The sequence below is a fragment of the Citrobacter sp. Colony219 genome, assembly GCF_019382635.1.
Classification (GTDB): domain Bacteria; phylum Pseudomonadota; class Gammaproteobacteria; order Enterobacterales; family Enterobacteriaceae; genus Citrobacter; species Citrobacter youngae.
The window spans coordinates 1,381,330-1,433,427 of the sequence record NZ_CP080033.1 but is presented as its reverse complement, the minus strand read 5'-3'; the positions used below and the strand labels follow the sequence as shown (position 1 = coordinate 1,433,427).

Sequence of the window (52,098 nt, the reverse complement as noted above, 5' to 3'; positions counted from 1 at the left end):
TCTTATCCGCAAGCTATCCCTTTATTGACGGCGAGCATTCAGCGCTGTGGCGCACATCCTGCGTCTTTATTGTTGGCAGGTAGTATGAAAAAAGTCATTTTCTCTTTAGCCCTCGGGACGTTTGGGCTGGGCATGGCCGAGTTTGGCATTATGGGCGTATTAACCGAACTGGCGCGTGACGTGGGCATTTCCATCCCCGATGCTGGCCATATGATTTCGTTTTACGCCTTTGGCGTTGTCATCGGCGCACCCATTATTGCCGTGTTTTCCAATCGTTTTTCGCTTAAGCATATTCTGCTGTTTCTGGTCACACTCTGTGTCGTCGGTAACGCCATCTTCACCCTCTCTTCCAGCTATTTTATGCTGGCGGTAGGCCGGCTGGTCTCCGGGTTTCCACACGGGGCATTTTTTGGCGTCGGCGCGATTATCCTGTCAAAGCTGGCGCGCCCTGGTAAAGTTACCGCCGCGGTAGCGGGCATGATTTCCGGCATGACCGTCGCCAATCTGATTGGCATTCCTGTTGGCACCTGGCTGAGTCAGACATTTAGCTGGCGCTACACGTTTCTGCTGATTGCCGTGTTTAACATCGCCGTTATTTTGTCGGTTATGTTTTGGGTACCCAACCTCCGTGATGAAGCAAAAGGCAGGCTACGCGAGCAATTTCACTTTCTGAAAAGTCCCGCACCGTGGCTCATTTTCTCCGCCACCATGTTTGGGAACGCCGGTGTTTTTGCCTGGTTCAGCTACGTAAAACCCTACATGATGTACATCTCTGGTTTCTCCGAAACGCTGATGACTTTCATCATGATGCTGGTTGGGCTGGGAATGGTGTTAGGCAACCTGCTGAGCGGTCGACTGTCTGGTCGCTACACGCCGCTACGCATTGCGGTAGTAACTGATTTTGTGATTGTACTTGCCCTGCTGCTGCTGTTTGCATTCGGCGGCATCAAAACCGCCTCGCTGACGTTCGCCTTTATTTGCTGTGCGGGTCTATTCGCGCTATCAGCACCGCTACAAATTTTACTGCTACAAAACGCGAAGGGCGGTGAACTGCTGGGGGCGGCCGGTGGGCAAATGGCCTTTAATCTGGGTAGCGCAATTGGCGCTTACTTCGGCGGCTTAATGTTGACGCTGGGCTTTGCCTACAACTACGTCACGATCCCTGCGGCTCTACTGTCTTTTACCGCGATGTCATCACTGCTGATCTATGGTCGCCTGAAGCGCGGCGTGCAACAACAGGTTGCACCCGCAACATAAACGTTTATGCCTGCGGCCACAGCCAGGCCGCGCCGCGCACGCCACTGGAGTCACCGTGTAACGCCTTGCGCAGAGGCGTTTCACACTCACCGCCAAAAACAAACTGCTTCATCAACGTCGGAACGTGTTGATACAGCCTGTCGACATTGCTCATTCCCCCGCCCAGCACAATGACATCCGGGTCGAGAATATTCACCACATGCGCTAATGATTTCGCCAGGCGTAATTCATATCGGCTCAGCGCCTGTTCCGCCAGCGCATCCTGTTCGTTTACCAGACGGATAATTTCACTGCCTTTTAGCGGATTTCCGCTCAGGCGATGATAATCAGTGGCAAAACCGGTCCCTGAGATGAAGGTTTCAATGCAGCCTTGCTTGCCGCAATAACAGGGTACTTCCTGCCGATAGCGCAGCTCATCTTCGTCCATCCACGGCAGCGGATTATGCCCCCACTCGCCCGCCGTGCCATTCCCACCGGTATGCACCCGGCCATTTAGCGCCACGCCGGAACCACAGCCGGTACCAATTATCACCGCAAACACGGTTTGCGCCCCCGCCGCCGCGCCATCCACCGCTTCAGACACCGCCAGGCAGTTAGCATCGTTTGCCAGGCGGACTTCGCGGTTCAGTCGGGTACTCAGGTCTTTGTCAAAGGGTTGTCCATTGAGCCAGGTCGAGTTGGCATTTTTCACCACCCCGGTATAGGGCGATATTGAACCTGGAATGCCCATCCCCACGGTTCCCATCTGCCCGGTGGCTTTTTCCGCCATCTCCACCAGCGCGGCGATGGTTTCTATCGTTTGCCGATAATCATCACGCGGCGTAGGCAGGCGATGGCGAAAAAGCTGTTCGCCTGCATCGCCAAGCGCGATAACTTCCGTTTTTGTACCGCCCAAATCGATACCTATACGCACTGTTTGCTCCTCTTCCCGATTAACAATGCAAGCATAGCGACAATTCGCTATCATGCCCGCTGGATTTAACGACAAGGCCGTGGAAATTATCATGCTGTGGTTCAAAAATTTAATGGTTTACCGTCTTAGCCGCGATGTTTCTTTGCGTGCCGAAGAGATGGAAAAACAGCTGGCATCAATGACGTTCACCCCTTGCGGTAGCCAGGATATGGCAAAAATGGGCTGGGTTCCGCCGATGGGATCGCACAGCGATGCATTAACGCATACCGCCAATGGCCAAATTATTATCTGCGCCCGCAAAGAAGAAAAAATTCTGCCGTCGCCGGTTATCAAACAGGCGCTGGAAGCAAAAATAATCAAACTGGAAGCTGAGCAGGGTCGCAAGCTCAAAAAGACCGAAAAAGACTCGCTGAAAGATGAAGTGTTGCACTCATTGCTGCCGCGCGCCTTTAGCCGCTTCAGCCAGACAATGATGTGGATCGACACCGTCAACGATCTGATCATTGTCGACTGTGCAAGCGCGAAGAAAGCGGAAGATACGCTGGCACTGCTGCGTAAAAGCCTCGGTTCACTGCCGGTTGTCCCGTTGACGATGGAAAACCCTATTGAGCTAACGCTGACCGAATGGGTTCGCTCCGGCACAACGGCACAGGGATTCCAGTTGCTGGACGAAGCCGAACTGAAAGCGATGCTGGAAGACGGCGGCGTGATCCGCGCGAAGAAACAGGATCTGGTTTGCGATGAAATTGCCGTACACATCGAAGCAGGCAAACTGGTCACCAAACTGGCCCTCGACTGGCAGCAGCGCATTCAGTTCGTTATGTGTGACGACGGCTCCATTAAACGTCTGAAGTTTAGCGACGAGCTGCGCGATCAGAACGAAGATATCGACCGCGAAGATTATGCTCAACGTTTTGATGCCGATTTTATCCTGATGACAGGTGAACTGGCGGCGCTGATTAAAAGCCTGGTGGAAGGACTAGGCGGCGAAGCGCAGCGCTAAGCCGTGTTTACCGAATGGCGGCTCAGTGTCGCCATTCGCTATTTTTACGCTTACAGATAGCGGCAAAGATAGGATGTTGGCTCTGCCACCTGCAGATGAAACTCACTGTTGCCCGGTACGTTAAACACGTCCCCTGCGGCATACACTTTCCACTCTGTTTCCCCCGGCAGCAGCACGTTCAGTGCGCCGCTGACGACCGTCATCTCTTCAGGCGCCGCAGTACCAAAGGTATATTCACCTTCAGCCATAACGCCAACGCTGGCGCGGCCAGTACTGCTGCTGGTAAAACCGATCGATTTTACTTTGCCGGAAAAGTATTCATTACTTTGAAGCATACAACTGGCCCTATCTCGTGATTAAGTTGATAACCAATATAGGGGCCTGGCGTTGTACCTGTCACGCAGAATTAAGCGAGCAACTCGGATGCCAGTCGGGCAATCAGTACGTTAGACAGAAGAACCGGGACATCCAGAGACTTTTGCAGTAAATCACGATGGCGTTGGTTAAAACCCAAACAATCCAGCATGATCACATCCGCGCCCTGCTCAAGCAGATCTTTTCCGGCATCAATCAGCTGTTGTTCAGAACCGTGAATCGGGTTTGCCACGGCATAGACGGGGGACGTCTGTAGCACCTGCCATTTTTGTTCCTGGGCCTGGAGCAACTCGGCGACCGGCACAATCACCCCAACCTGGTGCCCTTCCACAATTGAGGCCACCAGGGGAGGAATAATTCGTAAAGGCTCCAGCAGGATACTATTGCGGGCCGTCAGGCGGGTAATTAAGGCCGTGCTCATCAGCAAAATAACGTCAAAACCCTGGTTATCCAGCACTTCAACAATACTTTGCAAATCGCGCTCGACTTTCTGGCGCGAGACATGAGCCAGTTGATGGTCGCTCAGCAGCGTCAATAACGACTCGTCGCCGGGCGAGACCGCATACTCGGCCATCACATCTTCTCGCCGCATCTGTCCCAGCAGGCTGTGGTGAGTAATGTGTTGTTCATCGATATATTCCGTCAGGAGCGGTAACACCTCACACATCGGCACAACACCAATCGTGAGGATAGCCAACGACGTACTCATTTGTTGCTCCACCGTCTTCTTACTTTGCCGTGAATTCCCGGACAAATGCCGGGTACTGACCTGCGCTAGCGCTACAAATGCTCAAAAGCGTAGCAGCAGATCGGCGATGCATAGTGTAAAGATTCCTAATCATTCCAGTACTAGATTGTTATCGCTTAATTTTCACTTTCCGCGGTATAGCAGGAGGTTCGAAAATTGTGATACAGGCACGCTCCGGCAGAGGACAGATAATATGTCTGCACGCCCGGGATGGAGTGGAAAGGTCGGTCTATATCGGGAAGCCCTTAACAATAAGCTCCGCCCTGTAGCCGTGACCGGGCTTGCGACAGTATCACAAGAATATCAGCCACAACCTGCGAAGGTTCATTCGTCGCATCAACAATATAATGCGCCGCTTCACGATACAGCGCATCGCGCTGCTCAAGCACTTCCTGCACTTCTTCGGTTAATGGCTTGCCAGTTAACGTCGGGCGCAATCCTTCCTCAGGCGCCTCTTCCAGGCGGTTTACCAGTACCGATACTGGTGCGTTTAAATAGATGACCATGCCGTGACTACGCATGTAGTGACGATTATATTCAGTAAGAATAATACCGCCGCCGGTCGCTACGACTGTTGAGGGGGCCGTAACGGCCTGCAGGGCGGTCGTTTCCTGGGCGCGAAAACCTTCCCATCCTTCTCTTTCAACAATTTCAGCCACCGTCATCTGCAGATGTGATTGCAACCAGCGATCGGTATCAACGAACTGAAAGTCGATGGCTTTCGCCAGCGCCATACCGGTTGTCGTCTTACCACACCCCCGGGGGCCAACAAGATAAAGCGGTTGTGTCATCACAGAAGTTCCCCAGAGAACCGCAGGTAAGCGGGATCTGATGCTGTTAAAGTTATAATCATACCATCAAACTAGTACGTCGCCAAAGTGTAAAGAATATATTCCAATAAGGCGATAAAATTGATTAAACCCTACTATAACAAGAATTCACAACGAAGAAAGTGTAAAAAATAAATTACAATTATTATTTTCTACGTTGAACTTCCAGCCACCACTTGTCCAGTTCAGCCGCAAAATGTTGCCTGTCACGCGGCGAAAGGCTGTCAGGTCCCCCGGTCTGGATCCCGCTGGCACGCAGCGTATCCATAAAATCACGCATCGTCAGACGTTCACGGATCGTTGCCTCGGTATAGCGCTCACCGCGCGGGTTGAGCGCCGCAGCGCCTTTTTCAATGACTTCAGAGGCCAGCGGGATATCCGCCGTGACAACCAGGTCTCCAGCGCTGCACTGGCGCACAATTTCGTTATCGGCGACATCAAACCCGGCCGGAACACGTAAGGTGCGGATAAAACGCGAAGGCGGAACGCGCAAACTCTGATTGGCGACCAAAATGAGCGGCATCTGCATCCGCTCGGAGGCCCGATATAAAATGTCTTTAATCACATTCGGACACGCATCCGCATCCACCCAAATCGTCATAACACCTCCAGACACATGTGCAATTGCACATTGTCTCGTGCTTTTACTTTCAGGCAAAGCGCTGTTTCTTCTTCTGAACGCCTTCATTCCGCGCTAAGCTTAGCTTTCCCAGATTTACCCTAAATAATTCAAGTTACTTGAAGGATTATGGGTATAAAACAATGAATATCACGCATAGGGAGTGACAAGATGGACAAGAAAATTGGTTTTATCGGCTGCGGAAATATGGGTAAAGCGATTCTTGGCGGCCTGATCGCCAGCGGCCAGGTACTCCCCGGACAAATCTGGGTCTATACCCCCTCTCCCGATAAAGTCGCAGCACTGCACGATCAGTACGGCATAAATGCGGCGCAATCTGCGCAAGAAGTCGCGCAGATTGCAGATATTGTCTTTGGTGCCGTGAAGCCAGGCATCATGATTAAGGTGCTGAGTGAAATCACCTCTAGCCTGAACAAAGATTCCCTGGTGGTATCCATTGCGGCGGGCGTCACCCTCGATCAACTCGCCCGCGCACTGGGTCATGACCGTAAAATTATCCGCGCAATGCCTAACACGCCGTCACTGGTCAATGCAGGAATGACGTCCGTCACCCCAAATGCGCTGGTAACTCCGGAAGATACTGCTGACGTGTTGAATATTTTCCGCTGCTTTGGCGAAGCCGAAGTCATCGCAGAATCGATGATTCACCCGGTCGTTGGCGTCAGTGGTTCAGCCCCGGCCTATGTGTTTATGTTTATCGAAGCCATGGCGGATGCCGCCGTTCAGGGCGGCATGCCACGCGCGCAAGCATATAAATTCGCGGCACAGGCGGTCATGGGCTCGGCGAAGATGGTACTGGAAACGGGTAAACATCCTGGAGAACTAAAAGATATGGTGTGCTCGCCTGGCGGAACCACCATTGAGGCAGTGCGCGTCCTCGAAGAACGCGGCTTCCGTTCATCAGTCATCGAAGCGATGGTTAAGTGCATGGAACAATCAGAGAAACTCAGCAAATCCTGAGTGCAAGTCGGACGTCAGGCCGCCGCTTCAGTACGGTTACGTCCGGCATTCTTTGCTTTGTAAAGCGCCATATCCGCTGACTTCAACCACTCCCGGTAGTGCTCTGTTTCAGAAGTCAGCGGAGCAACACCGACGCTAATCCGCAGGGCTACTTGCGGAGCACAGGACAAGCGTAACTGGCTAAGTCGTTCATGGACGCGCGACATCGCTGCGATGGCGCTGGCTGCAGGTGTTCCGCACATAATTACCGCAAACTCATCACCACCAAAACGCCCAATCACATCACTGCCGCGCAGCGTCATTTGCAACTGACGCGTCAGCGCAACAATCGCCTGATCCCCAACATCATGACCCCAGGTATCATTGATGCTCTTAAAATGGTCGATATCGATAATAAGCAGCGTGGCATCACGTTGCTGACGACGGCAATTATCAAATTCATTGCGCAGCAGTAGCTCCCAATGGCGCCGATTATAAACGCCGGTCATTCCATCCCGCGTACTCATTACCTGCAGACGGCGTTTATGCTCCGCCAATTTGATCACCGTCTGGTAGCTAACCCAGGCAAACAGCAGCGGGTAAATCACCAGTACCGGCAGCGACAACAGCACGCTCAGTTGCGTACTGCTAAACACGACCGGAATATCCGTTAACTGTAGCGTCACCAGACATGAAACCACCATCAACACGACGCCAGCGATGAATAATCGCACCCCACCTGCGCCCATCAGGTTAATGCAGATAATCATCAGTAGCGCCGTGGATGGCAGCAGGTTTGCCCCCATGATCCCCACCCACATGCCAGCGAGGATCGCATCGGTTTTAATATTCGTAAATTCACTGTACAGCGGATCTTCCGCTTTGCTCGCCAACTGCCACGCCAGGTGCGGCCAGACAAACGCCCATCCCACCAGTAACAGCCACCAACCTCCGGTTATGGGTTGCGAGACTAATACCGACGCAATGGGGAAAAACATTCCCCCCAGCCCGACTGCGCGAGGCAGTCTTATCCGTCGGGCAAATCGCAGACCGGAACGTTGGTGGTCGTTTTGATGAAGCGATATAAATGCTTCATTCGGTACGGCCTTCTTTTGATAAAAGTTTTCATCATTCATCGTATTTGGGAATATTCTGAAACAAATTTCCCAAATTATAGAAAGGGGTCTGGCGGCGGAAGTATGATATTTCGGGTGAGCGATTTTATCCGCTCACCCGTATGTATTACGCAGCTTTTTTCAGGCAAGCGCTCATAAATTTTTTACGATCGTCGCCTTTCAGCGACTGCTCTGTTGCCTGAACGTTGCATTCACGCATTTTCTGCTGCTGCGGCGTCAGACTCTTTTCATCAGGCGCAGACTTACTGTTTTTCAGGCAATCACTCATATATGTCTTCCGGGCATCCCCTTTTAAGGTCTGCGCCGTCGCCTGCTGGTTGCAGGTGGTCATACGCTGTTGTTGCGGGGTTAACGTCTTCTCGGCAGCGCCGACGGTAGTTAAGAAAACCAGGCCAAATAATAGGGTAACGAGCAATGTTATTTTCATAGCACCATCCTGTTGTGAGTATTCACTCTACACGTCACCTTTCAAGCAACCTCGATGTTGGCTGCCTGAAGGATGACGTGTAGTAAGTCTGGTTGCTGACGCAGAAATAGCCACCTCATTATTAAAATTAAGTGACCAAATAGCAGGTTACTTCAGACCTAACGCCGCTTTCATGGTGTAAAACAGGTCAGTCTGATCGGTCAGGCCTACCACATTCGCCGCATGCGGGCCATAGGCAGCAATGCGCAGTTGGCTGCCGGTATGCTCCTGAGATTCCTCTTCCGAGTTGCCATAGCTGATAACCATCACCGCACCATCTTTGGTATTCAGCGCCTGAGTCAGGCCAGGGGCTTTGGTGTCTGGCGCAACAATCTGGCTGGCATGCGCGTGGTCAGCGGTCACGACAACCAGCGTGTTGCCGTCTTTCTTCGCGAAGGCCAGCGCGCGCTGTACAGCTTCATCCAGATCGACCGTTTCACCAATCTGACCGCACGGGTTTGCGGCGTGATCCTGCTTATCGATGGACGCGCCTTCTACCTGCAGGAAAAAGCCTTTTTCATTCTTACTTAACAGCTCAATCGCTTTATCCGTCATCTGGGCAAGCGTTGGCACCGTGTCGTTACGTTTTGGATTTGGCGTACAGGTCACGACTGGCTTATCAAGGTTACCGTGGTAAGACGCTTTTGGCCCTTCCCAGCGTACCGGCATGTTGCCGTCAGAGAACAAACCTAACAGCGGTTTATCCTGATTCGCTTCGGTAATGGCTGCCAGCGTCGCGGTATCACTGACCATCTGATAACCACGGGCCTGAGCCTGTTCGCGCAGCGTTTTCCCCTGCCACTCGCCCGCAGCAGCGGTCTCAGCAAAGGTTTTTGCCCCGCCGCCCAGCGTAACGTCAGCGCGGACATTCAATAATTGTTCGGTGATTGACCCTTTACCGCCTTTTTCCAGCGCATTCGTCGGGCATTTCTCAGCGGTGACGCTCGGTCCGTAACATTTACGCGACGTCACATGCGCAACCAGCGCGGCGGGGGTGGCATCCTGCAATTCAGCAGTGGATACGTTGCCTGTCGCCAGACCGGCAGCTTTAGCCATTTCCAGAATAGTGGCGTGATCTTTTTCGTGAATATCAACGCCCAGCGCACCGTTATATGTTTTAACACCGGTCGTCCATGCCGTCGCAGAGGCTGCGGAATCGGTCACATAGTCAGGTTTACCCGTTTTTTTATCCAACGCGTAGTGCGTGTATTGTCCGGTCAGGGGTAACGCATCAATACCTTTAAAAAAACCACCGGCGCCTTCTGCATAATTTCGCGCAGCGGTAATTTCCGAGTCCCCCATACCATCACCGATCAATAAAATAATATTTTTGGCCGGTTTATCGTTCAAAGAATCTCGTAGTGCTGCCGTTTGATCAGTCGTTAATCGACGCGCTCCACCCGGTGTGGTGATATCTCCCTGTGCGGCACGATTATCCATAGCCGCTACGGTAGATGTTTCTGCATGAATAACCGGGGTAAACAGCAAGGGTAACAGGGCAATAGCGAGTGCGCTTTGTTTCACTTTATTTTCTCCATGTACAAATACGGTAAAATTAAAACAAAGCGACTATAAGTATTTGATGTGACACTTTTATGATAATTTGTGGATAAGTATCTGCAGATATCTCAACACGTTTTAGGTACGTTCTCGCCAGCACTGTGCATGGTCGTCAGAAATGCAGGCATTTGACTTACCCCTGCCAGCGCGTCTTCTATTTGACGAATCAGTGTTTGCTGCTCATTTGTTGCCATGTTGCGCAGCATTTCCATGATGACCCGCTCTAACGTTGCGACTTGCGCGGCCAGGTCTTGCGACTCTTCTTCTTTTTGGGCGAGCTTAAGTAACAACTCAGTGATGAGATTTTTCATTTTCGTATTCCCTTAACCAAATAAAGGCCACGTTATCACTAAGACTCACAACTTCCTAGAGGATGAAAGTTGTATTTATTGCAGAAATAAAACGTTTTGCGAAAACAATCACAACACAAAATAAGGGGGAATAACGCTTTCTGCAGAATAATTCAATATAAAAGGGTAAGGAGATTAATAGTCACCCAGATATATAATCTTCAATTATGGATTAACAACGCTGGCAACCCGCGTTGTTAATCCGCCATTCAGCGAGCGAGACGCCGGCGTCGCAACGCGATAGCCAGTTGCCAGATATTAATAAGCACAATGCTCGCGGTAGCGATAAAGACCCAGCGGAAACCCGCCATGGCCGATACGGTTGCCCCCATCAAGGGTCCAGCGACGTTGCCAAGATACATAAACGACTGGTTATACCCAAAGATGCGCCCGGTAATCTGCTCGCTGGAGTATTTCACTAATAGCGTTTGCACCGCAGGCAGCATTGCACCGTCGGCAAAGCCAAGCAGAAAACGTAGAACTCCCAACTGCAACGGCGTGGTAACCCACGACATAGCGAAAAACAGCACCACGGCGAAGATGAGCGTTGCCATTAGAATCCGTTCAGTACCAATTCTGTCGCCCAACTTTCCAAGACGTGGCGCTGAAATCAAAGCGGATATGCCGGGAACCGAGGCAATCAGGCCGCTGAGAAAGGCAATATTTGAGCTATCTGGCACCATCGATTTGATAAACAGCGCCAGAATGGGGCCAATTGAGCCGTTACACAGTTGAATCACCATGGTGGTAAAAAACAGGCTAATGACCAGCGCGGGATACGGTAACGAAGCAAAAACAGCTTTCCCGCTTAAACGCTCGCTTTTTTTAATCACTGGTCGGACACCCTCTTTAATTAAGAACAGTGTGACCAAAAAACTCACCACCAACAGCGCGGCGGTAATACAAAATACCGCACGTAAACCAACATGGTCGGCAATAAAACCGCCCATCAGCGGCCCGCCAATCACTCCACTAATTTGCGCCGTTGAGAGCGTGCTCAACGCCCAACCACTGCGTTCGCGCGGGACTTGCGACGCCACCAATGCCATCGCATTAGGAATGTATCCCGACGTTAACCCCATCACCCCGCGCAGCAGAAAAAGCTGCCAGACGTTAGTGGCAAATGCCTGCAGCAAAATGGCAATTGCCATACCCAGTGAGGCCCGTAACAGCATCAGCTTACGCCCTTTACGGTCAGCTAAACTGCCCCACATCGGTGAAACAATGGCAGAAATAAGAAACGTGACGCTAAACGTTAACCCGGACCACATTGAGAGCGCTTCGTGCGAGGTTACTCCCAGTTGGGAGATATAGAGCGGTAGAAAAGGCAGGATTTGGCTGATCGCCAGTCCGGTGAAAAAGCAACCGAACCACACGGAAATAAGGTTAACTCTCCAGGATTCCATAAGGACTCATAACGGTAAGTAGCTGAAAACTGCGAGCAGCTTAACAAATTACGCCTTCAAACGAGGGTCCAGAGGTGCGATGTTTCACAGTTTAGTATTTTATCTCCCCGCTCATCATATTTGTGATATTCATCACATCAAATCCACATTATATACAGGGAATTATGCTTCTAACATGCCCTGTGGGTTTGTGCGTATTCATTCCCGGGGAATCCACCAAAACAATCTGCCAGAAGCCGAGGAATCCTGCGTTTTGTCGTGGTAATGTATGTGCTTTGCATTCAAGGAATGGGTTTTTAAGATGGCAAAGTTGCGGGTAGGAATCGTATTTGGTGGTAAATCAGCGGAACATGAAGTGTCATTGCAATCGGCAAAAAATATTGTCGATGCCATCGACAAGACTCGCTTTGACGTTGTGCTGTTAGGTATTGATAAACAAGGGCAGTGGCACGTGAGCGATGCCAGTAACTATCTGCTCAATTCAAACGATCCGGCACATATTGCACTGCGTCCCTCCGCGACCAGTCTGGCGCAGGTGCCGGGTAAACAAGAACATCAGTTAATCGATGCGCAAAATGGTCAGCCGCTGCCAACGGTCGATGTTATTTTCCCAATTGTGCACGGCACGCTGGGTGAAGATGGTTCACTGCAAGGCATGCTGCGCGTGGCGAATCTGCCGTTCGTCGGTTCAGATGTGCTGGGCTCTGCAGCCTGCATGGATAAAGACGTCACCAAACGTCTGCTGCGCGATGCCGGATTAAACATCGCGCCATTTATTACGCTAACTCGCGCCAATCGCAACAGCATCAGCTTTGCCGAGGTCGAGTCCCGCCTGGGCCTGCCGCTGTTTGTGAAACCGGCCAACCAGGGGTCGTCCGTTGGCGTCAGTAAAGTGACCAGTGAAGCACAGTACAACCAGGCCATCGCACTGGCATTTGAATTCGATCATAAAGTTGTGGTCGAGCAAGGGATCAAAGGTCGCGAAATAGAATGCGCGGTGCTGGGCAACGATCATCCGCAGGCCAGTACCTGTGGCGAGATCGTGCTGAACAGTGATTTTTACGCGTACGATACCAAATATATTGACGATAACGGGGCCAAAGTCGTGGTTCCGGCGGCGATTGCCCCAGAAATTAACGACAAGATCCGTGAGATCGCTATTCAGGCTTACCAGACGCTGGGTTGCGCCGGGATGGCGCGGGTGGATGTGTTCCTGACCGCAGAGAATGACGTGGTGATCAACGAGATCAACACGCTGCCGGGCTTTACCAACATCAGTATGTATCCCAAACTGTGGCAGGCCAGCGGCTTAAGCTATACCGATCTGATCACACGTCTGATCGAGCTGGCGCTGGAGCGCCACGCTGCCGATAGCGCGCTGAAAACCAGCATGTAAAAGCAGACAGGATGCCCGATAACTATTGGGCATCCTTGACATCTTCATCCTCATCGGCGCGGCGGCGAATAATAAGTCCCGCTAGCCAAAAGCTAATCACCCACGTAACCAGCCCCACCGCATAGGTTTGCCATCCTTTCGCTTCAAAACCCAATAATCCCACCACGCCATTCAGAATAAAGATCAGCCCAATGGCAAACGCGTAATAATGCCAGTCGCGGCGAATTTTTACAGGCAGGTTCATAACAGCTCCGGTGGAAGTTCAGCGTTGAACAGCATCCTCGCACATTTCCCTGCGGGCGTCTGTGTCCTGTGCGGAAATTCTTAAATGTGAATCAATTTAACTTAAGGTTACATATTTGTGACGTTCAACAAAAAACCAAAATCCAGGAATAATCTCTACCTGAAATTACCATCATTCTGATATTGACAATCCCGATCACCTGTCAGACTCACTGTCAGTTACTGGTATGGCATCGACAACGCAGGATATCTCTGGAGGTCCCTATGGCTGATTTTACGCTCTCAAAATCCCTGTTTAAGGGCAAGCATCGAGATACCTCCTCTCTGCCCGGAAACATTGCGTATGCCGTTTTTGTGCTGTTTTGCTTCTGGGCCGGGGCTCAGGTTTTAAATCTGTTAGCCCATGCGCCCGGTATCTATGAAGAACTGATGCAGCTACAGATGCAAGAGACCGGACGCCCACGCGTTGAAATTGGCTTAGGCGTCGGCACCCTGTTTGGACTGATTCCCTTCCTCACAGGCTGCCTTATCCTTGGCGTCATCGCGGCGGTGGTGCGCTGGCGCCATCGTCATCACAACGATGACTGACCCATACACTTCGCCCGACGATCGTCCACGCGTTTAGCAAACCATGCCGTGGTCAAATTACGCGTAATCTTCGGGCTTTCCAGTTGAATACCTGGCAGCATTTCCCGTGGTAACGTTTTTCCTGCCTTCGCTTCCGCCAGCTTATACATCTTCTCGTACAGCGCAGTCTCCTCGAAGGCCAGGCTGTCGCCTTTTTGCAACTGACGATGGATATCGCTCTCACTCATCCCCAGCTTCCCGGCAAGCTTGCGTACCGCCAACTCCGTTTTACCCGGTTCTTTGCTGTTGTAGAGAATCAAATCCCCATCCAGCGCCAGCTTCACACCACTGGCTTTGCTGACGGCATTCTGAAACGCCGCATTACGGCTGGCATACCATCCCGCATTAAAATCCGCGAAACGGAAGACAGGCGCGCTATAGTTCGCCGGGTAATTCAGCAAGTGATACGTGCCGAACCAGAGTCCGCCGCGCAGGGTAAAGACTTCCTGACGTACCGTTCCTTCCATTTTCCACGGATACCCGGAAGTATGCTGTTCGGCAAACGCAATGCTAACCTGCATCGGCCCCCCGGTATGCACCGGGTTGAGCGAACCAAACAACGTCTGTCCCATCGGCACCATATTGATGAAATCATCAAAAATGGCGCTAAGCTGCTTTTCCGTCTTCACTGAATCCAGACGCTCGCTGTAGCTTTTCCCATTTGGCGAGTTAATCTTCAGTGCGGTATGAACCAAAAACACCGGGATATGCATACGCTCGGCGCGACGGTCAATCTCTTTCCAGGCTATTTTGCTTAAATTCGGGACAACCGGATCGGCCTGATAGTTGGACTCCTGCTGCGCCACGGCCAGCACCGAACAGATATTTTCAACCGTCGGCGCCAGCTTCTGGCTTTCAAACGTTTTCGCCAGGTCCTGCGCCCACGCGTCCCGGTCTTTCACACTGGCAGGCATTTTTTGCCGCACCACGCTCGCCACATCGACAGCTTTCTCCCCTTTCTTTAATGGCTGCGCGGGTTGGCTACTACACCCCACCAGCACCAACGCCGCCAGGCCAGACCAGGGGTAAAGACGGGAAACCGTCGGCATAACATCTCCTTTTGTTAGCTAAGCGTATGGGTAACAGCCTGAATTTCCTGACCATCCAGTTCACGTTCGAAGCTGCGCAGACGCTTATAGATAGACATCAGCTCAACCAGCGTTGTCCACGAATTAATCAAATACTGGAACGAGCCGCGTACCTGACCAAACACGTTGGTGATTTGCGTCATCAGACCGAGCGTAATCGTACCGGCAACAATCGATGGAAACAGCAGGAACAAGCCGAAAACGTTATCAACCTGCAGGTAAAGGATACGGGCGATATTGAAGTACATATAGTGAAAATAGAGGCGAAAGTAGTTTTGACGCACCGCGTGGAACAGCTCGCGAACCGTCGGCGGCGTCGCGCGATTACCATCATCTTCACCGTACACCAGCTCTTTACGGTACGCCGCTTCCACCCGCTGATTTTTGAACTCCAGCCCAGGCAGTTTGATCCCCACCACGGCCAGCAGCCCGGTCCCCATCAACGACCAGACAATCGCAGCAATCACCAGACCGTAAGGAATATGTCCAACAATCGGCAGATCCGGGACATGCGCAGAAAGCGTAACCAGTACCGGCAAGAAGGCAATCAGCGTCATAATCGCGTTAATAAAACTCACGCCCATGTCTTCCAGCGTGGAAGCGAAACGCATGGTGTCTTCCTGCACACGCTGCGCCGCACCTTCGATATGACGCAGATGCTGCCAGTGCGCCATATAATGTTCGTTCATCGCGGTACGCCAGCGGAAGACGTAATGACTGACGAAGAAGTTGTTCATCACGCCAATGACGACGGCTATCAGCGCAATCCCGAGAAAGATCCCCACTTCCTGATAGAACTGCTCAATTTTCACCTTATGCGGTGTGCTGAGTGCGGTTTGAATCAGGTCGTAGAACGGGGCATACCACGCGTTGACGGCGACGCCGACTTCAACCAGAAACCAGGTGACGAAGATAATCAGCGAGGTACCGAGTATCGACCAGTACTGCCAGCGGTGCGGACTGTAGATAAACCAGAACAGCGCAAACACGCCAACGCACAAAATGTAGTATGCATAAAAAATCAGATAATCCAGTGACCAGAATCGCGCCGCGCTAATCGGTACATCCCCCGATGCGCCGGTAATCTGTGCAACCCAGGCTCCCCCGCCAGCCTGCCAAAATACAACAGCGACCAGTGCCCAAATAAATGCCGAAATAAAGAACGGCCCCGGCTTTGGGAAAAAAGACTTAAACATAGTGCTCTCCTGCTAACTTTTTATCGTTATGACGACTGCTGTGCATTTGCCACGGTGGATTACCGCGGCAAGACGGCTTACGCCCAATAAACACAAGCTGAAACCGACAATTGTGACCAGAACCAACGCACTTAGTTCGCTATCTGGTTTTGTAGAATTGTTTCTGCGGTTTTCACACCGACAGCGTTCCGGCATGTTCAGATTATTACAGCGTGAGATCACAAAAGCGAACATCCACTCTCCGGGAAAAGCCCACGTTTACTCATCGTTACGTTTTTCCCACTATCATTGGCTGATAAGCGCTTTGCAATATGCCAACGAGTAGTATAAATACGCATACGCACGTCATCTTTTATTTCCTCTAACTCATGGACACCACCGTTGAAACGTAGTCTGCTTTTTTCTGCCGCGCTGTGTGCGGCGTCATTGACATCTGTCCAGGCGGCACAGCCTATAACCGATCCCGTCTTTGCCTCTGACATCGTCGACCGGTATGCCGATCATATTTTCTACGGCAGCGGCGCTACGGGGATGGCGCTTGTGGTGATTGATGGTAATCAGCGCGTGTTTCGTAGCTTTGGTGAAACGCGCCCCGGCAATAATGTTCACCCGCAGTTGGATTCCGTTATTCGCATCGCGTCGTTGACCAAATTAATGACCAGCGAAATGTTAGTGAAATTACTCGATCAGGGCACAGTAAAACTCAACGATCCATTGAGTAAATATGCACCACCAGGCGCACGCGTCCCGACATATCAGGGAACGCCTATCACGCTGGTGAATCTGGCGACGCACACCAGCGCACTGCCACGCGAGCAGCCTGGCGGCGCGGCAAAACGCCCGGTCTTTATCTGGCCGACTCGCGAACAGCGCTGGAGCTATCTCTCTACCGCAACGCTAAAAGCCGCACCTGGCTCGCAGGCTTCCTATTCGAACCTGGCATTTGACCTGCTGGCCGATGCGCTGGGAACCGCGTCCGGCAAACCTTATCCGCAGTTGTTTGAAGAGAAAATCACCCGACCGCTCGGGATGAAAGACACCACCTTTACCCCGTCCCCCGATCAGTGCGCACGCCTGATGGTCGCGGAAAAAGGCGCCAGCCCGTGTAACAATACGCTGGCGGCCATGGGCAGCGGTGGCGTCTATTCTACGCCCGGCGATATGATGCGCTGGATGCAACAGTATCTCTCCTCTGATTTTTATCATCGTAGCCAGCAGGCCGACCGGATGCAGACGCTGATTTATCAGCGTACGCAGTTAACCAAAGTGATAGGGATGGATGTTCCGGGCAGAGCCGATGCGCTAGGTTTGGGCTGGGTCTATATGGCGCCGAAGAATGGGCGTCCAGGAATTATTCAAAAAACCGGTGGCGGCGGTGGCTTCATTACTTATATGGCGATGATCCCACAGCAAAACGTCGGGGCCTTTGTCGTGGTAACCCGCTCCCCGCTGACCCGCTTTACCAATATGAGCGACGGGATCAACAATCTGGTGAGCGAACTGAGCGGCAACAAACCGCAAGTGATCCCCGCCTCCTGATTCAATACTCAAAAGGCAAACGGTTAATACTCACCAGTTTGCCTTTATTCATTTCAATATATCCACCTTTACGCAATGCTGCGAGAACCTCAGCGACAACTGAGCGTGAAATTCGTGTACGTTGGTGAATATAGTTCATGACGCCGATACGCGAACGCAGAACCTCGTCCCATTTCGTCATGGAGATCAACGTGGCGCGAATCTGATCGTAGGAGTTGTTACCGATCAACTGCAGATCGCGCAATTCGAGCATGGCGTTTTGCCATGCCAGCCAGCAAAAAGCTTCCCGCCAAAGCTGGTATTGTTCAATGATATTAATTGTTTGTGAGGCAGGAAGATGATATCCCGTACAATTACTTTCGGTCATTAATCTGTATTGTACATCTGTTTTCATCACGCCATCAGAAAGGCCCATAATAAAAGGCGCCTGTGCAATCCCGACCAGCACGTTTTCCCCTCTACGCAGGGAAACAACACCACTTAAAATGATAAAAGTGTCATCACCATCTATATCATGGGAATATATAATTTGTTTTTTACTATCACATTCGAAATGTTCGCCATACTTAGACAAACATTTATCCAACATCCCAAATTCAACCAGCGGTTTATTTGTAGATAGCATGTGCGCACTCCTTGCAGTAAATGCCCGTCAAATCCGTGACGGGCATTATTACGAGTAAGTTACCTTATTTTCTCTGCAAAAAGGCTCTTACCAGGTATATTTAACACCTACATTTGCAGACCAGTCTTGATCGACATCACCTCCGCCGAGGTAGTTAGCATCGGTGTACGCACTGAAATTTTTGGTAAAGCTGAACTGAGTACCCAGTCCAACACGTACCGCAGAACCTTCTACGCCGTTGTCGATAGAGTCACCGTTTACGTCAGCATCGTTATTAGAATCGTCGTAAACGTAGGCCAGTTTGAAGTACGGGGTCAGCGCCTGGTCGTCGCTGTAGGCGAAGGTATAGCCTGCATCTACACCCAGTTCATAACGCATGCTGTCATAAGACTGACCATCAACTTTCATGTCGTTACTCAGCTTATAGTCATCACCAGACTGGAACAGACCGGATACGCTACCGTAAGGCGTTACGTACCCTGCGTCACTCAATTTCAGGTCATAACCCAGTTTCAAGCCAAAGCCCCAGGCATCAGCAGAGGTGCTGCCGTCAACATACTGACCGTTGCTCATGTTAGCAGACAGATCGTTGTTGAAGTGGGAGTAGCTTAAGTTACCGTCAACAAAGATGTTGTTGGCAAAGTGAGCAGAAGAGTAGATATAGGCAGTCTGGCTGTCCTGATCCACCTGACCGGTACGATCGCTCATATCACCTTTCGCGAAGCCTGCTGCTGCACCGACAATCCACTTGGCGTTGTTACCATCAATTTTGGAATCAACACCGACCATGATGCCGTTAACATCCTGATCGTAGTTGATGGTGCCGTTATCCGCATCGAAGCTACCACCGAAGTAGCTTACCCATGCGCCACCGTTATCAACCAGACCATGACGTGCGTTAGTCAGACGAGTACCAACAGTGTCTTGTTCCAGGTTCCAGATATTGGTGTTAGCAGACGGGATGCTCAGAGCCATATTTGCGTAGTCGGTCAGCTCCATCTGCTGCAGAACAACGGTGTTACCCTGCTGCTGCGTCTGATAGGTGTAAGCGCCGAGGTCAGCTTTGTTCGCTGCTGAGAAGGTTGCGGTGCTGTTGGTGTCGTTAACGTAGATCAGCTCGTTACCTTTGTAATCAGCAACAGAACCAGCGCCAGTCGCGTTATCGATACGCACTTTATAGTTACCGGTTGCTGCCGCTACGTGGTCACCATAGTTATCAACTTCAGATTGATCGTAGGAGGTGTCGGAATCGCCGTTACCGTTGATAGTCAGATGACCATCAGAGTTCATTGCGATTACGCCATAACCGTAGTTAGCCTGAGTTTTGTCGTTAGTACGATCGTTGGTCAGGTCAGCATTCAACACATAGTTAGTGCTGTTGATGTCGAAAACACCCGCATTAACATGGTTGTAAGCATCGGTGTAGCTGGTCAGGTTCAGCGTATCAACCTGCAGTGCATCACCTGTGCTGTTACCCACATCCAAAATACCGTTGTTGGTAACGTTGATGGTGTTGGCATACAGTGCAGCACTACCTACACTCCAGCCAGCAGCAACATCATCAGCAATCGTGACGGTACTGTTGTCAATAGACAGGGTATCGGTCGCAACATGGCCATCTTCGTTGATGTTCAGGGCAGAAGCACCGGTCAGAGAGATGGTGTCAGAAATCAGGGTAGAATCACCCACATTCACGACGGAACCGCTGTTAATGCTCAGTGTGTCAATCAGAGAGGTTTTGGTGGTATCCCACTGTGATGCGCCGTTCAGCGTGACGTTGAACAGACCGCTCTGGTAAACAGCGTTGCCAACCACATGACCATTTTCGTCATAAGAGGTCGTGTCGCTATCGATACCGTAGGTTGAATCAGGCCACAGACTATTGGCTGCAATATCAATCAGCGTCGCGGTAGCTTCTGTGCCTGCTGCATAGCTGTCGTAAACACCGTCGCCATCAGCATCAACCTGATGTACGGACATTGCCGCACCCACCCACTTACTGCCGTTGTTCAGGGTCAGATCCAGACGGTCAGTACCATCCCAACCGTTGGTATCCAGGTCGGCATCAGTATCACGATAAGTATCAGCGCCGTTCGGGAAGAAGTTCTCATCGAAGTTGCTGGAGAACAGAACATCACCCATCAACGTAGAATTATTAAACGTGGCAGTCGTCTGCATCGCGTTATCGGCATCTGGATGTGCAATAACAGCCAATGCAACATCATCAGCAGTATAAGAACCGCTGTAATCGCTTGCATTGCTGGTATTACCAAACCAGCCGGAAGTGCCTTCATCAGACCATGAACCAGAGGTCAGGGTAGAATCGCTAACAGCAATAGTATTATTAAATACTTCGCCGCTGTTTACACCAGTGCTGACGGTGTTATCGTCAATGTCTTCCCACTCATAACCCTGAGTCAGCGTAATACCCGCAACGTGAGAGTTGTTGGAGATAGACAGATCAACTTCTTGATCCAGCGTGATAGCCGTACCCAGGTTATAAACGTCGACAACGTGCGTATCAGCCGCATCGTTATAGGTACCGTTGTAGGTATAATGTTCGTAGTTGTCATCGATAGTTGAGTTGATGACGTTCATCGCCAAACGATCATAGTAATAGTCGGTACCCGTACGGTTAGTACAATCCGTGGTCATACACTCGGAAGTCACCATACCGTGAATGGTACTATTTTTAATCGTCAGGCTGTTGTTATTGCTGTTAGTAGATAGTCCATCATCCAGATAATAAGTAGAAATAACGCCGTTAACAGTAGCGTTATTGATTACTGGATAAATATCACCGTTATAAATACTATCAGCTTCGTAATTGTTCCAACCGACATACCCATCGTAGTAAACACCATCGGCATAAGATGCGTCATTATAATGGGTGAACGTTGTGTACGTGGTTCCAGAAATATCGGTTGAAGCATTCGCCTGAGAAGTGATTGCCAAAGTGCAGGCTAATGCTAATTGTGAGACTACAAGTTTCTTTTTCCAGATGTGCATTTGTCATCCCTCCTCAGGGACGTAATATAGTTGATCCATCAATTATCAATGCAAAGAAAACATTTTATGTTTCGCAGGGCCGATTATGCTGTTTCACAACGGAAAGGTTCAATTATTCTTTGCTCACTGTCCGAAATCGGACAACATCATGAATTAACCAGGTCTTAACAACAAAACAAAAATACAAATATTTTCAACAAGATATAAAACACACAACATCTAACGCATATAATTATCAAATAATCCACCCAATACTCAAACAAATAAAAAATAAATAGGCTAGAGTTATGTTGCGTGATAAACAAATAAATCCATCAACATTTAAAATAATAAAAACAAAAACAAACAAAATAATGAATATAAATAAATTGCTCTAATGATTCAGCCTTTCGCCACGGGAAATCCAAATATAAAGCCAACTTTCGTAAACCACCCGCCCTCAGGTTCGGGTATACTACGGCCTTCGATTTCACAAACATCAGGCATACCATGACAGACCTAATCCAACGCCCTCGCCGCCTGCGCAAATCACCTGCGCTGCGCGCTATGTTTGAAGAGACAACACTGAGCTTAAATGACCTGGTGTTGCCGATCTTTGTTGAAGAAGAACTCGACGATTACAAAGCCATCGAGGCCATGCCAGGCGTGATGCGCATTCCAGAGAAGCATCTGGCACGCGAAATTGAACGCATTGCTAATGCAGGCATCCGCTCAGTCATGACCTTCGGTATTTCCCACCACACCGATGACACCGGCAGCGATGCATGGAAAGAAGACGGTCTGGTGGCGCGCATGTCGCGTATCTGTAAGCAGACCGTGCCGGAAATGATTGTCATGTCCGATACCTGCTTCTGTGAATACACCTCGCACGGTCACTGCGGCGTATTATGCGAGCACGGCGTGGATAACGATTTAACCCTGGCCAATCTTGGCAAGCAGGCGGTGGTTGCTGCCGCAGCGGGTGCTGACTTCATCGCGCCTTCCGCCGCGATGGACGGCCAGGTGCAGGCGATTCGCCAGGCGCTGGACGCCGCGGGCTTCACCGATACGGCGATCATGTCCTACTCCACCAAATTTGCTTCTTCTTTCTACGGCCCGTTCCGTGAAGCCGCAGGCACCGCGCTGAAAGGCGATCGTAAAACCTATCAGATGAACCCGATGAACCGTCGGGAAGCGATCCGCGAATCGCTGCTGGATGAAGCCCAGGGCGCAGACTGCCTGATGGTCAAACCGGCTGGCGCATACCTCGATATTCTGCGCGATATCCGCGAGCGCACCGAGCTGCCGATTGGCGCTTATCAAGTCAGCGGTGAATACGCGATGATCAAATTCGCGGCGATGGCGGGTGCTATAGATGAAGAGAAAGTGGTGCTGGAAAGCTTAGGCTCGATCAAGCGCGCTGGCGCGGATCTGATTTTCAGCTACTTCGCACTCGATCTGGCTGAGAAAAAAATCCTGCGTTAATTCCTTTCAACGCCCCGCACTGCGGGGCGTTTTATCATAAAACGTCACCAAACCGCCATCTAACCGACACATCGCCCTTCTACTGTCACAAAAGGACAGAGGAGGAGCCGCTATGTTTAGTCTCGACAATGTCATCGACGACCTGTGGCCAGAGGCGAGGCCCGCCCCGTGGCAAAAAAAAGTGCTGAGAAAACTGTTACATGAAGAGGAATTCCAACAGTTTGCCGCTCGTCACCGCCATCTGAAAGGGTTAGATACCGTCGAACAGGTGCTGGAGCATCTCAACATTCACTGTCAAATTCCGGTCCGTAGTCTGGAACAAATTCCCGAACAAGGGCCGCTGGTTATCATCGCCAACCACCCTACCGGCACACTCGACGGCCTGGCCCTGCTGTACGCCGTTTCTCGCGTTCGCCGCGATGTTAAAGTCGTCACCAACCGCATGCTCACTCATCTCGAACCGCTCAGTTCGCTGTTTATTCCGGTGGATAATATCAATGGCCGCACCGCTAAAGCAGCGCTACAGCTGATGGATCGACAGTTGCAAAACGGCGGTGTGCTGATCTTCTTCCCGGCCGGTGAAGTTTCGCGCATAACCCGGCGCGGCATTCACGATAAAAAATGGCACTCCGGCTTTATTAAGCTCGCCGCCAAATACCGTGCACCGCTCTTACCTGCGTGGATTGAGGCACGCAATAGCACGCTGTTTTATGCCAGCGCACTGGTATCGCAAAACCTGCCGATGCTGTTGTTAATGCAGCAGATGTTTCGCCGCCGGAACAGCAACCTGCCGGTGACCATTGGCGAGCAAATTGCGTGGACGACATGGTGCAACCCACAAACTACGCCGCGAGAAATGACAGACAAGTGCTACCGACACGTTCAGCTACTGGGAAAAGGACGGCCGGGCGTCTTTAAAACCGAAAGCGCGATCGCTCGCCCGGAACCCCGTGCCCTGCTCAAGCGCGAGCTACACCAGGCCGAGTGCCTGGGGCGTACAGCAGACGGTAAGGTTATCTATCTATGGCAGCGTAATGGTCAGGAAGAGGTTCCGTTGCTACGTGAGCTGGGCCGTCTGCGGGAAATCGCCTTCCGCGCGGTAGGCGAAGGTAGCGGCAAACGCCGCGACATCGACAGTTACGACGATGACTACCTGCATCTGATCCTGTGGGATGAAGACGATTTGGAGATCGTCGGTGCCTACCGCTTTATGCCGACCGCCCTACAGATGGAAAAGCGCGGGCTGGACGGCATTTACAGCTATAGCCTGTTTCATTACGACGAACGGATGGACGATATCCTCCAGCACGGCATTGAGCTGGGGCGCAGCTTTATTCAGCCACGCTACTGGGGACGCCGCGGCCTGGACTATCTGTGGTCCGGTATCGGCGCGTATCTGGCGCGCCATCCACACTATCGCTACCTGTTTGGCCCAGTTTCTATTTCTGGTGGGCTACCGCCTTCGGCCCGCGATTTGCTGGTTGCCTTTTATCGCCTGTGGTTTCCGGCAACACATCCGCTGGCGGAGTCACGCCGACCGTACCCGGCCTCGTTACCCGACGCACTGGCGCAGTTTGGCGGGGAAAATTACAGTGAAGACCTGACGCGGCTGAAGTCGCTGCTCGGCAACCTTGGTTGTGGTATTCCACCACTCTACAAGCAATATTCCGAAGTGTGTGAGCCAGGTGGCGTACAGTTTATCGACTTTGGCAGCGACCCGGACTTTAACAACTGCGTGGATGGTCTGGTACTGGTGGATTTAACGTATCTGAAGGCAAATCGCTACCAGCGGTATATCGGACCGCATTTAGGTTCGTAGACCGGATAAGGCGTTTACGCCTTATCCGGCCCACAATCGGCACCGGTCAGGAACTCACGACGCACGATAGAACGGCTTATCCCCTAAAATCGTGGCCCGATGCATAATGCGCCGCTGCGGCAGATAATCCGCATTGGCGTAATGTTGCGTCACACGGTTATCCCAAATCGCCACATCGTCAGGCTGCCAGCGCCAGCGCACCTGAAACTCTGGTTTAGTGACATGCGCAAACAGGAACCCGAGTAGCGCTTCGCTCTCTTTCTCCGTGACATCCACAATCCGCGTGGTAAATCCCTCGTTCACAAACAGCGCCTGTTTACCGCTTACCGGATGCGTGCGCACCACCGGATGCAGTAACGGGGGATGTTTGGCCACCGCGTCCAGCCAGCGCTGGTGCTCTTCTTCCGTCTTACGGTATTTGTACTCCTGGAACGATTTGCGGAAATCATGCTCTGCCCGCAGGCCGCTCAGCAACTGACGAAACGGTTCAGAGAGCGCTTCAAAAGCGGCAATCCCGCTGGTCCACAGGGTGTCGCCCCCGGTTGATGGCAGCTCTTTCGCCGCTAAAATCGCCCCGGCAGGCGGCGTGTCGATAAAGGTGACATCGGTGTGCCAGTTGTCGTTATCCGGCGGATTATCGTTATGGGTATCCAGCACGATAATTTCTTCTACTCCTTCGGCATGCGGATAGACCGGGTGAATATGCAGATCGCCAAAACGTAGCGCCAGCGCACGCTGCTGTTGCGGCGTAATCACCTGCTCACGCAGAAACACCACCTGGTGACGCAGTACGGCGTGATAAAGCTGCTCAAACTGGTTATCGCTCAGCGGGCGCGCCAAATCCGCACCGGTGATTTGTGCGCCAATATACGGCCCCAGCGGGGTAATGCTCAGACGTTCACTCATTGTACTTCTCCATGCCAGGGCGTCAGACGACGTTGAAGCGCGCGCAGACCCAGTTCTAAAATAAAGGCGATAACGGCAATTACCGCGATCCCCGCCAGCACCACATCCGTTGCCAGAAATTCACCGGCGGACTGGACCATAAAACCCAAACCTCGCGTGGCGGCAATCAGCTCTGCGGCCACCAGCGTTGACCAGCCGACACCCAGCCCGATGCGCAGCCCGGTGAGTATTTCCGGCAATGCACCGGGTAAAATAACAAACCACAACACCTGCGCACGGCTGGCCCCTAGTGATTGTGCGGCGCGTACTCTTACCTGCTGCGCGCTGCGGACACCGGCCAGCGCCGACATCGCAACAGGCGCGAAAATCGCCAGGTAGATCAACAAGATCTTGGAGGTTTCACCAATACCAAACCAGATCACCATCAGCGGTAAATAGGCCAGTGGCGGAACCGGACGGTATAATTCAATGATCGGATCGAGAATGCCGCGCATCGTCGGGCTCAGGCCCATCGCGATCCCAACCGGGACGCCCAGCAGCACGGCGGCCAGCAGGGCGATAACAATTCGCGCCAGGCTCGCTGCCAAATGTTGCCACAGCGTGGCATCCATAAATCCCTGTGGCCCGGCAATAACGAGCAGTTTTTGCAAAACCTGCCCTGGCGGCGGCAAAAACAGCGGGCTGATTAATTGCAGCGCTGCCACCGTCCACCACACCGCCAGAATGACGGCCAGCGTACCAAGGCTTAACGTTATCTGACGTGAAAACGGCCAGCGCCAGTTCAGCGTGCGCTGTCGCGGTTTATCATTAATAACTACGCTCATGAGAACGCCTCCCGTTGCGCAAAGACGCGGCTTAACACGTACTCGCGCATGGCAATAAACTGCGGATCGGACTTAATACTGCGGCTCGCTTCCCCGGCCACAAAGCGCCGGGCAAAATTAAGCGGCAGACGCTCCATCACCCGACCAGGGCCGGATGAGAGCAGCACCAGCTCGGTGGCCATAAATACCGCTTCTTCAATATCGTGCGTAATCAACAGCACCTGTTTACCCGTCTCATGCCACAACTTCAGCAGCAGAGTTTGCATCTGCTCGCGGGTAAACGCGTCGAGCGCACCAAACGGTTCATCGAGCAGCAGGAGCTGTGGATTGGCCGCCAGCGCCCGGGCAATACCAACACGCTGACGCTGGCCGCCAGAAAGCTGCCAGATAAAACGTTTGCCCGCGTCCTCCAGCCCGACTTTCTGCAACATCTCCAGGGCAATACGCTGACGCTGAGGTTTATCCACCCCCGCCAGTTGCAGACCAAAAGCCACGTTGTCCTGCACGTTACGCCAGGGCAGCAGACCTTCGTTCTGGAATACCACCCCGCGCTCCGCGCCTGGACCTTCCACCTTCTTACCTGACAGCGTAATGCTGCCGTGCTGATACGGCACAAACCCGGCAATCAGATTTAGCAGCGTGGTTTTGCCGCAGCCGGAAGGGCCGAGTACCACCAGCAGTTCGCCGCTATCAAGCGTCAGGTTGATATCATCCAGCACCGGTTTTCCACCGTAGCTGGCTGCGAGGTGAGAGATTTGCAGCATCAGCGCCTCCTTTTATTGCACGAAGCGATCGGTAACGTACTGGCTGTAATCCGTCGCGACAGCGGGGACTTTGCCCTGCTCTTTGAGGAACTGCGCGGTGTCGATAATGGCTTTGTTCACCGATCCGGTCAGTTCGGCAGTCTGCTGTTGCGGCGTCAGGTAAGTGTTACCTTTCACCAGTCCCGGCACATCCGCTTCCGGCACGCCGCTTAAACGCGACAATTTGCTGATATTCTCCGGCTGCTTCAGCCACTCATCGGGATTAGCGATATAAGGTTGCTGCGCATCGATAGCGCTTTTGGCAAAGGCTTTCACCACCTCAGGATGCTTCTCGGCAAAATCTTTGCGTACCACCCACACGTCCAGCGTCGGTGCGCCCCACTCACCAACCTTCGNAGAGTCGGTTAACACCTTGCCGTCTTTTTCCAGCGCATTGACCGCCGGCGCCCAGACGTACGCGCCGTCAATATCCCCACGCTGCCAGGCGGCAATAATTGCCGGCGGCTGCAGGTTCACAATCTCCACCTGACCGGGTTTGATACCCCAGTGTTTTAACGCCGCCAGCAGGCTGTAGTGGGTGGTGGAGATAAACGGCACCGCAATGCGTTTGCCCACTAAATCTTGCGGTTTACTGATATTTTTCTTCACCACCAGCGCTTCAGAATTGCCAAGTTTTGATGCCAGCAGGAAAACCTCAATCGGCACCTGCTGACTGGCAGCGACCGCCAGCGGGCTGGAGCCAAGATTACCGATCTGCACGTCGCCGGAAGCCAGCGCCCGCACGATGCTCGCGCCGCTGTCGAATTTGCGCCAGTCAACGGTGGCTCCGCTCTCTTTAGCAAAGGTGTTATCCGCCTGCGCCACTTTGGCGGGTTCAGCGGAGGTCTGATAGGCGACGGTGACGTTCACCGCCTGCGCCTGAAATGCGATGAATGCCAGTGCACCGAGAAGTGCGTTACGCGATGAAATAGCCATGATTGTCTGCTCCCCTGTCTTGTTATGGAGGCAGTATTTCGTTGCGGCACAATTTGATAAAGGAATTAAAAATTCTGGCTAAGAACAAAGCGTTTTTAGAAAAAAAGCGGCAATGGTTAGCAATTTCGCTCATTACAGAACGTAGGCCTGATAAGCGCAGCGCCATCAGGCACTGTTGCCGGATGGCGGCGCAAGCGCCTTATCAGGCCTACACTCGCTGTAAATTATTGCGATTTTGTTACATTCGTTACATAACTGCGTCTGGATGATTGCCAGCGTGGCGCTGGCAGGCATCATAGATATTCTTGTCAGGCAAAAGAGCAATATCATGATTCATGTTGTGCTGGTGGACGACCATGTGGTGGTGCGTTCCGGTTTTGCGCAATTACTCGGTCTCGAAGAGGATCTCGCCGTTATCGGCCAGTACAGCAGCGCAGCAGAGGCCTGGCCGGCATTACTGCGCGAGGACGTCAATGTTGCGGTCATGGATATCGCCATGCCGGATGAAAATGGCCTGAGTCTGCTAAAACGGCTGCGGGCGCAAAAACCCGGTTTTCGCGCCATCATTCTCAGCATCTATGACTCACCCACGTTTGTGCAAAGTGCGCTGGATGCCGGTGCCAGCGGTTATCTGACCAAACGCTGTGGACCAGAAGAACTGGTGCAGGCGGTACGATCGGTCGGTATGGGCGGGCATTACCTGTGCGCCGATGCGCTGCGGGCGCTACGCGGCGGCGAACAGCCCGCGCAGGTACTGGAAGTACTGACCCCACGCGAGCGCGAAGTGTTTGAGCTGTTGGTCAAAGGCGACAGCGTAAAAGAGATTGCCTTCAAGCTCGACCTCAGCCACAAGACGGTGCACGTTCATCGGGCGAACGTACTGGGCAAACTGCAATGCCACAGCACCATCGATCTGGTGCATTTTGCCCTCGACCACCAGCTATTAACGGGGCATTAATGTCTCGTAGCCTTCGCCACTGGGTTATCTCTCTGTTTATTCTGCTGGCCTGGGGTTCGGGCTGGCTAATGCTGTGGACGTTAGGTTTTTACCTGACCCACAATGGTCAGCAGGCGGCATTATTTCTGCCACACGGCGTGTATCTCGCGCTATTGATCCTGCTGTCTCGCCGCTACTGGCCCGCGCTGGTATTGCCGCCGGTATTGATCCTGTTCTGGCTGCACAACGAACAGTTACTCAACGGTTATCTTCTGCTGGCCGCACCGCTGATAAGCCTGATACCGGCCAGTATCGGCCAGTCATACTGGCACCGCTTCCCCCTTTACTGGCAGCGCTTAACGCTGCTGCTGGCCGCGGTGACGCTCACCTCATTGCTCAATACCGCCCTGCTTTCACCTTTTATTCAAAGCCCGGCAACGTTAATAGGTCTGGCGTCGTTTACCGGTGGTGTGCTACTGACGCCGTTTGTCTATCTGATCTATGAATTTTTGCGCCAGCAGCACCGCTACCATCTGCTCGGGCTGGATACCACCAATCCCCCGCTGCGCACCTCACTTATCATCTGGTGCAGCCTGTTTTTTATTATTGGCATCGGCACCCAGATGGTGCTGTCGCCGGAGATCGAGCGCCTGCTGCTGATCGTGGTGTTCCTACCGAACGTGGTGATGGCGTGGAAATTTGGCTGGCAGGGCGGCGTGTTGTCCGGATTGCTCGGCAGTATGATGATCACCATCGCCCGGCAAATCGGCGTCGGGTTCAGCAACTTAGTGGAGCTGGAGATTTTCCTCGCCACCCAGGCGCTGCTGGGTATAGGGCTGGGGATCGCCATCAGCCGCCAGCAGCATCTGGCGCAAAACCTGCACCATTATCGCCAGCGTCTGGAAAGCGAACTGGCGGCCCGCCGCGCGCTGACTGAACAACTGATCCGCACGGAAGAAAACACGCGCAAAAACCTGGCGCGGGAACTGCATGATGAAATTGGTCAGAACATCACCGCCATTCAAATTCAGTCTCAACTGGTTAAACGTTCGCAGGGTCCTGAGCAAACGCTCGACGCGGCGAACCAGATCAACGATCTTGCCCGGCGTATCCACCACTCGACCCGCCAGCTACTGCGCCAGCTACGCCCACCCGCGCTTGACGAGCTGTCTTTTAAAGATGCGCTGCACCATCTGGTGAATGAATTTGCCTTTGCCGAACGGGGTATTCACTGCCGGTTTGATTACCGACTGGCAAATACGCCTGAAAATGAAACGGTGCGCTTTACGCTGTACCGTCTGTTGCAGGAGTTACTCAATAACGTCTGTAAACATGCCGACGCCAGCGAAGTGTCGATTGCGCTGCGCCAACGGGATCACTGCCTGTTGCTGGAAGTCACGGACAACGGCGTGGGCATTCTGCCGGAAAAAATTCCCGGTTTCGGTATCCAGGGAATGCGTGAGCGAGTCAGCGCTCTTGGCGGCGAGCTGACGCTCGAATCGAACAGCGGCACGCGGGTAATTGTTAACCTGCCCACAAATTTGCAACAAATCAGCCACTAACCAGGAAAAAGTCTTAGCCACTGCGGACTTTCTCTCATCCCCTTTCGATTTCACTTTCTTATAGTCAGCAAAACGGAGACGGCTATGCGTACCGACATCAACCAACAATACCGGACGCTGCGTCCACAACTGCTGATGTGCATGGTCATCGGGTACGCGGCGTTTTACCTGACGCGCAAAAGCGTTAACTACGTGATCCCGGCACTGCAAATGGATCTGGGACTGGATAAAAGTGATATCGGTCTGTTGGGATCGCTGTTTTACCTGACCTATGGTTTGTCGAAGTTTACCGCGGGACTCTGGCACGACAGCCACGGGCAGCGCGCATTTATGGGCATTGGCCTGTTCGCTACCGGCATCCTGAACGTGGTGTTCGCGTTTGGTGAATCGCTGACGCTACTGCTGGCGATCTGGACGCTAAACGGTTTTTTCCAGGGCTGGGGCTGGCCGCCCTGCGCCCGCCTGCTGACCCACTGGTACTCGCGCAACGAACGTGGATTCTGGTGGGGCTGCTGGAATATGTCGATCAACATCGGTGGCGCCGTTATCCCACTGATTAGCGCCTTTGCCGCCCACTGGTGGGGCTGGCAGGCAGCGATGCTGGCACCGGGGATTATCAGCATGGCGTTAGGTATCTGGCTCACCCTGCAACTGAAAGGCACGCCCCGGGAAGAGGGATTACCGACGGTTGGGGAATGGCGGCATGATCCGCTGGAGCTGCGTCAGGAGCAGCAAAGCCCGCCGATGGGACTGTGGCAAATGTTGCGCATAACCATGCTGAAGAACCCGATGATCTGGCTGCTTGGCGTGTCGTATGTACTGGTTTATTTAATCCGCATTGCGCTCAACGACTGGGGCAATATCTGGCTGACAGAAAGCCACGGCGTGAATTTGCTCAGCGCCAATGCCACGGTGATGCTGTTTGAGGTCGGCGGCTTGCTCGGTGCGCTGTTTGCCGGATGGGGATCGGATCTGCTGTTCAGCGGTCAGCGTGCGCCGATGATTTTGCTGTTCACGCTGGGGCTGATGGTCTCCGTCGCCGCGCTATGGCTGGCGCCGGTGCACCACTACGCGCTACTGGCTGTCTGTTTCTTTACCGTGGGCTTTTTTGTGTTTGGCCCGCAGATGCTGATTGGCCTCGCGGCGGTGGAGTGCGGACACAAAGCAGCGGCAGGTTCAATTACCGGTTTTCTCGGGCTATTCGCCTACCTGGGGGCCGCGCTGGCGGGTTGGCCGCTGTCGCTGGTCATAGAACACTACGGCTGGTCGGGAATGTTCAGTTTGCTCTCGGTTGCAGCTGTCTTTATGGGTTTATTGCTGATGCCGCTGCTCATTGCGGGCATTACCCCTTCTCTCAGTCAAAGGATAAAACAATGAAACTGACGCTTACCTCTACCCTGATTGCTTCCGCGCTGACGCTGGCGGCCTTCAGCAATGCAGCCCAGGCGCAGGGCCGTCTGGTGGTGTATTGCAGCGCCACTAACGAGATGTGCGAAACCGAAACCAAAGCCTTCGGTGAAAAATATGATGTGAAAACCTCATTCATTCGCAACGGCTCGGGCAGTACGCTGGCGAAAGTCGATGCCGAGAAGAAAAATCCGCAGGCGGACGTCTGGTACGGCGGTACGCTGGATCCGCAGTCCCAGGCCGGTGAAATGGGCCTGCTGCAGCCGTATAAATCACCCAATCTCGAACAGATCATGGAGAAATTCCGCGATCCCGCGAAGGTGAAAGGCAATCTCTCCTCCGCGGTTTACGTCGGTATTCTGGGCTTTGGCGTCAATACCCAGCGCCTGAAAGAGAAAAACCTGCCGGTGCCAAAATGCTGGAAGGATCTGACCAAACCGGAATACAAAGGTGAAATCCAGATTGCTGACCCGCAAAGCTCCGGTACCGCCTACACCGCACTGGCGACTTTTGCCCAGCTGTGGGGTGAAGATCAGGCCTTTGACTACCTGAAACAGCTCAACGCCAACGTCTCTCAATACACTAAATCCGGCATTGCTCCGGCGCGTAACGCCGCCCGTGGCGAAACGGCGATTGGCATTGGCTTCCTGCACGACTACTCGCTGGAAAAAGAACAGGGCGCACCGCTGGAGCTAATTTCACCGTGCGAAGGTACTGGCTATGAGATCGGCGGCGTTAGCATTCTGAAAGGCGCGCGCAACCTCGACAACGCCAAACTGTTCGTTGACTGGGTACTGTCAAAAGATGCTCAGGAGCTGGCGTGGAAGAAAGGCAAGTCCTATCAGATCCTGACCAACACCACCGCCGAGACGTCGCCTAACTCGCTGAAACTCGACGATCTGAAGCTTATCAATTACGACATGGATAAGTACGGCTCGACCGACGTGCGTAAAGCGTTGATCAATAAGTGGGTCAGCGAAGTGAAGATGGGTAAATAAACCTACATCGGCGATCATTTGCCGGGTGCGGCGTAAATACCGCATCCGGCCTGGAATACCGGAACCGCTATGTCACACACACTTGCACTCCATCCCGTGAAAAAACGGGATGCGATATTTCTTTGGGTTTTGCTCGGCTGGCTGGCGTTTGCCCTGTTGCCAGGCTGGAGCCTGGACTACGGTCTGCTGGAGTCGACGCGCGAGGAAATACTCGCCGCCTACGGCTGGTCACAGTTGAATATCAGTTGGCTGTGGTATCTGCTGCCAAGCCTGCTGCTGGTTCGCCCGTTCCATGAGGCCAGGCGCGAACAGCGCGGCCGCCATTATCTTGATGCGGGCTGGGCTTTTTTCTGTATGGCGTTTATCGTCGCCAGCGCGACTCTTGAGGGGCGTGGCTTAGGCTATGCCACCATCGTGCTATTTATCGCACTTGGCGCGATCATGACCCTGGCGCTCACCCGTCTGGAATGGCTGGGTGGCGACCGTTTCGTCATCGGCTCGCTCACCGCGATTATCGCCTTGATCGGTATTTTTATCGTCTGGCCGAGTATCGCGATTTTTATTCCGATGTTCACCAACGACGCCGGGGAATTTGCCCCGCTGGCGTTTATGAATGTGCTGTCTCAGGCGCATATCATTCAGGTGATCCTCAACTCGATTATGCTGTCGATTGCCGTCGGCGTCGGCTGTACCTTCTTTGGTCTGGTACTGGCTATCTATACCACCCGTATCGCCAGACGCAGCGCTATTATCGGACGAATTTTCTCGATTCTGCCGATCGTCACCCCGCCGTTTGTCGTGGGTTTAGGCGTCACGCTGATGATGGGACGCTCCGGCTACATCACCGAATTTATGGTCGAATGGTTTGGCTTAACCAACACCAACTGGCTGTACGGTTTTACCGGCATCTGGCTGGCGCAGGTACTGGCCTTCACGCCGATGGCGTTTATGATCCTCGACGGAGCAATCAAAACCATTCATCCGTCGCTGGAAGAAGCGTCATACACCCTGCGTGCCAGCCGCTGGCAGACCTTTAACGGCGTGTTTGTCCCACTGCTGAAACCCGCGCTGGCCAACGCCTTTTTGATTGTGGTTGTGCAATCGCTGGCCGACTTTAGTAACCCGCTGGTGCTCGGCGGTAACTTCGACGTGCTGGCAACACAAATCTACTTCTACATCACCGGTTCGCAGCTCGACTACCAGGCCGCCAGTACGCTGGGTGCATTCCTGCTGCTGTTCTCGCTGCTGGTGTTCTGCGTGCAATATATGTGGATTGGTAAACGCTCATACGTCACCGTTTCCGGTAAATCCTACCGGGGCGACGTGCAGCCGCTGCCGGTGACGCTGGTATGGAGCGTGGTCGCGCTGCTGGCGGTGTGGATTGCCTTTAACGCCCTGTTGTACGGCAGCATTTTCTACGGCAGTTTCACCGTTAACTGGGGCGTGGACTACACCCTGACGCTGGCGAACTTTACCAAACTGTTCGGTCAGGGGATGAGCGACGGCGCATGGCCTTCACTGCTCGACACCCTGCTCTACGCCGGTATTGCCGCGCCGATCACCGCCATCTTCGGCCTGCTGATCGCCTGGGTAGTCGTGCGCCAGCAGTTTAAGGGCAAAAAGACCATCGAGTTCACCACTATGCTGTGCTTTGCCGTTCCAGGCACCGTCGCGGGCGTATCGTACATTCTGGCCTTTAACAGCGCCCCGGTGTACCTCACTGGTACGGCGGCGATTGTCATTATCTCGATGGTAATGCGTAACGTCCCGGTCGGTATTCGGGCGGGTATCGCGGGCTTAGGCCAGATCGATAAATCACTGGACGAAGCCTCGCTCAGCCTGCGCGCCGGTTCGCTGCGTACCATTACGCACATCCTGCTGCCGTTGCTGCGCCCGGCGATCCTTTCGGCGCTGATTTACAGCTTTGTGCGCGCCATTACCACCGTCAGCGCCATTGTGTTCCTCGTCACGCCGGATACCCGTGTAGCGACGGCCTACATCCTGAACCGCGTGGAAGATGGCGAATACGGTGTGGCGATTGCCTACGGTTCCATTCTGATCGTGGTGATGCTGGCGATTATTTTCATCTTTGACTGGCTGATCGGTGAATCACGTACCTCCCGTTCAAAAGCCAAAAACCAGGCGTAATGGAGCGCACTATGACTCAGAAAAATTTCGTTGAACTGCGCAACGTCACCAAACGATTTGGCAGCAACACGGTTATCGACAATATCAACCTCACCATCCCGCAGGGGCAAATGGTGACGCTGCTCGGCCCATCCGGTTGTGGTAAAACCACCATTTTGCGCCTGGTCGCCGGGCTGGAAAAACCGAGCGAAGGGCAGATTTTCATTGATGGCGAAGACGTCACCCATCGCTCAATTCAGCAGCGTGATATCTGTATGGTGTTTCAGTCCTATGCCCTGTTCCCGCATATGTCGCTGGGAGAGAACGTGGGTTACGGTCTGAAGATGCTCGGCGTGTCCCGCGCTGAGGTGAAAGCCCGTGTCAAAGAGGCACTGGCGATGGTGGATCTGGAAGGCTTCGAAGAGCGCTATGTCGATCAGATCTCCGGCGGTCAGCAACAGCGCGTGGCGCTGGCGCGCGCATTGATCCTCAAGCCGAAAGTGCTGCTGTTTGATGAGCCGTTGAGCAACCTCGACGCCAACCTGCGTCGCAGCATGCGCGACAAGATCCGCGAACTGCAAAAGCAGTTTGATATCACCTCGCTGTACGTTACCCACGATCAGAGCGAAGCCTTTGCGGTTTCCGATACCGTGCTGGTGATGAACAAGGGGCACATCATGCAGATCGGTTCACCGCAGGATCTTTATCGCCAGCCCGCCTCGCGCTTTATGGCAAGCTTTATGGGTGATGCCAACCTGTTCCCGGCCACCTTCAGTGACCAATACGTTGATATCTACGGCTATCATCTGCCGCGCCCGCTGCACTTTGATACGCAAGGCGAAGGTATGGTCGGCGTGCGCCCGGAAGCGATCACGCTCAGCGATCGCGGCGAAGAGAGTCAGCGCTGCGTGATCCGCCACGTGGCCTATATGGGACCCCAGTATGAAGTCACGGTGGAATGGCACGGGCAGGAGATCTTATTGCAGGTCAACGCTACGCGTTTACAGCCGGACGTCGGCGAGCAGTATTACCTCGAAATCCACCCGTACGGCATGTTTGTTCTGGCGGATGCGGCATAACGTTTTGTGGCATTGTAGGCCGGATAAGGCGCTTGCGCCGCCATCCGGCAATGCCTGATACGCTACGCTTATCAGGCCTACAGTGAACGATGTAGGCCGGATAAACTCTCAGCTTCGCGCTTTTAGCGCGGCAATATCCGCAGGCGTGGTGCGACAGCACCCGCCAATCAACCGTGCGCCAGCGGCCTGCCACTGCGGCAGATAGTCCGCCAGATGCGCACAATGCTCACCATGATGATGCCAGGTTTTGCTCACGGCATCATACTGCTCGCCCGAGTTCGGATACACCACCAGCGGCAGCGCCGTTAAACCGTGTAAATGCTGCAACGCAGCGGTGGTGTTTTCCAGCGCAATGCAGTTAATACCTAGCGCCACCACCTGCGGATAACCCGCCAGCAACGCAACCACGTCACGCAGCGGCGTACCGTCGCTCAGGTGCTCGCTGTCGCGCAGGGTAAATGAGAACCACGCCCGTGCGCGCGGATACGCGGTCAATAGCTCAGCCAGCGCGCTAATTTCGGCAAAATTTGGCAGGGTTTCACAGGCCAGCAGATCGGCCCCGGCATCCAGTAACGCTTCCACGCGCGGGCGGTGAAACGCCTGAAACTCTTCAGCGCTACGTTGGTAATCACCACGGTATTCAGAACCATCCGCCAGATACGCGCCGTAAGGCCCGACGGACCCTGCTACCAGCAGCGTGCCCGCCTGCGGGTTCTCGGCCAGATACGCTTCACGGGCTTTACGCGCCAGCTCCACGCTTTTACCAATTAGCGCTTTCGACTGCGCTTCATCCAGGCCACGGGCGGCAAACCCCGCCGGTGTCGCCTGGTAGCTGGCGGTAATCGCACACTGCGCCCCTGCCCGGTAGTAATCGAGATGGACTTCGCGGATAAGCTCCGGATTTTCGACCAGCACTTTGGCTGACCACAGGCTGTCGGCTAAGTTACAGCCACGCGCTTCCAGCTCCGTCGCCATCGCACCATCGAGCAGCAGGAAATCCTGTTTATCAAGGATGGCGCTTAACGGATTATTCTGCGACATGTTCGGGCTCCTGTTTGGCTTTACGCGGTTGAGTAAGGAAATAAGCACCATAACACACTGCCACAAACGGTAACCCGCACCACAGCGCAATTCTCTGCGCTGGATCGAATGCCAGCCCGACACAAGCCACCAGGCACAGCACAAATCCCAGTACCGGCACCAGCGGATACCACGGCGCGCGATAATGCAATTCACTCAATGCCTTACCCTGCTGCAGATGACGGCGGCGAAAGACGAAGTGCGAAGCGCAAATGCTCAGCCACACCGCCACCACCGCAAACCCGGAGATTGCCGACAGCGCAACAAATACCGTATCCGGAGCCACCACGCTGGAAAATAGCGCCAGTACGCCACCAAGCATGCTGACCGACAGCGCCGTCAGCGGCACGCCGTTTTTCGTTACTCGCGCAAAACAGGCCGGTAGCGTACGTTCATTTGACAGCGACCACAGCATGCGCCCGGAGGCATACAACCCGGAATTTGCCGCAGAAAGAATAGCCGTCAGGATCACGAAGTTAAAAATATCGGCGGCGTACGGAATCCCCACCTTCTCAAACACCAGCACAAACGGGCTTTTCTCCACGCCCGCCTGCTGCATTGGGATCAGCGCCGCCAGCACAAACACGGTGCCGATAAAGAAAATAATCAGTCGCGCGATGGTGGTACGAATCGCCACCGGAATGACCTTGCGCGGGTTTTCTGTTTCTCCGGCGGCAATACCGATAAGCTCGGTTCCCGAAAAAGCAAAATTCACCGCCACCATCGTCATCAGGATCGGTAAACCACCGTGTGGGAACCAGCCTTCCGCCGTGATATTACTCAGTCCCGGCGCGGGCGAGCCATCCTGCATTGGGATAAAACCAAAAATCGCCGCCCCACCGAGGATGATAAAGGCGATGATAGTGACCACTTTTACCAGCGAGAACCAGAACTCCCCTTCGGCAAAAAAGCGCGTGGAGATAACGTTGAGGGCAAAAATAATCGCGCAAAACACCACGCACCAGACCCATACCGGTACCTGCGGAAACCAGTACTGCATACAGAATCCGGCGGCGGTAAAACTCGAACCCAGCGCCACAGTCCAGGTCAGCCAGTAGAGCCAGGCCACGGTATATCCCGTTGCAGGGCCAAGATAACGAGCAGCATAGACGTGAAACGCCCCGGTCTCCGGCATCGCGACCGACAGCTCGCCCAGACACTGCATAACCAACCAGACCACCAGCGCGCCAATCAGATAAGCCAGCAGCGTTCCCGCCGCCCCGGTGGTGGAGATGATGTACCCGGTATTGAAGAATAACCCTGTGCCAATCACGCCGCCTAAGGAGAGCATAATCAGGTGACGCGTTTTCATTGTGCGCTTCAGTGGCGCATTTTGTTGTGTTGTTTGCATATAACCTTCTGAACGTATGGACATCTAAACATCCAAAGAAGGTTTGTTATACCGCGTTTGTTAACAGAATGCAAAGTCAACCCTGCACCAGGCGCAGATGCCCACGCCGGGCGCTTAATATCGGATGGGGATTAATAATCAAATACAAAAAGGGCCGCCAGCTCATAACGCCTCCGTTGCCAGGCTTTATGTAAACTCTGGCAACGTCCTCACCGACTGGCGTTCACCCGGAAGTGGGAACCGTATCTCCCCTGCTCATACTACCGAATGAGCGCTTAAGCACCGCTGGCAGGGATCGGCATCTGTGATTTGCGGCTCATCAGGATAAATACCGCCAGGCCTGCCAGCAATATCCCCGGCGCAGAAGCCGCCATCACCCCTACCGTTCCGGTGCCGAGCGCTAACATTTTCCCTGCCAGCAGCGGACCGCTCATCGCGCCCAGACGACCGACGGCGACGGCGGTGCCCACGCCGGTGGCGCGGATCTGCGTGCTGTAAAACAGCGGTGCCAGCGCATACAGCACGCTTTGCCCCCCGGTGGCAAACATCCCCGCCACGAATCCCGCCATCAACATGCCGCTCAATGACGACACCGTCCCCAGCGCCAGCAATGATGCCAGCATCCCGGTGTAGATCAGCAGCGACATGACCACCGGACGCAGTTTGTCCATCAACGCCCCGAGGATTAAGGTGCCGCTGGCCGCGCCAATTTGCAGGGCAAACATCACGCCCGCCGCCTGCGAGGGCTGAAAGCCCTGCCCGACCAGCAGCATCGGCAGCCAGTTGATCAGCATATACACCACCAGCAGGGTGAAGAAATAGCACAGCCACAGCAGCAGCGTGGCTGTCGCGGTAGTTGGCGCAAACAGCGCGCGCAGCGGCGCGGCAGCCACCTGCGTTTGTTGGGCGTAAACCTGCGATTCCGGCAACCAGCGCATCAACAGCGGTACCAGCAGCAGCGGGATCACCCCGCCAACCCAGAACACCGTTTGCCAGGCGGAGGCCAGACCGCTAAACCCGAGCGCTGCCGCGAGCGCCGCGCCAATCGGCACACCGCAATACATCAGGCTCACCGCCGTACCACGAAAACGCGGGCCCGCCGCCTCGGAGGTCAGCGCGATCAGGTTCGGCAACGCCGCGCCCAGCCCGACGCCGGTCATCAGACGAGCAAACACCAGCGATGAGAAATCCCAGGATATCGCCGTTGCCAGCGAGAACAGACCGAACAGCGCCACAGAGGCAATAAGAATGCGTTTGCGGCCATAGCGATCGGCCAGCATGCCGCCCACCAGCGCGCCGGGCAGCAGCCCGAGAATGCCCGCGCTGAAGATCCAGCCCATCTGCATTTTATCCAGCGCAAACGCGTGAGCGATACCGACGGCAGCGATCCCGGCAGCCTGTAAATCCAGCCCTTCCATCAGGGCGACTAAAAAACACAGCCCGACGGTCAACGTCAGGCGGGATGAGGATGCGGGGGTACGAGTAGTCATAAGATGTACCTCTGAGGTCACGATGCAGGTGAATCGCGGCTGATACGTTGCCAGCCGCGTAATCATTTTTATTTGCTATTGCGCAGATCCAGCGCCACGTCGACGATCATATCTTCCTGGCCGCCAACCATCCGGCGTTTGCCCAGTTCAACCAGAATATCTACCGCGCTCAGGCCATAACGCGCCGCTGCCACTTCGCAGTGGCGCAGGAAGCTGGAGTACACTCCGGCATAGCCCAGCGCCAGCGTTTCGCGATCCACCCGCACCGGGCGGTCCTGCAGCGGACGCACCAGATCGTCGGCAGCGTCCATCAGCGCATAGAGATCGGTGCCGTGCTGCCAGCCAAGCTTATCCGCCGCGGCGATAAATACCTCCAGCGGCGCGTTGCCTGCGCCTGCGCCCATACCGGCCAGGCTCGCATCGATGCGGTCACAGCCCTCTTCCACCGCGGCAATCGAGTTCGCCACGCCGAGGCTCAGGTTGTGGTGGGCGTGCATCCCGGTTTCTGTTTCCGGCTTCAGCACCGCTTTCAGGGCGCGGAAGCGGTCACGGATATCAGACATGTTCATCGCCCCGCCGGAATCGACCACATAGATACAGGTCGCGCCGTAGTTTTCCATCTGCTTCGCCTGCTGTGCGAGGTTTTCCGGCGTGGTCATATGGCTCATCATCAGAAAGCCGACGGTGTCCATACCTAACTCGCGCGCATACTGAATATGCTGGGCCGACACGTCCGCTTCGGTGCAGTGGGTCGCCACGCGTACGACGCGCGCCCCAGCCTGATATGCATTTTTCAGGTCATGAATCGTGCCGATGCCCGGCAACAGCAGCGTGGCGATCTTAGCGTGCTTGACCACGTCCGCCGCCGCTTCAATCCACTCCAGGTCGCTGTGCGCGCCAAAGCCGTAGTTAAAACTGGAACCCTGCAGACCGTCGCCGTGCGCCACCTCAATGGAATCGACCCGTGCGTCGTCCAACGCTTTGGCAATCTGGCGCACGTTTTCCAGCGAATATTGATGACGAATGGCGTGCATACCGTCGCGCAGGGTCACGTCAGAGATATAGAGTTTTTTACCGTTCATGCTGCTTCTCCTGCCTGACGAGTGAGTGACTGCGCCATCTTCTCAGCGGTCGCCAGCGCACTGGAGGTCATAATATCGAGATTGCCCGCGTAGGCTGGCAGATAGTGCGCCGCGCCTTCCACTTCCAGATAGACGGCGGTTTTCAGCCCGGAGAACTGACCGATACCCGGCAGATTGACCGGTTTATCCTGCGGGATCACTTCAAACTGGACACGCTGTTTCAGACGATAGCCCGGCACGTACGCCTGCACCGCCGCCGCCATCTCATTAATCGATGCTTCAACTTCAACCTCAGAGGCCGCTTCGCTCAGCACATACACCGTGTCGCGCATCATCAGCGGCGGCTCGGCCGGGTTAAGGACGATAATCGCTTTACCTTTTGCCGCGCCGCCAACCACTTCAATCGCCTTCGAGGTGGTTTCGGTAAACTCATCGATATTAGCGCGCGTACCAGGACCTGCAGATTTACTGGCGATCGAGGCGATAATTTCGGCGTAATGGACTTTTGCCACGCGAGAAACTGCCGCCACCATCGGGATAGTCGCCTGCCCGCCGCAGGTCACCATATTAACGTTCTGCTGATCAACGTTGGCCTCCAGATTCACCACCGGCACGCAGTACGGACCGATCGCCGCGGGCGTCAGGTCGATCAGGCGGATGGCTGGTTTAACGGCGCGCAGCGCGGCGTCGTTCTTCACATGCGCGCCTGCGCTGGTGGCATCAAAAACAATGTCGATATCGGCGAATTCCGGCATGGCGATAAGCCCTGTCACCCCTTCATGGGTGGTGGCAACGCCCATGCGTCGGGCACGCGCCAGACCATCAGAATCTGGATCGATACCGACCATCACCGCCATTTCCAGATGCTTCCCGTGACGCAGAATTTTTATCATCAAATCGGTACCGATGTTGCCGGAGCCGATAATGGCGACTTTACGCTTACTCATGACTGACTTCCTCTTGTAACCGCCGCTGAAAAAGTGGCGGCAACTGAACCAATACCGTCGATATGGGCCTCGAAACGATCGCCCGCATTCACCGCCACCATCGGGCCTAACGCTCCGGTGAGAATGATATCTCCGGCACGTAGCGGCTCGCCGAGGCTGGCCATTTTGCGCGCCAGCCAGACGGCGGCGTTGATCGGATGTCCCAGGCATTCGCTGCCGCGTCCGCTGGAAACCTCTTCGTTGTTGCGCGTCATTTTCATCGCGCAGTTTTTCAGATCTAATCCTGCCGGACGCTGTGCCGGGCCGCCGACCACATACACCCCGCAGGAGGCGTTATCCGCCACGGTATCAACAAACTTGATTGACCAGTCACGGATACGGCTGCCGACCACTTCCAGCGCGGGCAGCACCCACTCGATGGCGTTATACAGCTCGTCAAAAGTAGTGTCGGCATTGGGCAGATCGCGGTTCAGCACCAGCGCGATTTCCGCTTCAATACGCGGTTGCAGCACGCGCTCAAACGCAATGGTGTCGTTATCGCCGTAGCACATGTCGGCAAACAGCGTGCCGAAGTCCGGCTGATCGACGCCCAGTTGCTGCTGCACTTTCGGGTGCGTCAGCCCTACTTTGCGCCCGACCACGCGCCGCCCACGCGTCACCTCGTACTGCACATTGATGCGTTGAATGGCGTAAGCCGCTTCGCCGTTGTCCACGCCGATCAGTTCACGCAGCGGGGCAATGGCTTCCCCTTTTTCCTCCGCCAGACGTAAATCGGCGGCTAACTGCTCAAGATTAAGATTGGTCATGTCCGTTCCTTAAGGGCGTGCGAGGAAATTCAACACCAGCTGATTAAAGGCATCCGCATGTTCCCACTGCGCCCAGTGTCCGCAGTCGCGGTAGATGTGCAGCTCAGAACCGGCAATCCCGGAGAGCAGGCGCAGACCAGCATCCATCGGCACGAAGCGGTCATTGCGTCCCCAGACAATCAGGGTCTGGGCTTTAATTTCCCCCAGGCGCGGGCCGAAGTCCGGGAACTGTTTCGGGTTGGCTTCGAGGCTTTTCACAAAGTTATCCAGGTGATCGCGGCGCGACAGCATATTGTTCAGACGCGCTTCAAACAGCGCCTCAGTGAGATCGCTGGTATCGAAGACAAAGATATCCATCATCAGCTTCAGGTTCTCGATAGTTGGCGCGCGGTACAGCTGATTCAGCCGCTTAATACCTTCGGTCGGCATCGGCGTAAACAGACTCATGCCGCCCGTCCCGCCGCCCATCAGCACCAGCTTGCCCACGCGCTCCGGCCAGCTCAGGGTGAACGCCACGGAACTGTGGCCGCCCATCGAGTTGCCCAGCAGGTGGATTTTCTGAATATCCAGTTGATCGACTACGCTTTTCAGGATGCGGGCGTTGAGATCGGATCGCGAACCGCGGTTAACGATCCCATCGCTTTTACCCCAGCCAGGACAATCCAGCAGGATCACCCGGTATCCGGCCTGTACCAGCGGATCAATATTGCGGCTGAAGTTTGCCCAGCCCGTCGCGCCAGGACCGGAGCCGTGCAGCAGCACGACGGTCTCTTCGCCCTGTCCACAGTCATTGAAATGCACGCGTAGTGTTTCGCCTGCTTCCTGCACCTCCAGAAAACGACTGGTCGCGGCTTCGGTTTGCGGTTGATAAGTCATGGTTTTCTCCTGCATATTCAGTTCTGTTTCAGTTCTGTGTGGTGGCGCTCAGGGAGCCGAATCCGGCGATCCACTCTGGGATCGGGCGGTAATAACGGCCTTCGCTGCGCCAGTTGCCAAAGGCAGAAATGGCGGCGAAGGCGGCAACCCAGGTTTTTACTTCGTGCGTTGATTTGCCCGCCATCGCGGACAACTCTTCGTTACTGACCGCGTCCAGCTCCTGCAAACGCCCCTGCTCAAGCAGGCTCATAAAGCGGTTATCCCAGACAGGGTTCAGCGGATGCAGCGAGTTTTGATCGGCCACGAACTTCTCGGCGGCGCTGATCACCCGCTGCTGGCGCAGCTCGCGCTCGTTTTCGGGCAGTTGTTTACCGCTGCCAAGCAGACGGTCGCGCATATGAGCATCGGCCTTCGCCAGCTCCGGTACCGGCGGCTGATGCGACAGCCCGCCGGAGCCTAAAAACAGTACGCGTTTATTCAATGAGCTGGCGAAACGGCCAATCGCTTCCCCGAGCATGCGGGTACGCTGAAAGCCTGGCAGCGGCGTGGCGACACCGTTAATAAACACCGGCAGCACAGGCACCTTATCCAGCCCACCAAGCAAGAACTCCAGCGGCTGGGCGAAACCATGATCGACCTGCATGTTGTAGGACACGGCGAGATCGATGCCGCTTTTCATCACCGCGTGGGCGCAGGCTTCAGCGAGATCTGTCGGCACTGGCAGTTCTCCCGCTGCGCTGCCGAAATCGCCGATCGCCGTAGCTCCCACGCCTAAACAGAACGGCGGCATCACGTCGTAGAAAAAACCGTTGTAGTGATCGGGGGCAAACAGAACTACAAGTTCCGGGTCGAACGCCGCAATACGCGCCCGGGCGCTGGCGATCACGCCGTTAACCTCATCAAGCACAGCCTGTGCTGGGTCGACATAGCCCACCAGCGGCGAGTGGGAAAGACAGTGAAGATAAGCGTGCATATCAGGCCACCTTTTCAACAGGAATATCGGCAGTAGCGCGGGTAAGCGTCATCACCGACGCCAGTTTATTCAGGGTACTGCCCAGAGTTTGCGGAATAGCGATGGCGGCCACAAAGCGGTCCGGCCGCATCACCACCAGCGAAGCGTTGTACTGGGCAAACCACGTGCGCAGGCGGTTTTGCGTATCGCCAATGCGGATAACGCCGTCATAGTTATCCTGCTCGGTATGAATCTGCGTATCCGGCACCACCTGGATAAACCGCGTGCCCAACGCCTGCCACTGTTGGATCTGCGCCTCGCTCATGCCCCACAGCGGGTTACAACCCCAGCCAATCACCGCAAAATTCGGCCCGATGACATTGTCGAGCAGCGTCACGTCACCCGATTCCAGCGTCACCTTCGGCTGGATAAACATCTTGCCGACCGGAGACGTTTTCGCGTCGCCTTCACGTACCAGTGCCCCGACGTGGTACTGCGGCATCGGCTTAAATCGCATTTCGAGGAAGTAGCGTTTGACCGGCGGAATGTAGTTCAGCAGCCAGGAAACCCCGTCGCGTACAGCACCGTGCCAGCGTTTTGGCGGCGCAAGTACGTTGCCAGCGGTCACGGAGAGGTCGATCATTGCTTTGGCGTGGTCGCGGCGTTCCTGCTGGTAGGTATCCAGCAGCGCATCACCAGCTTTGCCCTTAATGACCAGCGCCAGTTTCCACGCCAGGTTGAAGGCATCGCGCATGCCGCTGTTGTACCCCTGCCCCTGCCAGACCGGCATAATGTGCGCCGCATCGCCGGCCAGCAGCACGCGGTCAATGCGAAAACGTTCGGCCAGACGGGCGTTATGGGTATACACACGCTGGCGGATCAGTTCGACGTTATCCGGGTTCGGCAGCACTTTGCTCAGCAACTGGCGCATATTTTGCGGCTCGCTGAGCTGCGCTTCGGTTTCTCCCGGCATCACCATAAATTCAAAGCGGCGCACCGCATGTGGCAGCGCAGCGGAGACATACGGGCGCACCGGATCGCAGCACAGATACACATGCGGCGTGCTGAGCGGATCGTTGGCGATATCCACCACAATCCACTGATTCGGCGCGGTTTTGCCTTCAAACGGCACGTTCAGCGAGCGTCTGACGTTGCTGGCCCCACCGTCGCAGGCCACCAGCCACTGGGCCTTCACCGTTTCACGTTGACCGTCCGGCGTTTTCAGATTCAGCGTCACTTCGCCGTTTTGCTGGCTGAAGGCCTCCAGTTCGCGGGAGAACAGGCAGCGCACGTTGGGAAAACGCGACAACCCTTCCAGCATCACCGCATCCACCTGTGGTTGAATAAACGCGTTACGGCGCGACCAGCCAAATTCGTCAGTCATCGGCTGGATATCAGCAAAGCAGCGGCCTTTCGGGGTGAGAAAGCGCATCGCGTGCCACGGCGTGGTGTGCGGCAAAACGCGCTCGACCAGCCCCACAGACTGCATGGTGCGCAACGCTTCATCGTCAATGCCGATGGCTCGGGGATAGTCGATCAGCGTGTCGAGCTTCTCTACTACCAATACCTCAATGCCCATCTGGCCAAGATAGTTGGCCATCATTAGCCCCACCGGGCCGGCACCGGCAATCGCCACCTGCACGGTGTGCTGCACAGCGGGTTGGATATCAGGGTTTATTGTTGTCATTTCAGAACCTCACGACTCGGACAAAACGCAATTGCAGACCCTGGCGAGGCGCAATTCATTTTGTTAAAAAGATGTAAATTATTTTTTATTGTGCGGTCAGTATAGGAGTGAGTTTTTGCGCTACAATCAAAACATGCCTGGATGTGCACTAAGTGCACAACTTTGTTTTACCTGTAGATTTGTCAATAAATATGAAAAATGATGACGGTACTGAATACAAAACCGTACGCGGATTAACGCGCGGATTAATGTTATTAAATATGTTAAACCGGCTCGATGGTGGAGCCAGCGTTGGCCTGCTGGCTGAGCTGAGCGGCCTGCACCGCACTACGGTCAGGCGGCTGCTGGAAACGTTGCAGGATGAGGGTTACGTCCGACGCAGCCTGTCCGATGACAGCTTTCGCTTAACCATCAAGGTCCGTCAGCTTAGCGAGGGATTTCGTGACGAGCAGTGGATTTCTGCGCTGGCCGCCCCGCTGCTGGGGGATTTGCTGCGCGAGGTGATCTGGCCGACCGACGTTTCCACGCTGGATGTGGACGCGATGGTGGTACGTGAAACAACCCACCGCTTCAGCCGCCTGTCGTTTCACCGGGCGATGGTCGGGCGTCGTTTGCCATTGCTGAAAACCGCTTCCGGCATGACCTGGCTGGCATTTAGCCCGGAGAATGAACGTCAGGAACTGATTGAAATGCTGGCCTCCCGGCCAGGAGAAGAGTTCCAGCTGGCGCGCGAACCCTTAAAGCTCGACGCCATTTTGACCCGGGCGCGGAAAGACGGTTTTGGTCAGAACTATCGCGGCTGGGATCAGGAGGAGAAAATCGCTTCTATCGCCGTCCCCATCCGTAGCGGACAGCGGGTGATCGGCTGCCTGAATCTGGTGTATATGGCCAGCGCCATGACCATCGAACAGGCCGCAGAAAAGCATCTTCCGGCCTTACAAAGGGTGGCGAAACAGATTGAGGACGGCGTCGAGTCGCAGGAGATTTTGGTTGCCGGGAGGTGAAGTGGATCACAGTTATGCGCATCATCTGATTGATAGTTGGGATGACTCACTCATCAGCCGATATCACGCGGTGTCATCTTGCTTTAATGATATCTTCATTGCAGAGTGTGCATTCATTTTTGCCAGGAGGCTGCATGTTAAAGGTCATTGCCGAGGATTTCATCAAACCTGAGTATATTGAAACCGTTCTCCCGTTGTATCGTGAGCTAATATCGGCCACCAGGAAAGAACCGCGCTGCATTGCTTATGACCTCTATATTGATGAAAAAGATCCGGGCCATTTTATTTTCATCGAAGAATGGCCAGACCACGCGGCTCTCGATGAACATTGTGCCAGTGAGCATTTCCGGCGACTTGTGCCGTTAATCGATCAATACACGCGCAAAGAAGCACGTTACACACTGATGAATGACATCGTAAATCCAGGGGCGCAAAGTCTCTTGTGAAGAGGCTTTAATCTTTCTTCCTGTATAAGGATACGCTACTCTCGCAAATGCGTTCGCTGGTAACATGCTTCGGGACATGCAGCCTGATTACGTCACGGAAAGACTTAGGCTAAAATATGATATTTGATTGCAAATCAAAGGATAAAAAGTGAAAAAAACAACTCCAGAATATACGGCTGTTGACTTGTCTCGTTGGCCAAGGAAAGAGCATTTTGAGGTATTTCAGTCTTTTGCTCAAAGTACAATTAACCAAACTGTTCTGTTAGACATTACCGCAGTACTAAAACATATAAAAGAGATTGGCTGGAAATTTTACCCTACTATGATTTCCCTCCTTGCTAAAGTTGTCAACAAGCATACTGAATTCCGTATGGCTATAAAGAACAATGAGCTTGTCATATGGAATGAAATTCATCCAAGCTATACCATTTTCCATAATGAAACTGAGACTTTTTCATCATTATGGAGCCGCTACGATGGCAATATTCATCACTTCCAAAACACTTATTCAGAAGACGTTGCACGCTATTGTAATAATCTTTCTTATTGGCCGAAGGAAGAGTCTCCGGAAAATGTATTTTTTGTATCGGCTATCCCTTGGGTAAGTTTTACCAGTTTTAATATCAACATTGCGAACATGCAGAACTTTTTTGCCCCCATGTTCACACTTGGGAAATACTATGAACAAGATGGGAAAGTAGTGTTACCTCTCGCCGTTCAGGTACATCACTCCGTGTGCGATGGCTTCCATTTAGCACGATTAATCAATGAACTACAGGAAATGAGTCATGACCTACGGCACCATTCAGAGGAACGCAACGTCTGATGCAGCAGACGTTTCTTTATATGGCGTGAGCAGCAAGAATAGTCGCCATGTCCGCAAACAAGAGGGGTCGACATGAACGGTCTGGGAAGAACATAAATTTGGGTTCGCAATGGCAAGGGTAATACTTAAAGCTTTCGCAAAAGTCTGGCCGGATTGCCAGCATACACGCCTTTTACCAGCACGGGCTTTATCACCACACTACCGGCACCAATCACCGCACCACTGCAAATTTCCGTTGTTAAAATTGTGGCTCCACTGCCCACCGTTACTGCGTTACCTAATACAATATTAATCCAGCTTTTTGCAGAAGCGTCAGGACTTCCGCTCTTGAAAAGATCGTTAGCAAAGGTCACGCCATGCCCTATAAAGCAGTCCTCGCCTAAGGTAACGTTTTCACAGATGAAAGTATGGGACTGCACTTTAGTTCTGTCGCCTATGACACATCCCTTTTGTATCTCAACAAATGGCCCGACAAACACATCATGGCCCAACTCGCATTCATAAAGATTCACAGGCATGACTATTGTGACATTTTCACCTTGTTTTACGTCACGAATACCACTTTCAATAATATTCATATCAGCACTGTCCTTACTCAAGATAATACGCTTCAGTATTGAAGACCTGAACTTGCAGGAGCGCCTTTGCCATTTATTATCAGATAGTTTAGGCCAGGAATTTCAATTGATGCGTTTCTTTTAGCGATAGTATTTTTATCTATTCGTTATAATCAACACATCTTATCAGACATGTTGATCATAACAAACTTACAATTTATAAAATCTGCCATAATGACAGATTTCTTTAATTTATAATCAGAGATTTGCAACGTTATGATATACTTTTTGAACATCATCATCATCTTCAAGGGCATCAACAAGTCCTTCAAAGATTTCTAAATCTTCTGGTGAAAGTTCAACTTCTGATTGAGCAATCATTTCTAATTCTGTGGTTGAGAATTCAGTAATCCCAGCTGCTTTGAGGGCTGCAATTCCTTTATGAAGATCTGTAGATTCAGTATAAATAATGATGTTGCCTTCTTCTTCGGTAACATCACGTACATCCACTTCAGCATCAAGTAAAATTTCAAAAATACGGTCAGGGTCTGTTCCCGCAAATACAATCACGCCAGTATTGTCAAACATATAGCTGACAGCACCCGCCGCGCCAATATTCCCGCCTTTTTTATTGAAGATTGAGCGAATATTAGCAATCGTGCGGTTAACGTTTGAAGTCAGGGTTTCAGCGATAATCATGGAACCACTTGGACCAAAGCCTTCATAACGCCCTTGCATGAACGTTTCGTCGCTGCCACCTTTGGCTTTATCAATAGCTTTATCAATAACGTGCTTTGGAACCTGGGCTTGTTTCGCACGTTCAATAACGAATTTTAAAGCTGTGTTTAATTCTGGGTCTGGTTCACCTTGTTTAGCCGCAGCATAGATTTCCACACCGAATTTGGAATATACTTTAGACGTTGCACCGTCTTTAGCCGTTTTTTTACCAACAATATTGGCCCATTTACGTCCCACTGGAATAGTCTCCTCGAAAATTTATTTACATGACAGGCAGCTTAATAAGCTGCCTGTTTTTCCCGCCATATTATATCACTATATGTAAATTCTCGTCTATGAGAAATAAAAACATCCAAACCTTACGGAGTGTTACTTTAATTTCATCAATAATTAACATTATGGATAAGTTACTACATTACTTTCTGCTGATTTTTCTATTTTTATTTTTAACACTGGCGCAGCAGCAATAATAGATAAGACAAGAGAATCAAAAGTAATAACCCCGGCAAAGTACCACTTTCACTTCTTATATAAAACGTTCACATCTGCTTCTGACACAAAGCAGCTTTTGCGCCCATATACCTACCCGATCTGACTGAATGCAAAAAAAAACCGAAACCCTGCTTTTGAAAAGAGCAGCGTTTCGGCATTCATTCACTCTGAAGGACGTCAGACTTTCAGCAGCTTCACCGTCTCGTCGATGTCGATTTCATCTTCCGAGAAGATCAGCGTCGTGCCCTGGAAGGTAGTGATCGCCAGCTTTTTCAGTGTGCGCATTTCGCCAGGCTTCACGTCTGATTTCGGTCGTATGCTGTTCATCAGCACGCCGACAGACAGCACCGCGTTTTCTTTGTCGATACGGGTTTCAACCGGCACTTCTTCGCTGTACACCAGGTATGACTTGATCGCCGTGAGCTTCAGGCGCTCGCCCGCGATATAGATGTACTTGCTGTCGGGTATGACTTTCACCGCATAGGCAGACAGGCCTTTGTTGTTGGTGGTGGGTTCAAAAGTCACCGCCGCGTCTTTCTTGATCAGCTCAGGATTAGCAACCTTAATCACATGAAAATAGCGGTTGTCGCCGTTTTCATCTTTGATAAATCCAAAGCCTTTATCTTTAAACCACGTTGTGATTGTTCCGTTCATTGCTGTTTCCGCCTGATTAAACCGAATACTCGTAGAGTATACCTACTCAATTTGCGCGCAGTGTAAAACACAGGCCCCGTCTTTGGCTACTCGTTACCCCAGCGATTGAGGAACTCCGCAATGTCATCAATACGCTGTGCGTCGACGCCGGCGACAGTTGCCATCTCCTGCTGCGCGTCTTCGCTGATTTCTTCGTTGTTCATCAAACGGGTGATCAGTTGCTGGAAGTAGTGCGCCAGCGCATCGCGTTCGGCATCGTTCACCGGCTTTGCAGCCTCAGTCGCGTACTCATCAGCGATATCATAATATTTTAGCGGAATGTCGTTGTTCATCAGGTGCTCCGGGGTAAATGCGTGTGCCAGCAGTTGCCTGCCGCGTCTGGAGCGAATGATAGCATTGTTATTTCATGGTTCGCGATCTGTTTCCTGGCTGTAATGTGTTGCATAAATCAACAATATTGTCTGGAGCCACTTCGCATTTAATTAATTCTCCTGAATTAAAATGACTGTTTCTTTATTTAGCTCGGTATAATAGCCGCAGAGTAAATAATGCAGAAAAAAGGAAAGTATACGTTTATTAATTTAGATAATGAGACGGCGATTAAACGCCATAAATAACGTTCTCTGCAGGCTGGATGCGATTGGCCCAATCCCATCGTTAGTCGCCCATTTGCCCACATTCATCTTCTGGACAACACTCTACGATGATACCACTGACCCAACACGCAGAGCGCACACCATGAACATCACGCAAATCCGTAACGCCACGCAGCACATCACCTTTGGTGGCAAAAGCTTTCTGATCGATCCTATGCTGGCGGCAAAAGGTACTTATCCGGGTTTTACCGGAACGGCTCGCGCCGAGATCCGCAATCCGACCGTCGATCTACCCGTCGATATCGA

49 protein-coding genes and 1 pseudogene are annotated in these 52,098 nt (G+C 53.3%); 18 read left to right on the top strand and 32 right to left on the bottom strand.

Going from position 1 to position 52,098, the window contains the following annotated elements:
* Nucleotides 1-84: 84 nt before the first annotated feature.
* Nucleotides 85-1,257 carry an MFS transporter AraJ gene (araJ, locus tag JTI85_RS06100; protein WP_115644356.1) on the top strand — a complete coding sequence of 391 codons (1,173 nt, stop codon included), beginning with the start codon at nt 85-87 and terminating at the stop codon, nt 1,255-1,257.
* A 4-nt stretch (nt 1,258-1,261) separates the two neighbouring features.
* Here araJ and mak read toward each other — a convergent pair whose 3' ends face one another.
* Complete coding sequence (gene mak, locus JTI85_RS06095; protein ID WP_061067405.1) at nt 1,262-2,170, bottom strand: fructokinase; 909 nt, start codon at nt 2,168-2,170, stop codon at nt 1,262-1,264.
* Between the two features lie 91 nt (nt 2,171-2,261).
* On the opposite strand from mak, the gene rdgC reads away from it, so the two are divergent.
* Entirely contained in the window at nt 2,262-3,173 is a 912-nt protein-coding gene (gene rdgC / locus JTI85_RS06090; protein WP_048212456.1) for a recombination-associated protein RdgC, read from the top strand.
* 50 nt (nt 3,174-3,223) lie between these two features.
* Here rdgC and ppnP read toward each other — a convergent pair whose 3' ends face one another.
* The 4 genes from ppnP to JTI85_RS06070 form a co-directional block, all read right to left on the bottom strand.
* Nucleotides 3,224-3,508 carry a pyrimidine/purine nucleoside phosphorylase gene (ppnP, locus tag JTI85_RS06085; RefSeq protein WP_003021477.1) on the bottom strand — a complete coding sequence of 95 codons (285 nt, stop codon included), beginning with the start codon at nt 3,506-3,508 and terminating at the stop codon, nt 3,224-3,226.
* 71 nt (nt 3,509-3,579) lie between these two features.
* Nucleotides 3,580-4,257 carry an AroM family protein gene (locus JTI85_RS06080; RefSeq protein ID WP_061067404.1) on the bottom strand — a complete coding sequence of 226 codons (678 nt, stop codon included), beginning with the start codon at nt 4,255-4,257 and terminating at the stop codon, nt 3,580-3,582.
* A gap of 284 nt (nt 4,258-4,541) precedes the next feature.
* Nucleotides 4,542-5,087 carry a shikimate kinase AroL gene (gene aroL / locus JTI85_RS06075; RefSeq protein WP_048212458.1) on the bottom strand — a complete coding sequence of 182 codons (546 nt, stop codon included), beginning with the start codon at nt 5,085-5,087 and terminating at the stop codon, nt 4,542-4,544.
* A gap of 184 nt (nt 5,088-5,271) precedes the next feature.
* Nucleotides 5,272-5,727 carry a YaiI/YqxD family protein gene (locus JTI85_RS06070; protein WP_101741820.1) on the bottom strand — a complete coding sequence of 152 codons (456 nt, stop codon included), beginning with the start codon at nt 5,725-5,727 and terminating at the stop codon, nt 5,272-5,274.
* A 189-nt stretch (nt 5,728-5,916) separates the two neighbouring features.
* On the opposite strand from JTI85_RS06070, the gene proC reads away from it, so the two are divergent.
* Entirely contained in the window at nt 5,917-6,726 is an 810-nt protein-coding gene (proC, locus tag JTI85_RS06065) for a pyrroline-5-carboxylate reductase (RefSeq protein WP_048212460.1), read from the top strand.
* A gap of 14 nt (nt 6,727-6,740) precedes the next feature.
* On the opposite strand, the gene adrA is transcribed toward proC, so the two are convergent.
* The 5 genes from adrA to JTI85_RS06040 form a co-directional block, all read right to left on the bottom strand.
* Nucleotides 6,741-7,856: a diguanylate cyclase AdrA gene (gene adrA, locus JTI85_RS06060; protein ID WP_101741821.1), complete on the bottom strand. Its 1,116-nt coding sequence runs from the start codon at nt 7,854-7,856 to the stop codon at nt 6,741-6,743.
* 91 nt (nt 7,857-7,947) lie between these two features.
* On the bottom strand, nt 7,948-8,268 hold the full coding sequence (psiF, locus tag JTI85_RS06055) for a phosphate starvation-inducible protein PsiF (RefSeq protein WP_048212462.1): 321 nt from the start codon (nt 8,266-8,268) through the stop codon (nt 7,948-7,950).
* Nucleotides 8,269-8,415: 147 nt separating this feature from the next.
* Complete coding sequence (phoA, locus tag JTI85_RS06050) at nt 8,416-9,831, bottom strand: alkaline phosphatase (RefSeq protein ID WP_219352265.1); 1,416 nt, start codon at nt 9,829-9,831, stop codon at nt 8,416-8,418.
* Between the two features lie 104 nt (nt 9,832-9,935).
* On the bottom strand, nt 9,936-10,178 hold the full coding sequence (locus JTI85_RS06045; RefSeq protein ID WP_048212464.1) for a sigma-S stabilization anti-adapter protein IraP: 243 nt from the start codon (nt 10,176-10,178) through the stop codon (nt 9,936-9,938).
* A gap of 248 nt (nt 10,179-10,426) precedes the next feature.
* Nucleotides 10,427-11,623 carry a multidrug efflux MFS transporter gene (locus JTI85_RS06040; RefSeq protein ID WP_048212465.1) on the bottom strand — a complete coding sequence of 399 codons (1,197 nt, stop codon included), beginning with the start codon at nt 11,621-11,623 and terminating at the stop codon, nt 10,427-10,429.
* A gap of 301 nt (nt 11,624-11,924) precedes the next feature.
* Between JTI85_RS06040 and ddlA the strand changes: the two genes are divergently transcribed.
* Nucleotides 11,925-13,019, top strand: coding sequence for a D-alanine--D-alanine ligase (gene ddlA, locus JTI85_RS06035; protein ID WP_048212466.1), 1,095 nt, complete (start codon nt 11,925-11,927; stop codon nt 13,017-13,019).
* A 22-nt stretch (nt 13,020-13,041) separates the two neighbouring features.
* On the opposite strand, the gene JTI85_RS06030 is transcribed toward ddlA, so the two are convergent.
* On the bottom strand, nt 13,042-13,263 hold the full coding sequence (locus tag JTI85_RS06030; RefSeq protein WP_005120949.1) for a DUF2754 domain-containing protein: 222 nt from the start codon (nt 13,261-13,263) through the stop codon (nt 13,042-13,044).
* A gap of 263 nt (nt 13,264-13,526) precedes the next feature.
* Between JTI85_RS06030 and JTI85_RS06025 the strand changes: the two genes are divergently transcribed.
* On the top strand, nt 13,527-13,850 hold the full coding sequence (locus tag JTI85_RS06025) for a YaiY family protein (RefSeq protein WP_048212467.1): 324 nt from the start codon (nt 13,527-13,529) through the stop codon (nt 13,848-13,850).
* Here JTI85_RS06025 and JTI85_RS06020 read toward each other — a convergent pair.
* Both JTI85_RS06020 and sbmA read right to left on the bottom strand, forming a co-directional pair.
* Nucleotides 13,835-14,938: a DUF1615 domain-containing protein gene (locus tag JTI85_RS06020; protein ID WP_048212468.1), complete on the bottom strand. Its 1,104-nt coding sequence runs from the start codon at nt 14,936-14,938 to the stop codon at nt 13,835-13,837. The two genes, JTI85_RS06025 and JTI85_RS06020, sit on opposite strands and share 16 nt — an antisense overlap.
* Before the next feature lie 14 nt (nt 14,939-14,952).
* Entirely contained in the window at nt 14,953-16,173 is a 1,221-nt protein-coding gene (gene sbmA / locus JTI85_RS06015) for a peptide antibiotic transporter SbmA (RefSeq protein ID WP_040232769.1), read from the bottom strand.
* 381 nt (nt 16,174-16,554) lie between these two features.
* Here sbmA and ampH point away from each other — a divergent pair, with 381 nt between their 5' ends.
* Nucleotides 16,555-17,712, top strand: a complete 1,158-nt coding sequence (gene ampH, locus JTI85_RS06010; RefSeq protein WP_219352263.1) for a D-alanyl-D-alanine-carboxypeptidase/endopeptidase AmpH — start codon at nt 16,555-16,557, stop codon at nt 17,710-17,712.
* A gap of 1 nt (nt 17,713) precedes the next feature.
* On the opposite strand, the gene iprA is transcribed toward ampH, so the two are convergent.
* Nucleotides 17,714-18,337: a hydrogen peroxide resistance inhibitor IprA gene (iprA, locus tag JTI85_RS06005; protein ID WP_048212470.1), complete on the bottom strand. Its 624-nt coding sequence runs from the start codon at nt 18,335-18,337 to the stop codon at nt 17,714-17,716.
* Between the two features lie 87 nt (nt 18,338-18,424).
* Complete coding sequence (ehaB, locus tag JTI85_RS06000; protein WP_219352262.1) at nt 18,425-21,346, bottom strand: autotransporter adhesin EhaB; 2,922 nt, start codon at nt 21,344-21,346, stop codon at nt 18,425-18,427.
* Between the two features lie 489 nt (nt 21,347-21,835).
* On the opposite strand from ehaB, the gene hemB reads away from it, so the two are divergent.
* Together hemB and JTI85_RS05990 are read left to right on the top strand one after the other, a co-directional pair.
* Nucleotides 21,836-22,810: a porphobilinogen synthase gene (gene hemB / locus JTI85_RS05995; protein ID WP_045440399.1), complete on the top strand. Its 975-nt coding sequence runs from the start codon at nt 21,836-21,838 to the stop codon at nt 22,808-22,810.
* Between the two features lie 112 nt (nt 22,811-22,922).
* Nucleotides 22,923-24,629 carry a lysophospholipid acyltransferase family protein gene (locus tag JTI85_RS05990; protein WP_048212473.1) on the top strand — a complete coding sequence of 569 codons (1,707 nt, stop codon included), beginning with the start codon at nt 22,923-22,925 and terminating at the stop codon, nt 24,627-24,629.
* 54 nt (nt 24,630-24,683) lie between these two features.
* On the opposite strand, the gene tauD is transcribed toward JTI85_RS05990, so the two are convergent.
* Genes tauD through tauA form a run of 4 tightly spaced genes read right to left on the bottom strand, consistent with a single transcriptional unit; the run spans nt 24,684 to nt 28,098 of the window.
* On the bottom strand, nt 24,684-25,535 hold the full coding sequence (gene tauD, locus JTI85_RS05985) for a taurine dioxygenase (protein WP_115600870.1): 852 nt from the start codon (nt 25,533-25,535) through the stop codon (nt 24,684-24,686).
* On the bottom strand, nt 25,532-26,359 hold the full coding sequence (gene tauC / locus JTI85_RS05980; RefSeq protein WP_199944950.1) for a taurine ABC transporter permease TauC: 828 nt from the start codon (nt 26,357-26,359) through the stop codon (nt 25,532-25,534). The genes tauD and tauC overlap by 4 nt, the downstream gene beginning before the upstream one ends.
* A complete protein-coding gene (gene tauB, locus JTI85_RS05975) occupies nt 26,356-27,123 on the bottom strand; it encodes a taurine ABC transporter ATP-binding subunit (protein ID WP_172742527.1) in 768 nt (255 codons plus the stop codon). Before tauB ends, tauC begins: the two co-directional genes overlap by 4 nt.
* Nucleotides 27,124-27,135: 12 nt before the next feature.
* The gene (gene tauA, locus JTI85_RS05970; RefSeq protein WP_219352260.1) at nt 27,136-28,098 is read right to left on the bottom strand and encodes a taurine ABC transporter substrate-binding protein; all 963 of its coding nucleotides are present in this window, start codon (nt 28,096-28,098) and stop codon (nt 27,136-27,138) included.
* A 328-nt stretch (nt 28,099-28,426) separates the two neighbouring features.
* Here tauA and JTI85_RS05965 point away from each other — a divergent pair, with 328 nt between their 5' ends.
* The 6 genes from JTI85_RS05965 (at nt 28,427) to fbpC (ending at nt 36,208) form a co-directional block, all read left to right on the top strand.
* Complete coding sequence (locus JTI85_RS05965) at nt 28,427-29,056, top strand: response regulator transcription factor (RefSeq protein ID WP_061068800.1); 630 nt, start codon at nt 28,427-28,429, stop codon at nt 29,054-29,056.
* A complete protein-coding gene (locus tag JTI85_RS05960; protein WP_219352259.1) occupies nt 29,056-30,597 on the top strand; it encodes an MASE1 domain-containing protein in 1,542 nt (513 codons plus the stop codon). The genes JTI85_RS05965 and JTI85_RS05960 overlap by 1 nt, the downstream gene beginning before the upstream one ends.
* An 84-nt stretch (nt 30,598-30,681) precedes the next feature.
* Entirely contained in the window at nt 30,682-31,974 is a 1,293-nt protein-coding gene (gene uhpC, locus JTI85_RS05955; RefSeq protein WP_200036978.1) for an MFS transporter family glucose-6-phosphate receptor UhpC, read from the top strand.
* Nucleotides 31,971-33,002 (top strand): ABC transporter substrate-binding protein, encoded by a 1,032-nt coding sequence (locus tag JTI85_RS05950; RefSeq protein WP_003021397.1) that lies wholly within the window; start codon nt 31,971-31,973, stop codon nt 33,000-33,002. Before uhpC ends, JTI85_RS05950 begins: the two co-directional genes overlap by 4 nt.
* 69 nt (nt 33,003-33,071) lie before the next feature.
* Nucleotides 33,072-35,150, top strand: a complete 2,079-nt coding sequence (locus tag JTI85_RS05945; RefSeq protein ID WP_219352258.1) for an iron ABC transporter permease — start codon at nt 33,072-33,074, stop codon at nt 35,148-35,150.
* An 11-nt stretch (nt 35,151-35,161) separates the two neighbouring features.
* Nucleotides 35,162-36,208 (top strand): ferric ABC transporter ATP-binding protein, encoded by a 1,047-nt coding sequence (gene fbpC, locus JTI85_RS05940; RefSeq protein ID WP_003838618.1) that lies wholly within the window; start codon nt 35,162-35,164, stop codon nt 36,206-36,208.
* A gap of 108 nt (nt 36,209-36,316) precedes the next feature.
* Here the strand turns inward: fbpC and mmuM are convergent, their stop codons facing one another.
* The 9 genes from mmuM to JTI85_RS05895 form a co-directional block, all read right to left on the bottom strand.
* Nucleotides 36,317-37,249, bottom strand: coding sequence for a homocysteine S-methyltransferase (gene mmuM, locus JTI85_RS05935; RefSeq protein WP_048212483.1), 933 nt, complete (start codon nt 37,247-37,249; stop codon nt 36,317-36,319).
* Complete coding sequence (mmuP, locus tag JTI85_RS05930; protein ID WP_116360937.1) at nt 37,236-38,639, bottom strand: S-methylmethionine permease; 1,404 nt, start codon at nt 38,637-38,639, stop codon at nt 37,236-37,238. Before mmuP ends, mmuM begins: the two co-directional genes overlap by 14 nt.
* 275 nt (nt 38,640-38,914) lie before the next feature.
* Nucleotides 38,915-40,129 (bottom strand): 3-(3-hydroxy-phenyl)propionate transporter MhpT, encoded by a 1,215-nt coding sequence (gene mhpT, locus JTI85_RS05925; protein ID WP_219352256.1) that lies wholly within the window; start codon nt 40,127-40,129, stop codon nt 38,915-38,917.
* A gap of 68 nt (nt 40,130-40,197) precedes the next feature.
* Complete coding sequence (mhpE, locus tag JTI85_RS05920) at nt 40,198-41,211, bottom strand: 4-hydroxy-2-oxovalerate aldolase (RefSeq protein ID WP_101742695.1); 1,014 nt, start codon at nt 41,209-41,211, stop codon at nt 40,198-40,200.
* The gene (mhpF, locus tag JTI85_RS05915; RefSeq protein WP_003838629.1) at nt 41,208-42,158 is read right to left on the bottom strand and encodes an acetaldehyde dehydrogenase; all 951 of its coding nucleotides are present in this window, start codon (nt 42,156-42,158) and stop codon (nt 41,208-41,210) included. The genes mhpE and mhpF overlap by 4 nt, the downstream gene beginning before the upstream one ends.
* Complete coding sequence (gene mhpD / locus JTI85_RS05910) at nt 42,155-42,964, bottom strand: 2-keto-4-pentenoate hydratase (RefSeq protein WP_101742697.1); 810 nt, start codon at nt 42,962-42,964, stop codon at nt 42,155-42,157. The genes mhpF and mhpD overlap by 4 nt, the downstream gene beginning before the upstream one ends.
* Nucleotides 42,965-42,973: 9 nt before the next feature.
* Nucleotides 42,974-43,840 carry a 2-hydroxy-6-oxonona-2,4-dienedioate hydrolase gene (mhpC, locus tag JTI85_RS05905; protein ID WP_048212488.1) on the bottom strand — a complete coding sequence of 289 codons (867 nt, stop codon included), beginning with the start codon at nt 43,838-43,840 and terminating at the stop codon, nt 42,974-42,976.
* A gap of 28 nt (nt 43,841-43,868) precedes the next feature.
* Nucleotides 43,869-44,813: a 2,3-dihydroxyphenylpropionate/2,3-dihydroxicinnamic acid 1,2-dioxygenase gene (gene mhpB, locus JTI85_RS05900; protein ID WP_061067384.1), complete on the bottom strand. Its 945-nt coding sequence runs from the start codon at nt 44,811-44,813 to the stop codon at nt 43,869-43,871.
* Nucleotide 44,814: 1 nt separating this feature from the next.
* Nucleotides 44,815-46,479, bottom strand: a complete 1,665-nt coding sequence (locus JTI85_RS05895) for a bifunctional 3-(3-hydroxy-phenyl)propionate/3-hydroxycinnamic acid hydroxylase (protein ID WP_219352255.1) — start codon at nt 46,477-46,479, stop codon at nt 44,815-44,817.
* A gap of 191 nt (nt 46,480-46,670) precedes the next feature.
* Here JTI85_RS05895 and JTI85_RS05890 point away from each other — a divergent pair, with 191 nt between their 5' ends.
* The 3 genes from JTI85_RS05890 to catA all read left to right on the top strand — a co-directional run bounded on the left by JTI85_RS05890 (nt 46,671) and on the right by catA (nt 48,755).
* Complete coding sequence (locus JTI85_RS05890) at nt 46,671-47,483, top strand: DNA-binding transcriptional regulator (RefSeq protein WP_172742554.1); 813 nt, start codon at nt 46,671-46,673, stop codon at nt 47,481-47,483.
* A gap of 134 nt (nt 47,484-47,617) precedes the next feature.
* Nucleotides 47,618-47,929: a putative quinol monooxygenase gene (locus tag JTI85_RS05885; protein ID WP_048212491.1), complete on the top strand. Its 312-nt coding sequence runs from the start codon at nt 47,618-47,620 to the stop codon at nt 47,927-47,929.
* A 148-nt stretch (nt 47,930-48,077) separates the two neighbouring features.
* On the top strand, nt 48,078-48,755 hold the full coding sequence (gene catA, locus JTI85_RS05880; protein ID WP_219352253.1) for a type A chloramphenicol O-acetyltransferase: 678 nt from the start codon (nt 48,078-48,080) through the stop codon (nt 48,753-48,755).
* 125 nt (nt 48,756-48,880) lie between these two features.
* On the opposite strand, the gene JTI85_RS05875 is transcribed toward catA, so the two are convergent.
* The 4 genes from JTI85_RS05875 to JTI85_RS05860 form a co-directional block, all read right to left on the bottom strand.
* Nucleotides 48,881-49,333, bottom strand: coding sequence for an acyltransferase (locus tag JTI85_RS05875; protein WP_048212493.1), 453 nt, complete (start codon nt 49,331-49,333; stop codon nt 48,881-48,883).
* A 237-nt stretch (nt 49,334-49,570) separates the two neighbouring features.
* Entirely contained in the window at nt 49,571-50,287 is a 717-nt protein-coding gene (locus tag JTI85_RS05870; protein ID WP_048212494.1) for a YebC/PmpR family DNA-binding transcriptional regulator, read from the bottom strand.
* A gap of 432 nt (nt 50,288-50,719) precedes the next feature.
* Nucleotides 50,720-51,196: a cold-shock protein gene (locus tag JTI85_RS05865; protein WP_048212495.1), complete on the bottom strand. Its 477-nt coding sequence runs from the start codon at nt 51,194-51,196 to the stop codon at nt 50,720-50,722.
* Nucleotides 51,197-51,282: 86 nt separating this feature from the next.
* A complete protein-coding gene (locus tag JTI85_RS05860; RefSeq protein ID WP_048212496.1) occupies nt 51,283-51,528 on the bottom strand; it encodes a YmjA family protein in 246 nt (81 codons plus the stop codon).
* 406 nt (nt 51,529-51,934) lie between these two features.
* On the opposite strand from JTI85_RS05860, the pseudogene JTI85_RS21740 reads away from it, so the two are divergent.
* Nucleotides 51,935-52,098: pseudogene (locus JTI85_RS21740) on the top strand (MBL fold metallo-hydrolase); the annotation flags it as partial.

What these genes read in the sequence shown, in the direction of transcription:
- araJ (WP_115644356.1), top strand. Translation starts at nt 85, where the DNA reads ATGAAAAAAGTCATTTTCTCTTTAGCCCTCGGGACGTTTGGGCTGGGC.
- rdgC (WP_048212456.1), top strand. Translation starts at nt 2,262, where the DNA reads ATGCTGTGGTTCAAAAATTTAATGGTTTACCGTCTTAGCCGCGATGTT.
- ppnP (WP_003021477.1), bottom strand. Translation starts at nt 3,508, where the DNA reads ATGCTTCAAAGTAATGAATACTTTTCCGGCAAAGTAAAATCGATCGGT.
- JTI85_RS06080 (WP_061067404.1), bottom strand. Translation starts at nt 4,257, where the DNA reads ATGAGTACGTCGTTGGCTATCCTCACGATTGGTGTTGTGCCGATGTGT.
- aroL (WP_048212458.1), bottom strand. Translation starts at nt 5,087, where the DNA reads ATGACACAACCGCTTTATCTTGTTGGCCCCCGGGGGTGTGGTAAGACG.
- JTI85_RS06070 (WP_101741820.1), bottom strand. Translation starts at nt 5,727, where the DNA reads ATGACGATTTGGGTGGATGCGGATGCGTGTCCGAATGTGATTAAAGAC.
- proC (WP_048212460.1), top strand. Translation starts at nt 5,917, where the DNA reads ATGGACAAGAAAATTGGTTTTATCGGCTGCGGAAATATGGGTAAAGCG.
- psiF (WP_048212462.1), bottom strand. Translation starts at nt 8,268, where the DNA reads ATGAAAATAACATTGCTCGTTACCCTATTATTTGGCCTGGTTTTCTTA.
- JTI85_RS06045 (WP_048212464.1), bottom strand. Translation starts at nt 10,178, where the DNA reads ATGAAAAATCTCATCACTGAGTTGTTACTTAAGCTCGCCCAAAAAGAA.
- JTI85_RS06040 (WP_048212465.1), bottom strand. Translation starts at nt 11,623, where the DNA reads ATGGAATCCTGGAGAGTTAACCTTATTTCCGTGTGGTTCGGTTGCTTT.
- ddlA (WP_048212466.1), top strand. Translation starts at nt 11,925, where the DNA reads ATGGCAAAGTTGCGGGTAGGAATCGTATTTGGTGGTAAATCAGCGGAA.
- JTI85_RS06030 (WP_005120949.1), bottom strand. Translation starts at nt 13,263, where the DNA reads ATGAACCTGCCTGTAAAAATTCGCCGCGACTGGCATTATTACGCGTTT.
- JTI85_RS06025 (WP_048212467.1), top strand. Translation starts at nt 13,527, where the DNA reads ATGGCTGATTTTACGCTCTCAAAATCCCTGTTTAAGGGCAAGCATCGA.
- JTI85_RS06020 (WP_048212468.1), bottom strand. Translation starts at nt 14,938, where the DNA reads ATGCCGACGGTTTCCCGTCTTTACCCCTGGTCTGGCCTGGCGGCGTTG.
- sbmA (WP_040232769.1), bottom strand. Translation starts at nt 16,173, where the DNA reads ATGTTTAAGTCTTTTTTCCCAAAGCCGGGGCCGTTCTTTATTTCGGCA.
- iprA (WP_048212470.1), bottom strand. Translation starts at nt 18,337, where the DNA reads ATGCTATCTACAAATAAACCGCTGGTTGAATTTGGGATGTTGGATAAA.
- ehaB (WP_219352262.1), bottom strand. Translation starts at nt 21,346, where the DNA reads ATGCACATCTGGAAAAAGAAACTTGTAGTCTCACAATTAGCATTAGCC.
- hemB (WP_045440399.1), top strand. Translation starts at nt 21,836, where the DNA reads ATGACAGACCTAATCCAACGCCCTCGCCGCCTGCGCAAATCACCTGCG.
- JTI85_RS05990 (WP_048212473.1), top strand. Translation starts at nt 22,923, where the DNA reads ATGTTTAGTCTCGACAATGTCATCGACGACCTGTGGCCAGAGGCGAGG.
- tauD (WP_115600870.1), bottom strand. Translation starts at nt 25,535, where the DNA reads ATGAGTGAACGTCTGAGCATTACCCCGCTGGGGCCGTATATTGGCGCA.
- tauC (WP_199944950.1), bottom strand. Translation starts at nt 26,359, where the DNA reads ATGAGCGTAGTTATTAATGATAAACCGCGACAGCGCACGCTGAACTGG.
- tauB (WP_172742527.1), bottom strand. Translation starts at nt 27,123, where the DNA reads ATGCTGCAAATCTCTCACCTCGCAGCCAGCTACGGTGGAAAACCGGTG.
- JTI85_RS05965 (WP_061068800.1), top strand. Translation starts at nt 28,427, where the DNA reads ATGATTCATGTTGTGCTGGTGGACGACCATGTGGTGGTGCGTTCCGGT.
- JTI85_RS05960 (WP_219352259.1), top strand. Translation starts at nt 29,056, where the DNA reads ATGTCTCGTAGCCTTCGCCACTGGGTTATCTCTCTGTTTATTCTGCTG.
- uhpC (WP_200036978.1), top strand. Translation starts at nt 30,682, where the DNA reads ATGCGTACCGACATCAACCAACAATACCGGACGCTGCGTCCACAACTG.
- JTI85_RS05950 (WP_003021397.1), top strand. Translation starts at nt 31,971, where the DNA reads ATGAAACTGACGCTTACCTCTACCCTGATTGCTTCCGCGCTGACGCTG.
- JTI85_RS05945 (WP_219352258.1), top strand. Translation starts at nt 33,072, where the DNA reads ATGTCACACACACTTGCACTCCATCCCGTGAAAAAACGGGATGCGATA.
- fbpC (WP_003838618.1), top strand. Translation starts at nt 35,162, where the DNA reads ATGACTCAGAAAAATTTCGTTGAACTGCGCAACGTCACCAAACGATTT.
- mmuM (WP_048212483.1), bottom strand. Translation starts at nt 37,249, where the DNA reads ATGTCGCAGAATAATCCGTTAAGCGCCATCCTTGATAAACAGGATTTC.
- mmuP (WP_116360937.1), bottom strand. Translation starts at nt 38,639, where the DNA reads ATGCAAACAACACAACAAAATGCGCCACTGAAGCGCACAATGAAAACG.
- mhpT (WP_219352256.1), bottom strand. Translation starts at nt 40,129, where the DNA reads ATGACTACTCGTACCCCCGCATCCTCATCCCGCCTGACGTTGACCGTC.
- mhpE (WP_101742695.1), bottom strand. Translation starts at nt 41,211, where the DNA reads ATGAACGGTAAAAAACTCTATATCTCTGACGTGACCCTGCGCGACGGT.
- mhpF (WP_003838629.1), bottom strand. Translation starts at nt 42,158, where the DNA reads ATGAGTAAGCGTAAAGTCGCCATTATCGGCTCCGGCAACATCGGTACC.
- mhpD (WP_101742697.1), bottom strand. Translation starts at nt 42,964, where the DNA reads ATGACCAATCTTAATCTTGAGCAGTTAGCCGCCGATTTACGTCTGGCG.
- mhpC (WP_048212488.1), bottom strand. Translation starts at nt 43,840, where the DNA reads ATGACTTATCAACCGCAAACCGAAGCCGCGACCAGTCGTTTTCTGGAG.
- mhpB (WP_061067384.1), bottom strand. Translation starts at nt 44,813, where the DNA reads ATGCACGCTTATCTTCACTGTCTTTCCCACTCGCCGCTGGTGGGCTAT.
- JTI85_RS05895 (WP_219352255.1), bottom strand. Translation starts at nt 46,479, where the DNA reads ATGACAACAATAAACCCTGATATCCAACCCGCTGTGCAGCACACCGTG.
- JTI85_RS05890 (WP_172742554.1), top strand. Translation starts at nt 46,671, where the DNA reads ATGAAAAATGATGACGGTACTGAATACAAAACCGTACGCGGATTAACG.
- JTI85_RS05885 (WP_048212491.1), top strand. Translation starts at nt 47,618, where the DNA reads ATGTTAAAGGTCATTGCCGAGGATTTCATCAAACCTGAGTATATTGAA.
- JTI85_RS05875 (WP_048212493.1), bottom strand. Translation starts at nt 49,333, where the DNA reads ATGAATATTATTGAAAGTGGTATTCGTGACGTAAAACAAGGTGAAAAT.
- JTI85_RS05865 (WP_048212495.1), bottom strand. Translation starts at nt 51,196, where the DNA reads ATGAACGGAACAATCACAACGTGGTTTAAAGATAAAGGCTTTGGATTT.
- JTI85_RS05860 (WP_048212496.1), bottom strand. Translation starts at nt 51,528, where the DNA reads ATGAACAACGACATTCCGCTAAAATATTATGATATCGCTGATGAGTAC.